The sequence below is a fragment of the Photobacterium gaetbulicola genome, assembly GCF_003025515.1.
In the GTDB taxonomy this organism is placed as follows: domain Bacteria; phylum Pseudomonadota; class Gammaproteobacteria; order Enterobacterales; family Vibrionaceae; genus Photobacterium; species Photobacterium gaetbulicola.
Map to the genome: position 1 here is coordinate 1 of NZ_PYME01000024.1, position 57,671 is coordinate 57,671.

At 53.8% G+C, this 57,671-nt stretch carries 48 protein-coding genes, 1 other RNA gene and 1 pseudogene (1 of these 50 running past the window's edge); 34 read left to right on the forward strand and 16 right to left on the reverse strand.

Going from position 1 to position 57,671, the window contains the following annotated elements:
* A pseudogene (locus C9J03_RS27200) lies at nucleotides 1-89 on the forward strand (group II intron maturase-specific domain-containing protein); the annotation flags it as partial.
* A gap of 185 nt (nucleotides 90-274) precedes the next feature.
* Here C9J03_RS27200 and degS read toward each other — a convergent pair.
* The 3 genes from degS to zapG all read right to left on the reverse strand — a co-directional run bounded on the left by degS (nucleotide 275) and on the right by zapG (nucleotide 3,456).
* Nucleotides 275-1,342, reverse strand: coding sequence for an outer membrane-stress sensor serine endopeptidase DegS (degS, locus tag C9J03_RS19065; RefSeq protein WP_044622429.1), 1,068 nt, complete (start codon nucleotides 1,340-1,342; stop codon nucleotides 275-277).
* Between the two features lie 189 nt (nucleotides 1,343-1,531).
* Nucleotides 1,532-2,899: a Do family serine endopeptidase gene (locus C9J03_RS19070; protein WP_044622430.1), complete on the reverse strand. Its 1,368-nt coding sequence runs from the start codon at nucleotides 2,897-2,899 to the stop codon at nucleotides 1,532-1,534.
* Between the two features lie 107 nt (nucleotides 2,900-3,006).
* Nucleotides 3,007-3,456, reverse strand: coding sequence for a Z-ring associated protein ZapG (gene zapG, locus C9J03_RS19075; RefSeq protein WP_039464642.1), 450 nt, complete (start codon nucleotides 3,454-3,456; stop codon nucleotides 3,007-3,009).
* A gap of 233 nt (nucleotides 3,457-3,689) precedes the next feature.
* Here zapG and zapE point away from each other — a divergent pair, with 233 nt between their 5' ends.
* From zapE to sspB, 8 genes are all read left to right on the forward strand, one after another.
* A complete protein-coding gene (gene zapE, locus C9J03_RS19080) occupies nucleotides 3,690-4,787 on the forward strand; it encodes a cell division protein ZapE (RefSeq protein WP_044622431.1) in 1,098 nt (365 codons plus the stop codon).
* Between the two features lie 267 nt (nucleotides 4,788-5,054).
* On the forward strand, nucleotides 5,055-5,483 hold the full coding sequence (gene rplM / locus C9J03_RS19085; protein ID WP_039464635.1) for a 50S ribosomal protein L13: 429 nt from the start codon (nucleotides 5,055-5,057) through the stop codon (nucleotides 5,481-5,483).
* A 15-nt stretch (nucleotides 5,484-5,498) separates the two neighbouring features.
* Complete coding sequence (rpsI, locus tag C9J03_RS19090; RefSeq protein WP_007464367.1) at nucleotides 5,499-5,891, forward strand: 30S ribosomal protein S9; 393 nt, start codon at nucleotides 5,499-5,501, stop codon at nucleotides 5,889-5,891.
* A 429-nt stretch (nucleotides 5,892-6,320) separates the two neighbouring features.
* The gene (gene petA / locus C9J03_RS19095; RefSeq protein WP_044622432.1) at nucleotides 6,321-6,911 is read left to right on the forward strand and encodes a ubiquinol-cytochrome c reductase iron-sulfur subunit; all 591 of its coding nucleotides are present in this window, start codon (nucleotides 6,321-6,323) and stop codon (nucleotides 6,909-6,911) included.
* Nucleotides 6,911-8,176 (forward strand): cytochrome b, encoded by a 1,266-nt coding sequence (locus tag C9J03_RS19100; protein WP_044622433.1) that lies wholly within the window; start codon nucleotides 6,911-6,913, stop codon nucleotides 8,174-8,176. Before petA ends, C9J03_RS19100 begins: the two co-directional genes overlap by 1 nt.
* Nucleotides 8,173-8,910: a cytochrome c1 gene (locus C9J03_RS19105; RefSeq protein WP_044622434.1), complete on the forward strand. Its 738-nt coding sequence runs from the start codon at nucleotides 8,173-8,175 to the stop codon at nucleotides 8,908-8,910. Before C9J03_RS19100 ends, C9J03_RS19105 begins: the two co-directional genes overlap by 4 nt.
* Nucleotides 8,911-8,995: 85 nt before the next feature.
* Nucleotides 8,996-9,634, forward strand: a complete 639-nt coding sequence (gene sspA / locus C9J03_RS19110; RefSeq protein WP_039464622.1) for a stringent starvation protein SspA — start codon at nucleotides 8,996-8,998, stop codon at nucleotides 9,632-9,634.
* A 2-nt stretch (nucleotides 9,635-9,636) separates the two neighbouring features.
* Nucleotides 9,637-10,128 (forward strand): ClpXP protease specificity-enhancing factor, encoded by a 492-nt coding sequence (gene sspB / locus C9J03_RS19115; protein WP_039464619.1) that lies wholly within the window; start codon nucleotides 9,637-9,639, stop codon nucleotides 10,126-10,128.
* 73 nt (nucleotides 10,129-10,201) lie between these two features.
* Here sspB and C9J03_RS19120 read toward each other — a convergent pair whose 3' ends face one another.
* Genes C9J03_RS19120 through C9J03_RS19135 form a run of 4 tightly spaced genes read right to left on the reverse strand, consistent with a single transcriptional unit; the run spans nucleotide 10,202 to nucleotide 13,535 of the window.
* The gene (locus tag C9J03_RS19120) at nucleotides 10,202-10,741 is read right to left on the reverse strand and encodes a BON domain-containing protein (RefSeq protein WP_044622435.1); all 540 of its coding nucleotides are present in this window, start codon (nucleotides 10,739-10,741) and stop codon (nucleotides 10,202-10,204) included.
* Between the two features lie 21 nt (nucleotides 10,742-10,762).
* Nucleotides 10,763-11,353: a phosphoheptose isomerase gene (locus C9J03_RS19125; RefSeq protein ID WP_039464614.1), complete on the reverse strand. Its 591-nt coding sequence runs from the start codon at nucleotides 11,351-11,353 to the stop codon at nucleotides 10,763-10,765.
* 3 nt (nucleotides 11,354-11,356) lie between these two features.
* Nucleotides 11,357-11,725, reverse strand: coding sequence for a YraN family protein (locus C9J03_RS19130; RefSeq protein WP_082060564.1), 369 nt, complete (start codon nucleotides 11,723-11,725; stop codon nucleotides 11,357-11,359).
* Nucleotides 11,709-13,535 (reverse strand): penicillin-binding protein activator, encoded by a 1,827-nt coding sequence (locus C9J03_RS19135; RefSeq protein ID WP_044622436.1) that lies wholly within the window; start codon nucleotides 13,533-13,535, stop codon nucleotides 11,709-11,711. The genes C9J03_RS19130 and C9J03_RS19135 overlap by 17 nt, the downstream gene beginning before the upstream one ends.
* Nucleotides 13,536-13,596: 61 nt before the next feature.
* Between C9J03_RS19135 and rsmI the strand changes: the two genes are divergently transcribed.
* The 18 genes from rsmI (at nucleotide 13,597) to mutT (ending at nucleotide 35,789) form a co-directional block, all read left to right on the forward strand.
* Nucleotides 13,597-14,457, forward strand: coding sequence for a 16S rRNA (cytidine(1402)-2'-O)-methyltransferase (gene rsmI, locus C9J03_RS19140; protein ID WP_044622437.1), 861 nt, complete (start codon nucleotides 13,597-13,599; stop codon nucleotides 14,455-14,457).
* A 157-nt stretch (nucleotides 14,458-14,614) separates the two neighbouring features.
* An RNA gene (gene rnpB / locus C9J03_RS19145) (RNase P RNA component class A) lies at nucleotides 14,615-15,003 on the forward strand.
* Between the two features lie 312 nt (nucleotides 15,004-15,315).
* Nucleotides 15,316-16,263, forward strand: a complete 948-nt coding sequence (gene rsmH / locus C9J03_RS19150) for a 16S rRNA (cytosine(1402)-N(4))-methyltransferase RsmH (protein WP_044622438.1) — start codon at nucleotides 15,316-15,318, stop codon at nucleotides 16,261-16,263.
* Complete coding sequence (gene ftsL, locus C9J03_RS19155; protein WP_044622439.1) at nucleotides 16,260-16,580, forward strand: cell division protein FtsL; 321 nt, start codon at nucleotides 16,260-16,262, stop codon at nucleotides 16,578-16,580. The genes rsmH and ftsL overlap by 4 nt, the downstream gene beginning before the upstream one ends.
* Nucleotides 16,580-18,358 (forward strand): penicillin-binding transpeptidase domain-containing protein, encoded by a 1,779-nt coding sequence (locus tag C9J03_RS19160; protein ID WP_044622440.1) that lies wholly within the window; start codon nucleotides 16,580-16,582, stop codon nucleotides 18,356-18,358. The genes ftsL and C9J03_RS19160 overlap by 1 nt, the downstream gene beginning before the upstream one ends.
* Nucleotides 18,345-19,856, forward strand: coding sequence for a UDP-N-acetylmuramoyl-L-alanyl-D-glutamate--2,6-diaminopimelate ligase (murE, locus tag C9J03_RS19165; RefSeq protein WP_044622441.1), 1,512 nt, complete (start codon nucleotides 18,345-18,347; stop codon nucleotides 19,854-19,856). Before C9J03_RS19160 ends, murE begins: the two co-directional genes overlap by 14 nt.
* Nucleotides 19,853-21,241 carry a UDP-N-acetylmuramoyl-tripeptide--D-alanyl-D-alanine ligase gene (murF, locus tag C9J03_RS19170; RefSeq protein ID WP_044622442.1) on the forward strand — a complete coding sequence of 463 codons (1,389 nt, stop codon included), beginning with the start codon at nucleotides 19,853-19,855 and terminating at the stop codon, nucleotides 21,239-21,241. Before murE ends, murF begins: the two co-directional genes overlap by 4 nt.
* Nucleotides 21,241-22,323, forward strand: coding sequence for a phospho-N-acetylmuramoyl-pentapeptide-transferase (gene mraY / locus C9J03_RS19175; RefSeq protein WP_039459283.1), 1,083 nt, complete (start codon nucleotides 21,241-21,243; stop codon nucleotides 22,321-22,323). The genes murF and mraY overlap by 1 nt, the downstream gene beginning before the upstream one ends.
* 1 nt (nucleotide 22,324) lies before the next feature.
* Nucleotides 22,325-23,689, forward strand: coding sequence for a UDP-N-acetylmuramoyl-L-alanine--D-glutamate ligase (gene murD, locus C9J03_RS19180; protein WP_044622443.1), 1,365 nt, complete (start codon nucleotides 22,325-22,327; stop codon nucleotides 23,687-23,689).
* Entirely contained in the window at nucleotides 23,689-24,897 is a 1,209-nt protein-coding gene (gene ftsW, locus C9J03_RS19185) for a cell division protein FtsW (protein WP_044622444.1), read from the forward strand. Before murD ends, ftsW begins: the two co-directional genes overlap by 1 nt.
* Entirely contained in the window at nucleotides 24,884-25,957 is a 1,074-nt protein-coding gene (gene murG, locus C9J03_RS19190) for an undecaprenyldiphospho-muramoylpentapeptide beta-N-acetylglucosaminyltransferase (protein WP_044622445.1), read from the forward strand. The genes ftsW and murG overlap by 14 nt, the downstream gene beginning before the upstream one ends.
* Before the next feature lie 14 nt (nucleotides 25,958-25,971).
* A complete protein-coding gene (murC, locus tag C9J03_RS19195; RefSeq protein WP_044622446.1) occupies nucleotides 25,972-27,432 on the forward strand; it encodes a UDP-N-acetylmuramate--L-alanine ligase in 1,461 nt (486 codons plus the stop codon).
* Between the two features lie 217 nt (nucleotides 27,433-27,649).
* Nucleotides 27,650-28,417 (forward strand): cell division protein FtsQ/DivIB, encoded by a 768-nt coding sequence (locus C9J03_RS19200; RefSeq protein WP_044622447.1) that lies wholly within the window; start codon nucleotides 27,650-27,652, stop codon nucleotides 28,415-28,417.
* Nucleotides 28,418-28,469: 52 nt separating this feature from the next.
* Complete coding sequence (ftsA, locus tag C9J03_RS19205) at nucleotides 28,470-29,726, forward strand: cell division protein FtsA (RefSeq protein WP_039459297.1); 1,257 nt, start codon at nucleotides 28,470-28,472, stop codon at nucleotides 29,724-29,726.
* A 34-nt stretch (nucleotides 29,727-29,760) separates the two neighbouring features.
* Nucleotides 29,761-30,948: a cell division protein FtsZ gene (gene ftsZ / locus C9J03_RS19210; protein ID WP_044622448.1), complete on the forward strand. Its 1,188-nt coding sequence runs from the start codon at nucleotides 29,761-29,763 to the stop codon at nucleotides 30,946-30,948.
* A 113-nt stretch (nucleotides 30,949-31,061) separates the two neighbouring features.
* Complete coding sequence (lpxC, locus tag C9J03_RS19215; protein ID WP_044622449.1) at nucleotides 31,062-31,979, forward strand: UDP-3-O-acyl-N-acetylglucosamine deacetylase; 918 nt, start codon at nucleotides 31,062-31,064, stop codon at nucleotides 31,977-31,979.
* Nucleotides 31,980-32,532: 553 nt separating this feature from the next.
* Nucleotides 32,533-35,259 carry a preprotein translocase subunit SecA gene (gene secA / locus C9J03_RS19220; RefSeq protein WP_044622450.1) on the forward strand — a complete coding sequence of 909 codons (2,727 nt, stop codon included), beginning with the start codon at nucleotides 32,533-32,535 and terminating at the stop codon, nucleotides 35,257-35,259.
* Nucleotides 35,260-35,390: 131 nt separating this feature from the next.
* Complete coding sequence (gene mutT, locus C9J03_RS19225) at nucleotides 35,391-35,789, forward strand: 8-oxo-dGTP diphosphatase MutT (RefSeq protein ID WP_044622451.1); 399 nt, start codon at nucleotides 35,391-35,393, stop codon at nucleotides 35,787-35,789.
* Between the two features lie 134 nt (nucleotides 35,790-35,923).
* Here the strand turns inward: mutT and yacG are convergent, their stop codons facing one another.
* From yacG to nadC, 8 genes are all read right to left on the reverse strand, one after another.
* A complete protein-coding gene (gene yacG / locus C9J03_RS19230; RefSeq protein WP_039459319.1) occupies nucleotides 35,924-36,142 on the reverse strand; it encodes a DNA gyrase inhibitor YacG in 219 nt (72 codons plus the stop codon).
* A gap of 8 nt (nucleotides 36,143-36,150) precedes the next feature.
* Nucleotides 36,151-36,888 (reverse strand): cell division protein ZapD, encoded by a 738-nt coding sequence (gene zapD, locus C9J03_RS19235; RefSeq protein ID WP_044622452.1) that lies wholly within the window; start codon nucleotides 36,886-36,888, stop codon nucleotides 36,151-36,153.
* A gap of 19 nt (nucleotides 36,889-36,907) precedes the next feature.
* Nucleotides 36,908-37,528 (reverse strand): dephospho-CoA kinase, encoded by a 621-nt coding sequence (gene coaE, locus C9J03_RS19240; protein WP_044622453.1) that lies wholly within the window; start codon nucleotides 37,526-37,528, stop codon nucleotides 36,908-36,910.
* 3 nt (nucleotides 37,529-37,531) lie between these two features.
* Nucleotides 37,532-38,401, reverse strand: a complete 870-nt coding sequence (locus C9J03_RS19245; protein WP_044622454.1) for a prepilin peptidase — start codon at nucleotides 38,399-38,401, stop codon at nucleotides 37,532-37,534.
* A 145-nt stretch (nucleotides 38,402-38,546) separates the two neighbouring features.
* Nucleotides 38,547-39,767: a type II secretion system F family protein gene (locus tag C9J03_RS19250; RefSeq protein ID WP_044622455.1), complete on the reverse strand. Its 1,221-nt coding sequence runs from the start codon at nucleotides 39,765-39,767 to the stop codon at nucleotides 38,547-38,549.
* Nucleotides 39,768-39,812: 45 nt separating this feature from the next.
* Nucleotides 39,813-41,513: a type IV-A pilus assembly ATPase PilB gene (pilB, locus tag C9J03_RS19255; RefSeq protein WP_044622456.1), complete on the reverse strand. Its 1,701-nt coding sequence runs from the start codon at nucleotides 41,511-41,513 to the stop codon at nucleotides 39,813-39,815.
* Complete coding sequence (locus tag C9J03_RS19260; RefSeq protein WP_044622457.1) at nucleotides 41,513-41,959, reverse strand: pilin; 447 nt, start codon at nucleotides 41,957-41,959, stop codon at nucleotides 41,513-41,515. The genes pilB and C9J03_RS19260 overlap by 1 nt, the downstream gene beginning before the upstream one ends.
* A 319-nt stretch (nucleotides 41,960-42,278) precedes the next feature.
* A complete protein-coding gene (gene nadC, locus C9J03_RS19265) occupies nucleotides 42,279-43,166 on the reverse strand; it encodes a carboxylating nicotinate-nucleotide diphosphorylase (protein WP_044624362.1) in 888 nt (295 codons plus the stop codon).
* 427 nt (nucleotides 43,167-43,593) lie between these two features.
* Between nadC and ampD the strand changes: the two genes are divergently transcribed.
* The 5 genes from ampD to lpdA all read left to right on the forward strand — a co-directional run bounded on the left by ampD (nucleotide 43,594) and on the right by lpdA (nucleotide 51,483).
* A complete protein-coding gene (ampD, locus tag C9J03_RS19270) occupies nucleotides 43,594-44,148 on the forward strand; it encodes a 1,6-anhydro-N-acetylmuramyl-L-alanine amidase AmpD (protein WP_039456936.1) in 555 nt (184 codons plus the stop codon).
* 314 nt (nucleotides 44,149-44,462) lie between these two features.
* A complete protein-coding gene (gene pdhR / locus C9J03_RS19275) occupies nucleotides 44,463-45,236 on the forward strand; it encodes a pyruvate dehydrogenase complex transcriptional repressor PdhR (RefSeq protein WP_044622458.1) in 774 nt (257 codons plus the stop codon).
* A gap of 82 nt (nucleotides 45,237-45,318) precedes the next feature.
* The gene (aceE, locus tag C9J03_RS19280) at nucleotides 45,319-47,982 is read left to right on the forward strand and encodes a pyruvate dehydrogenase (acetyl-transferring), homodimeric type (protein WP_044622459.1); all 2,664 of its coding nucleotides are present in this window, start codon (nucleotides 45,319-45,321) and stop codon (nucleotides 47,980-47,982) included.
* A 14-nt stretch (nucleotides 47,983-47,996) separates the two neighbouring features.
* Entirely contained in the window at nucleotides 47,997-49,874 is a 1,878-nt protein-coding gene (aceF, locus tag C9J03_RS19285; RefSeq protein ID WP_044622460.1) for a pyruvate dehydrogenase complex dihydrolipoyllysine-residue acetyltransferase, read from the forward strand.
* A gap of 181 nt (nucleotides 49,875-50,055) precedes the next feature.
* Nucleotides 50,056-51,483 carry a dihydrolipoyl dehydrogenase gene (gene lpdA, locus C9J03_RS19290; protein ID WP_044624363.1) on the forward strand — a complete coding sequence of 476 codons (1,428 nt, stop codon included), beginning with the start codon at nucleotides 50,056-50,058 and terminating at the stop codon, nucleotides 51,481-51,483.
* Between the two features lie 183 nt (nucleotides 51,484-51,666).
* Here the strand turns inward: lpdA and C9J03_RS19295 are convergent, their stop codons facing one another.
* Nucleotides 51,667-53,583 carry a methyl-accepting chemotaxis protein gene (locus C9J03_RS19295; protein ID WP_044622461.1) on the reverse strand — a complete coding sequence of 639 codons (1,917 nt, stop codon included), beginning with the start codon at nucleotides 53,581-53,583 and terminating at the stop codon, nucleotides 51,667-51,669.
* 133 nt (nucleotides 53,584-53,716) lie between these two features.
* Between C9J03_RS19295 and C9J03_RS19300 the strand changes: the two genes are divergently transcribed.
* The gene (locus C9J03_RS19300) at nucleotides 53,717-55,957 is read left to right on the forward strand and encodes a patatin-like phospholipase family protein (RefSeq protein ID WP_249031112.1); all 2,241 of its coding nucleotides are present in this window, start codon (nucleotides 53,717-53,719) and stop codon (nucleotides 55,955-55,957) included.
* Nucleotides 55,958-56,232: 275 nt separating this feature from the next.
* Nucleotides 56,233-57,671, forward strand: partial view of a bifunctional aconitate hydratase 2/2-methylisocitrate dehydratase gene (acnB, locus tag C9J03_RS19305; RefSeq protein WP_044622462.1) — the 5' portion only. 1,159 nt of this gene lie beyond the right edge of the window; only the first 1,439 of its 2,598 coding nucleotides appear in the window; the start codon lies at nucleotides 56,233-56,235; its stop codon lies off the right edge, out of view.

A 57,671-nucleotide genomic window follows, 5' to 3' on the forward strand; every position in this document is an offset into this window, starting at 1 on the left:
TGGGCATGTACTCATTGAGAGATGGGTATGAGTCACTGAAAATATATTCGGAACCGCCGTATGCGACCCACGCTTGTACGGTGGTGTGAGAGGACGGAGGCCGTGAGGCCTCCTCCTACTCGATTTTTAAAAATGGAAGATTGACCAACAGTCAGGGAAAGTTGAAAGTCATTGAAGTTATGACGCCTTCAGGCTAGCTTGTACAGCACCACAGCACCACAGCACCACAGCACCACAGCACCACAGCACCACAGCACCACAGCACTATTAAATATTAATACCCATTCGGCTCATCGCCGATCTTGACGGTTAGATCGGTTGGCTGGCCGTTGCGCAGCACCTTCATGCTGACTTCGGTGCCCGGACGGAGCTCGGTGACGATATCCAGCACGTTACGGCGGTCTGTCACCCGCTTGCCATCGATTCCGATCAGGATATCTTGTACCTTGAAGCCGGCTTTGGCCGCCGGCCCGTTGGGATCCATGCCCATCACGATGATCCCGTTGATTTGCTCGGCATCATAGAGCCTGGCCATAACCGGGTTGATATCACGTGCTTCAATACCGATATAACCTCGGATGACCCTGCCGTCAGCAATCAGTTTGTTCATGATTTTCTGGGTTAGCTCGTAGGGAATGGCAAAAGAAATACCGTAAGTTTCAATGTCGGTGGCCTGCTGGAAAGAGGCGGTATTGATCCCGACCAGCTCGCCGCGGGTATTGACCAAGGCGCCTCCGGAGTTCCCTTCGTTGATGGCGGCATCGGTTTGCAGGAAGTCCTGACGGCCATAGAAACTCATTCCCGAGCGTCCGGTCGCAGAGATGATGCCATAGGTCGTGGTTTGGCCGAGGTTGTAAGGGTTGCCGATGGCCAGTACGACGTCGCCGACTGCCGGGCGGTAGTCGGTACTGGTCGGGATCACCGGCAGGTTCTCGGCTTGGATTTTCAGCACCGCCAAGTCGGTACGCTGATCCTTACCGATCAACTGGGCGGTGAGGATGCGACCGTCTTGCAGGGCGACAATGACTTGATCGGCCTGGGCAACGACATGGTAATTGGTAACAATGTAGCCTTTGTCGCTCATGATCACACCCGAGCCTAGGCCCTGGGTGCTGAGCTGTAAGCGGTCGTCGGCATTGTAGCGGCGGTTGTAGATATTCACCACGGCAGGAGAGGCCCGGCGGACTGCGTAATTAAAAGAGACTTGCGGCTGGTTGAGCTCTATCGGGGCCAATACCTGGGGCGTATTGAGCATTTGGGTCCGGAGATCAGGGAAGATCAGCAGCAGGGCAATGGCCGTAACGACACCAAGCAAGATGGATCTAGCCAAAAAAGCCAGCATGTGCGCTCCCTTGAATGAATAAACTACTGATAACAGTCGAAGAGGGTATCATTACCTTAGACAAGATACCAAGTATTGGCGGGCTATTTTAACCAATAATGAACAGCAAGCGCAGCCTAAACCAAGCCGTTTATACATCGGGGAAAAGGGGCTTGGCAGTCGGCGGCGGCCGACTGCCGATGGGGCTAACTAGCGGATGATGAGGTAGAGGATACTGTTGTCTCGTTTCACTTCGAAAGCCAGCACACTTGGTTTCTTATCCAGGGCTTTTCTCAGTTCACCCAGGTTGCGGATTGGCTGACGGTTGACGCCGAGAATGATGTCGCCTTCACGCAAGCCGTAACGGGCTGCTTCGGAGTTTTCCTGCAGGCTGGTGACTTTGACCCCTTTGCTACCGTCACTGGAGGTGGTGTTGGCAAATTCTGCGCCGGCCAGGCCTTCGTGCAAGCTGTCCGCTTTCACTTTGTTGACCGAGGCTTCCTTAAGCTTGGCGGTCACATCAATGGCCTTGCCGTCGCGGACAATACCCAGTGACACCTGCTTGCCGGCACCCAGGGTGGCAATCTTCGCCCGCAGCTCGCCAAAGGTGCGGATCTGCTTGCCATTGACTGACACGATAATGTCACCGGCTTTCAAGCCGGCTTTTTCCGCAGCGGAGTCCGGCATTACCTGGTTGATAAAGGCACCGTGGTTGGTCTCATAACCGAAGGCTTCCGCCAGTTCGGATGTCAGCTCGCCGCCTTGTACGCCAAGCACGCCACGTTTGACCTCGCCAAATTCGAGGATTTGCTCGGTCAGGTTTTTCACCATGTTGACCGGAATGGCAAAGCCGATGCCGACGTTGCCGCCGTTAGGACCGAGAATGGCGGTGTTGATCCCGACCAACTCGCCGTTGAGATTGACCAGGGCGCCGCCAGAGTTACCACTGTTGATGGCGGCATCGGTCTGGATAAAGTTTTCGAAGTTCTCGATATTGAGGCCGCTGCGGCCGAGGGCCGAGATGATCCCCGAGGTAACGGTCTGGCCGAGGCCGAACGGGTTACCGATGGCGACCGCGAAATCACCGACACGCAATTTGTCGGAGTCGGCCAGCTTAATTTCGGTCAGGTTGGCTGCATCTTTGAGCTTGAGCAGGGCGATGTCAGACATCTCGTCGCTGCCGATCAGCTCGGCAGAGACCTCACGGCCATCATGCAGCTGAACCAGGATCTTGGTGGCACCGCCAATGACATGGTGGTTGGTGACGATATAGCCCTTGTCAGCATCGACAATGACCCCCGAGCCCAACCCGCGGAAAGGGCGCTCGCGGATTTGTTCTTCAGGGAAGTCAGGTCCGAAAAAGAAACGGAACGTCTCAGGTAAGCGTTGTTTGGATACTTGTTTACCTTCAACGGCAATGCTGACCACAGCTGGTGTTACCTGCTCTAGCATCGGGGCCAGGCTGGGTACTTGCTGGTTGTTGACTGACTGGGGAAGGGCGGCGGTTGCCGTCACTGGGGTAATAACTGAGCTGATGCCAATGGTCAGGGCACTTAAAACAAGTAATGTTTTTTTCATTATTACTAAACTCCGGTTTTCAAGTCCAAGCGCAGGCAACGTCCTAGTAGCTTGATATGCCTGCTTAATCTCAGACTTGAAAACGGGTGTTTAGTTCCTGAGAAATTTTAGCTCGCCTTGGATTCTTCGGCGACCGGTTTAGGCTCTTCAGAAATTTGCTCTGGTTTTTGGTCTTTCAGCAGGCCGGTTGCGCCGTTGGCGTAATCGCGTGGCTGCTCTTCCTGGGTCTCTTGCACGTCTTTCACGGCTTCCAAAGTACTGATGCGGCGTGAAAACGGGTTGTCCTGATCCGGCAGGTTCGGCATCAGTTCGGTAGATGTCTTCGCCATGTGCTCGTAAAGTTTACCGTAGTCTTTGGCGATGTTATCGAGTAGCTCTGAACTCTGGGCGAAGTGATCAACCAGCTCCTGGCGGAACTGCTCGAGTTCGTATTTAGACTTATCCAGCTCTTTCTTCAGTTCTTTTTGCTGTTTCAAGCCCTTATTGCTCAGCCTCGTGGCAAAGGCACCGACAATGGCACCGGCAATGAAAATCAGCAGCGCATAAATCCAAGCCATGAAAAACTCCTTTTGCTCTTATATAGGGACAGGGGGGATTACGGCACCATGGGCAGGCTCGCCTGCGGGGCGAAATGGTGAACGTACATCATCATACCTGTTGTATAACATCAAAATTTAATTGGTGCTGAATAGCACGTCAACTTCATCTACTTGTTTAGATACTATACATGTACATGAAGCAGCATGGTACTATCACGCACATGGAGAATGACGTTTTGGGCTTAACAAGGATGACCCCACAGCAGAAATACCAACAAGATCTGAAGCGTAGTGACTTCGTTGCCGATCCGGCCCAAGCATTGGCGGTGCGTCACCTCGACGATTTGTACCATCGGCTCCTGGCCCCTAGGCCGGTGCCCACTCGCCGCTGGGTCGATCGCCTGATGCGCCGCCCGGCCGAAGCGCCAGCCCCTGTCAAAGGGCTCTATTTCTGGGGCGGGGTCGGGCGAGGCAAGACTTACCTGGTGGATACCTTTTTCGACTGCCTCCCGACAGAGCGCAAGATGCGGGTTCATTTCCACCGTTTCATGCACCGGGTGCATCAGGAGATGAAGCTGCTGGAGCAGCAGGCCGATCCGCTTGAGGTGGTTGCCGAGCGCTTTGCCGCGGAAACTGAGATCATCTGTTTTGATGAGTTTTTTGTGTCTGATATCACCGATGCGATGATCCTCGGTACCTTGTTCGAGGCCCTGTTCCGTCGGGGGATCACCTTGGTGGCCACCTCGAATATTCCGCCGGATGAGCTGTACCGCAATGGGCTACAACGGGCCCGTTTCCTTCCGGCTATCGACCTGCTTAATACCCACTGCGAGGTGGTCAATGTTGACTCGGGAACGGATTACCGGCTGCGGACGCTTGAGCAGGCCGAAATCTACCATTTCCCTCTCGATGAGCAGGCAGAGCAGAATATGTGCCGCTACTTTGAGCAGTTGGCGGCGGGCAAGCACCGCACGGGGGGGACGGTAGAGATCAACAACCGGGCCTTGCCGTTCAGGCATGAGGGGGAAGGGGTGATCCATTTTGATTTTGCCACTTTATGCCAAACGGCCCGGAGTCAGAGCGATTATATGGAGCTGTCGCAGCTCTACCATACCGTGCTCCTTTCGGGGGTGATTCAGATGGCCGAGGACGACAGCGATGCCGCACGCCGCTTTATTGCCTTGGTGGATGAATTCTATGAGCGCAACGTCAAATTGATCCTCTCCGCCGAGGTCGACTTGGCGCAGCTATACCGGGGCAAACGGCTGGCTTTCGAGTTCAAGCGCTGTTGCTCGAGGCTTATCGAGATGCAGAGCCATGACTACCTGGCCAGTCCACATCTTCCTTAATGCCTCATCGGTGCTAAATTCGCCCAAAACAGCGCTTGATAAGCTGTTGTTTTAGGCCTTAAACCCTGCCAGAGAAAAAATCATAATTTTTTTTCAAAAAAAGGTGATTTTTTCTCCACCCTTCCCTATAATCTTGCGACCCACCGTACCTGTAACGGCAAAAGCCGGGAGTGCCAACCACTCGAAGGGGTGATGAGAGGGCTCTGTACAGAGGGAGCATTGCTGCTCCTGTAAAGTGAAACTATTTAATTTTGGGTAAGAATTAGCATGAAAACTTTCGTTGCTAAACCAGAAACTGTAAAACGTGACTGGTATGTTGTTGACGCTGAAGGTAAAACTCTTGGTCGTCTAGCAACTGAAATCGCATCTCGTCTACGTGGTAAGCACAAGCCGGAGTACACTCCGCACGTTGACACTGGTGACTACATCGTAGTTATCAACGCTGAAAAAGTTGCAGTAACTGGTGCTAAGCGCACTGACAAGATGTACCACCACCACACTGGCTACATCGGTGGTCTGAAGTCTATCAGCTTCGACAAGCTTCTTGATAAGAAACCAGAAATGATTATCGAGACTGCTGTTAAAGGCATGCTTCCTAAAGGTCCTCTAGGCCGTGCTATGTACCGTAAGCTGAAAGTTTACGCTGGTGCTGAGCACAACCACGCTGCACAGCAGCCTAAAGTTCTAGACATCTAATTGGGGAAGATGACAATGGCAGAGAATCAATACTACGGCACTGGTCGCCGCAAAAGCTCAGCTGCTCGCGTTTTCATTAAACCGGGTACTGGTAACATCGTAATCAACAAGCGCAGCATCGAAGAGTACTTCGGTCGCGAAACTGCTCGCATGGTTGTTCGTCAGCCTCTAGAGCTAGTTGAAATGACTGAGAAGCTTGACCTATACATCACTGTTAAAGGTGGTGGTATCACTGGTCAGTCTGGTGCTATCCGTCACGGTATCACTCGCGCTCTAATGGAGTACGATGAAACTCTACGTCCTGCTCTACGTGCAGCTGGCTACGTTACTCGTGACGCTCGTCGCGTTGAACGTAAGAAAGTTGGTCTACGTAAAGCACGTCGTCGTCCACAGTTCTCTAAGCGTTAATTCAACGCTCCAGATTTTTTCTGGGAATTGTGTGCAAAAGCTCAACCTTCGGGTTGGGCTTTTTTATTGCCTGTTAGGTGGCCATTGTCACATCTAAGCAACAAACCCTCTGCATCTAGCCCTGCCTCTGTGCTTTTTCTTCCCTCTTTCTGTAGCCTAAATCTGCTTTACAACAGCTGTTTGCATTACCTGGTGTAACAAAAAGAACATACCTCTCACATTTGTTGCGAAAAGGTAGCTTTATCTTGTCAAAAAGTGGGGTTTTCTTTATCATTTGGCGTGATAAGCAACAGATTTATACCACTACTTTAGCCTTCCGGGTTGGAAGGGGTAGCTGTTGTTTCTTTCCGTTGAAAGTTAGCCGTAAGCTCCAGGGACGCACAAGGACATAATAATAATCCAGAGCGGGAGCACATGGGAGAATGTTGGATGAGCAATGCGCCAGTAAGTAACGGCCGACGCCGCTTCCTGACTGCGACGACTTCGGTTGTTGGAGGCTTAGGTGCAGCCGCTGTAGCCGTGCCTTTTATCAAATCATGGAACCCGAGCGCGAAAGCAAAAGCCGCGGGTGCCCCAGTTGAAGTTGATATCAGTAAGTTGGAAGAAGGCCAGATGGTTCGCGTCGAGTGGCGTGGTAAACCTGTCTGGGTAGTCCGCCGTAGCGATGCTGTTTTAAAAGAGTTGGGTGGCCATGATGGCCAGCTTCGCGATCCGTCTTCGGCGGAACCGCAGCAGCCCGAATACGCCCAAAATCAATTTCGTTCAGTGAAACCTGAAATTTTTCTAGCCGTAGGTATCTGTACCCACCTTGGCTGTTCACCGACCTATTTACCGAATACCTTCAGTGAGCAAGTCAGCGGTATTTCAGCCGGTTTCTTCTGCCCGTGCCACGGGTCGAAGTTCGATATGGCTGGCCGGGTTTTTGCCGGGGTGCCCGCACCATTGAACTTGGTCGTGCCGCCTCATACATTCCTGGATGATAATACCATTCTGGTCGGTGTCGATGAGGAGGTGGCCTAATGGATGCGTTACTTGGATGGTTTGAAAAACGCCTGCCGGTGATGAATGCTTATCGGAAGCACTTGTCAGAATACCCGATGCCGAAGAACTTCAACTTCTGGTACCTGTTCGGATCACTGGCGATGCTGGTCTTGGTCAATCAGATCATTACCGGGATCTGGCTGACCATGAACTACGTGCCGTCCGGCGAGGGGGCCTTTGCCTCGATTGAGTACATCATGCGTGATGTCGAATACGGATGGCTGCTGCGCTATATGCACTCGACCGGTGCCTCGGCATTCTTTGTCGTGGTCTACCTGCATATGTTCCGTGGCTTGATTTACGGTTCATACCAGAAACCCCGCGAACTGCTGTGGCTGTTCGGGATGTTGATTTTCTTGGTACTGATGGCTGAAGCCTTCATGGGCTATCTGTTGCCTTGGGGCCAAATGTCATACTGGGGAGCGCAGGTGATCATCTCGCTATTCGGCGCGATCCCGGTGATCGGTGATGATCTGACGCTATGGATCCGCGGCGACTACGTGATCTCAGGGGCAACCCTGAATCGCTTCTTTGCCCTGCATGTGATTGCGTTGCCAATCGTGCTGCTGTTGCTGGTGGTACTGCATATCCTAGCGCTGCATGAAGTGGGCTCGAACAACCCGGATGGCATCGAAACCAAGCTACCGAAAGGGAGTAAGGGAGAAGACTATAAGACCCAGTTCCCGTTCCACGAGTACTACAGCAAGAAGTACGACATCATCGACTCGATTCCTTTCCATCCTTACGGGACGGTAAAAGATATGGTGGGGATTGCTGTGTTTGCCTTCCTGTTCAGCTACGTGATCTTCTTCAATCCTGAGATGGGCGGTTATTTCCTTGAGCCACCTAACTTTGAGGCGGCCAACCCGCTGAAGACCCCTGAGCACATTGCACCGGTATGGTACTTCACACCGTTCTACGCCATCTTGCGTGCGGTGCCGGACAAACTGCTGGGTGTGGTCGCGATGGGGGCCTCGATTGTGGCACTGTTCCTACTGCCTTGGCTTGACCGCTGCAAGGTGCGCTCGTACCGCTACCGCAGCAAGCTGCACTTGGCCAATATTGTCCAGTTCACCATTAGCTTCATTGCCTTGGGTATTCTGGGTGCACTGCCGGCAACACCGACGTACACCATCTTGGCGCAGATCTTCAGCTTTGCGTACTTCATGTTCTTCGTTTTGCTGTTCTTCTACAGCAAGAACGAAGCAACCAAACCACTACCAGAGAGGGTAACATTCAAATGAAGAAGTTGATTGTCATGCTATTTGCCCTGCTGCCGTCTCTGGCTATGGCGGCGGGCCCGTCGGTGCCACTGGACAAAGCCGGTAATGATCTGACCGACAAAGCCTCGCTGCAGCGCGGTGCCCAGACCTTCATGAACTACTGTTTCGGCTGTCATGCGACCCAGTACCAGCGCTACGAGCGGGTGGCGACGGATCTGGGGATCCCGGCGGCACTGATGAAGGAGCACATGATCTTCGATCCTGAAGCTAAAATCGGTGATCTGATGGTCAATGCCATCCCGACCGAATATGCGGCGGCCTCGTTTGGGGCGCCGGCACCGGATCTGACCATGGTTGCCCGTGTTCGCGGCAGTGACTGGCTCTACACCTACCTGCGCTCCTTCTATGCGGATCCTAGCCGTCCGTTTGGGGTCAACAACGTGGTGTTCCCGAGTGTGGGGATGCCCCATGTGCTGGAAGAGCTGCAAGGTGTCCCGACCAAGGTGTATGAAACCCGCTTGATTGACGGGGAAGAAGTACAGGAATACGTTGGGATCAAGTCTGACGGTACGGGTGAGCTGAATGATGACGAATATGACGAGGCGGTACGCGATCTGGTCAATTTCCTCGAATATTCGGCCGAGCCGATGAAGTTGGAACGCCAGCGTCTGGGTTACTGGGTGATGGGCTTTATCGTCGTATTCTTTGTACTAACATTACTGTTGAAGAAAGAATATTGGCGTGATGTCCACTGATCAGGTAATCTAGTGGGTTAGAATCTCGCAATGGGGGCCGGTGCCCCCGTTGCTTTTTGTGTATTTAAGTATACTGGAGGGGTTAATGGCTGTTGCTGCCAATAAACGCTCTGTGATGACTCTGTATTCTGATGCTTCTGACATCTACAGCCATCAGGTGCGTATCGTACTAGCAGAAAAAGGTGTAAGCGTTGAAATCGAGCTGGTTGACCCAAACAACCTGCCGGAAGACTTGCTAGACCTAAACCCGTACAACTCTGTGCCGACTTTGGTTGACCGTGAGCTTGCACTTTACCAAGCAAGCATCATTATGGAGTATCTGGATGAGCGTTTCCCTCATCCACCATTGATGCCTGTTTACCCTGTTGCTCGTGGTAACAGCCGTTTGATGATGTACCGTATCGAACGTAACTGGTACACATTGGCTGAAAAAGTAAATAAAGGAACTGCCGACGAAGCTGAGAAGGCACGTAAGCAGCTGCGCGAAGAGCTGTTGGCTCTTGCTCCGGTATTTGCTGAGTTCCCATACTTCATGAGTGAAGAGTTCAGCTTGGTTGACTGTTACCTGGCACCGCTACTGTGGCGTTTGCCTGAAATGGGTATCGAGCTAACTGGTGCTGGCGCCAAGGAAGTGAAAAACTACATGACCCGTGTTTTCGAGCGCGATTCATTCCTGGCCTCATTGACTGAAGCAGAGCGCGAAATGCGTTTGGCTGGCAAGTAATGATGGACATCGACAACATGACACCGCGTCGACCGTATTTGCTGCGTGCTTTCTATGATTGGCTGGTAGATAACGATCTGACCCCGCACTTGGTGGTGGATGCGACGCTGCCGGGTGTCAAGGTTCCGATGGAATTTGTCAGTGATGGTCAGATTGTTCTGAACATTGCGCCGCGCGCGGTGGGCAACTTGGAGTTGGGTAACGAAGCGATCAGCTTTAGCGCCCGCTTCAGCGGCCGACCTCACACGGTGATTGTTCCGCTTTACGCTGCGATGGCGATTTATGCGCGTGAAAATGGCGCTGGTACCATGTTCGAGCCAGAGCCGGCCTATGCGACGGATATGGCGGATATCGAAGAGCTTGATGATATCGAAGAGCAGCCACAGGATACCCTGTCTCCTGTTGAGCCGGTGACTGAAGCGGTATCGGATATTGAGCCTGACGATGAGCCACCTCGCCCGCGTGGCCGTCCAAGCCTGCGTGTCGTGAAATAATCTCACGGTCCAATAACCCAATTAAAAAACGCAGCGAAAGCTGCGTTTTTTTTGGGCTTTCTTGTCGTACCCCCTAATCCTTAGGGTATTCAAACACCTTGACCACTTTCTTGACGCCCGAAACATTGCGGGCGATGTCGGCGGCAATGTTGCCCTGCTCACGGCTGACATAGCCGAGCAGGAACACTTCCTGGCCTTCGGTGATCACCTTGATGGTGGCATTGCTCAATTTTTTGCTGCCAATAAGCTGGGCTTTGACCTTGGTGGTTAGCCAGCTGTCACTGCTGAATTCCCCAAACTGGGGCAGCGGGCGGATCTGGATTTGGTTGTAGACCGTATTGACGTTTTTTAGCTCACGGACTTGTTGCTCCAATTGGTGGCTGTATCTTTGCTCGGTCGCTTGGCCAACCAGCAACACTTTGCCTTCCACTGCAACGGCGTTGACTCGGGTATGCTGGCGGTAAGGGGGCTTATTGGCCAGACCGCCAACTTCCATTTCAATTTCCTGATCATACCATTGCTGCTTGGTCGAGCGGGTATCGGCAGGATCCAGGGCCGCGCAGGCCTGCAGGCCCAGCGTCAGTAGGAGAACAATTAGCAGACGCCAGTTCATGATTACCTTCCTTGTATCGATCTATCCTTCGTGATGGGGGAACAGAACCTTGTCGATGAGATCGCAGAGGCAGTGAACCACCAATAGCTGGCCTTCCTGGATCCGGGCGGTCCGTTGCGAGGGGATACGGATCTCGACATCCTGGATACCCAGCAGCCCGGCCATTTCACCACCATCTTTACCGGTCAGGGCAATAATGGTCATATCCCGGGTCAGTGCAGCCTCCATGGCCTTGATGATGTTCTTGCTGTTGCCGCTGGTTGACAGCACAAACAGGATGTCACCGCCCTGGCCAAGTGCCCTTACTTGTTTGGAGAAGACTTCATCGTGGTGATAGTCGTTGGCGACGGCTGTCAGGGTTGTGGTATCTGCTGTCAGAGCCAAAGCAGGCAGGCTAGGGCGCTCGGTTTCGTAACGGTTGATCAGGCAAGAAGCAAAGTGCTGAGAATTCGCCGCCGAGCCACCATTACCGCAGCAGAGGATCTTGTTGCCATTGAGCAGGCTTTGCACCATCACCTGGGCTGCCTGTGATATTGCGTCTGGCAGGGCCTCGGCGGCGGCAATCTGGGTTTGGATGCTTTCGGTGAAACTTTCTTTGATGCTCTCTAGCATGGATTAACCTTCTACTAGGGTGTTGGTAAACCATTCGATTCGCGGTGGTGTGCCTTCGAGCGATACCACATCAAACCGAAACTCAGTGTGTTCAATGGCCAAGCCATTTTTCTTAAGCCACAACAAGGCTGCACGTTTAACGCGTTGTTGTTTACGCCAGTTTACCGCTTCTGCGGCCGAACCGTAATGGTTGTTTTTGCGGAATTTGACTTCGACAAAGACCCAGCACTGGCGATGGCGCATGATCAGATCGATTTCGCCGCTACGGCACTGGAAATTGCGGGTATGGGGGAGCAGGCCATGGCGGCAGAGGTACTGCTCGGCCATGGCCTCGTAGGTTTGCCCTTGTTGGCGCTTATTGAGCCGGCTCAATACCGTTTCCGGTATAGATGGCCCAGCTGAGCTGGCGCTGGATCACACACTGGTCATCGAGGCTAAGCTGGCCGGTATTGCCCTGGGTGGTGTAGTTATCGACCACACGCATTTGTGGCAGTTCGGATACCATCTTGTAGGCGTCCATCCCGAAGGCATGAAGTCGGACATCGGTATTCCTGCTATCTGGCCACAGCTCTTCATAGCGGTTCATGAAGTTGTGGTTGGCGTCGATCAGCAATGGGATATCGCTGAACTCGATACCACGGATTTCAGAAGTATCCGCGGTACGATCCGGGTAGCTGCGCGAGCTGGCATAAAGCTTCGGCTGCGAGGCGTCCGGGTTGATAGACACTTCGATAAACGGCTTGAGCAGAGTCAGCTCGTTGACATTGGCGATCAGGTAAACCGCATCGGTATCACGGCGGCTTCGTGGCTCGGCTTCAAGCTCCATCCCCAGCACCTGCTGCATCTGTTGGATACGGCTTTGGCTCTCGGTGAGGCCAAATACCGCAGCAATTTCCTGCTGGATTTGCTTGCGCGAGCTGAACTGGCGGGTTGCCGGGGTATTACCGGTCAGTTGCTGCCATTGTTCGATGAAGGCGTTGCTAACGCGGCTGCCGAAGCTGTTCCCCGGTGCCAGCACCATCGGGTACTGGTGTCCCTTGGCAAAGAGGTGGCGGGCGGCCTGCTCCGCTTCCTGCTCCGGCGAGAGCGAGAAGTAGCACGCATTATCTTGGGTCAGCTTGCTCGGATCCGGCTCGTTGAGGGCAAGCAAGGCAATGTTGCTGCTGTTGGCGCGCTGGAACTCGGTGATTTTTTCCTTGCGCAGAGGCCCGATCACCATTTCGACGCCGCTTTGCTCCAGCTTGGCCATGATGGAAGCCATGCTTTCCGCTTCGGTGTCGAAGACTGTCAGCTCGGTTTCGGCCTCGCGGCCGGTGTCGTCGAGCATGGCATTGATAAAGCCATCGCGAACGGCCTTGCCGGATTGTTCAAAGCGGCCGGATAGCGGCAGCAGCAGGGCAACATTGTCGAGCTGGGCAATTTCCAGTGACATGATGCTGTCGAGATCGGTCGGCAGGTATTGATTGGCCGGGTGGTAAGGGTGGCTACCCAGCCACTCTTCGACCATCGACTTGAGCTTGGCCGGACGCTGTGAATAGGTGTTTTTCAGCACTGCCAGTTGGAGCCAGCCGCGCAGCACTTCTTCATCGCTGGCCAGGGTGACTGACTGGAGCTGGTTGTTGTTGTAGTTGGACAGATCTTGCCATAGGTTCTGCCAGTTTGCTGCTTTCTGGTCATTGTTCAGGTACTGATCCAATGCCGTACGCGAGCGGGCGGCGCTGAGTGGCTGGTTGGTCTGGCGGTAAAGCTCTGCGCGTAGCATATGGTAACGCAGGTACTGGCTGTCGGCCAGGGTCCACCAAGGCTGGAAGTTGAGTGAATCAAGAGCGGCTTTAGGCTGGCCTTGCTGGTAGCGCAGGGTAGCGCGCGCCAGCTGCCATTCGGCCATCTGCAGCGGATCCATGTTCATCCGGCTTAGGCGGTCAGCGAGTTGTTCGGCCTGGCTCCATTGGCCTTCCTTGATCAACGCTTTGAGGGCCAGGATGTTCCAGTTGATGCTCTGGGCACCTTCACTTGACTCGGCTTTGATCAGATAATTGGCTGCGCTATCAGTAGCGGCGGCTGTAATATCGGTGACCACGACAGGTTGGTTAGAGGTACTACAGCTTGCCAGAAGCACGGCAAGGGCTACAGGGGCTAACAGTCGTGATACACTTTTACGCTTATGGGTAAAATTGAGCATTGAATTCATTCAACTGTGACAAATTACTCTCTATATTAATTGCAGATGAGATCTTAGACAAATGAGTGAGACCAATTCATGCACGGTAGATGTCGCAACTTTGTACATCGTACCTACACCAATCGGTAATTTAGCGGACATTACGCAGCGTGCATTGGACGTATTGGCAAACGTCGATCTGATTGCCGCCGAGGATACGCGACATACCTCGCGCCTGCTGACCCATTTTTCGATCTCGACCCGCACCTTTGCGCTTCACGACCACAATGAGCAGCAAAAAGCTGACTACCTGATCGAAAAACTTCAGGCTGGTACCAGTATCGCACTAGTGTCCGATGCCGGTACGCCGCTGATCAGTGATCCAGGATACCATCTTGTCAACCGTTGTCGTCAGGCGGGTGTTAAAGTTGTCCCTCTTCCGGGGCCCTGTGCGGTTGTGACTGCGTTGAGTGGTGCCGGGCTGCCGTCGGACCGCTTCAGTTTCGAAGGCTTCCTGCCGCCAAAGAGCAAGGGGCGTCGTGACCGCTTCCAGGCACTGGCCAATGACGAGCGCACCATGATTTTCTACGAATCACCGCACCGCATCATGGACTCGCTGGCGGACATGCTGGCGGTGTTGGGGGCTGAGCGACAGGTGGTGCTGGCACGAGAGCTGACCAAAACCTACGAAACTATCCACGGGGCACCGCTGGGCGAGCTGATTGACTGGCTGAATGAAGATAGCAACCGTACCCGTGGGGAAATGGTGCTGCTGGTAGCTGGGCACCGCGCTGAGAAAGAACAGTTGCCGGCTGATGCGCTTCGCACCCTGGGCCTGCTGGTCAAAGAGCTTCCGCTGAAGAAAGCGGCGGCACTGGCGGCGGAAATCCACGGAGTCAAGAAGAACGCGCTGTATAAGTGGGGACTTGAAAATCTAGACTGAGGCTAGAGGCTAGAGGCTAGAGGCTGGGGGGGGGGGGCTTTTCGCCTAGCGCCCCATGCCAATGGCCCATAGCCACCTGTTGCTATTTCCACCGCTTTTGGGTTTTGTCGGATTTTTCACTGGTAACTGTGAGCCAAGTCCTATACAATCGCCCGCCTGAGTTGGCCAGGTAACCGCTGCTTCGTTGATGTCCTTTGGGAGACTGACGAGGGGGAGGAAAGTCCGGGCTCCACAGGGCAGGGTGCCAGATAACGTCTGGGGGGCGCGAGCCTACGACCAGTGCAGCAGAGAGCAGACCGCCGATGGCCCATTCTTCGGAGTGGTGCACAGGTAAGGGTGAAAGGGTGCGGTAAGAGCGCACCGCGCGGCTAGTAATAGTTCGTGGCACGGTAAACTCCACCCGGAGCAAGACCAAATAGGTCCCTAATGGCGTGGCCCGCGTTGGGGACGGGTAGGTTGCTTGAGCCTGTGAGTGATTGCAGGCCTAGAGGAATGGTTACCACCGCGCAAGCGGGACAGAACCCGGCTCATCGGCCAACTCACCCCTTTAAGTACGAAAGGTGATGTGAGGTCTCAAATGAGGCTTTACATCACCTTTTGTCGTTTTGGGCCCGGTGATTTTACCGTTGGCCTCTGCTTTAGCCTCCGCGATTAATTTCAAGTGATTGTTAGAATTGCGGCCCTCGGCTTGACATCTTTTTTATCAAATACGTACACTTTGCGGTGGGAATTTGCGGAAAATGCTTTTAAAACAGCGTTTTAATAGCCTAAGTTAATGAATTTCCACTGTTACTGGATTTTATGCCTACTTGTTGACTAACGGGTTGGCTCGCTTTTACAAGAGCTGAATAATTACTTATGTCTGAACAGTTTGAGCACGTCTCGGTTTTACTTCATGAATCTGTTGATGGCTTGGCCATCAAGCCAGATGGTATCTATATCGACGGTACATTTGGCCGCGGTGGACACAGCCGCCTGATCCTATCCCAGCTAGGTGAAAACGGACGCCTTTACAGTATTGACCGCGATCCTCAGGCGATTGCCGAAGCCCAGAAAATTGATGACCCACGTTTTACCATCATCCATGGCCCGTTCTCGGGGATGGAAAAATACATGGAAGAGCGCGATCTGATCGGCCGTGTCGATGGTGTGCTATTGGATCTTGGCGTTTCTTCGCCGCAGCTGGACGATGCCGAACGTGGCTTTAGTTTTATGCGAGATGGGCCGCTTGATATGCGTATGGACCCAACATCTGGCATTTCTGCGGCAGATTGGCTGGCAGAAGCGGAAGCCGATGATATTGCTTGGGTACTCAAAGAGTTTGGTGAAGAGCGTTTTGCCAAGCGTATTGCCCGTGGCATTGTGGCTTACCGCGAGGATCCGGAGAACGAGCCGTTGACCCGTACCACTCAGTTGGCCAAGCTGATTGCTGATGTGTCGCCGTTCAAGGATAAGCACAAGCATCCGGCTACCCGTAGCTTCCAGGCGATCCGCATTTACATCAACAGCGAGCTTGAAGAGATTGAAACAGCCCTTAAAGGTGCGGTGAATATCTTGGCTACCGGTGGTCGCCTGTCGGTGATCAGTTTCCACTCGCTGGAAGATCGTATGGTTAAGCGTTTTATCCGCAAGCAGAGCAAAGGACCGGAAGTACCGGCTGGTTTGCCTTTGACGGAAGAGCAGATCAAAGCGCTGGGCAGTGCGGATCTCAAGCCGGTCGGTAAAGCGATCAAGCCATCGAAAAATGAAGTGAGCGATAATGCTCGCTCCCGTAGCTCTGTACTGCGACTGGCTGAACGCCTATGAACCAACAGCCGGAACCAACGGACAACCTGGCCCAGCTTATTGGCCGGGATTTGATCTCTGTCAGCAGAATTCCGCTGACACTGTTGGTTCTGGTACTGATTTCTGCAATGGGGGTGGTGCTGATCACCCACCATTCACGCCAGCTGATTGCCCAGCAGGAGCAATTGCTAGTTGAGCGGGATCAGCTCGATATCGAGTGGCGAAATCAGATCCTTGAAGAAAGTTCATTGGCCGAGCATAGTCGGATTGAACGTTTAGCCGAACAGGAGATGGAGATGCAGCGTCCATCCCGTGATAGCGAAATTATTGTTAAGTAATGAAAATAACAAAATCCTTCAAGCGTTCTGATAAACAGAATCAACGTCGCCAGAAAGCGCCACCGGCATTTATCCCGTGGCGCTTTGGTGTTATTTGTACATGTATTTTTCTGGCCTTGGTCGCCTTGCTGGCGCGATCGGCTTATATCCAGGTTCTTGAGCCTGGCAAGTTGATCCAGGAAGGTGATTTGCGCTCGCTGCGGGTCAAGGCACTGCCTTCTGCCCGCGGGATCATCTCCGACCGCAATGGCGAACAGCTGGCGGTCAGCGTCCCTGTGCAGGCGGTGTGGGCTGATCCGGTCCAGATCTTCAAAAATGACGGCCTTGCCCAGCCCGAACGCTGGTATGCCTTGGCCGATGTGCTGGGGCTGGATCGCCAAGGGTTGATGACAAGGCTTGAAAACAACAGCAAGCGCCGCTTTATTTACCTGCAGCGCCAGGTTAGTCCTGCCATGGCTGCCTATGTCAGCAAGCTCAAGTTGCCCGGCATCGGCCTGAAAGATGAATCCCGCCGCTTTTACCCTGCCGGTGAAGTCAGTGCCCACCTGATCGGTGTGACCGGTATTGACAGCCACGGCTTGGAGGGCGTCGAGCGGACCTATGATGGCTGGCTGACCGGGGAGCCGGGTCGCCGTACCGTGCGCAAAGATCGCTATGGTCGGGTCGTCGAGAATATTTCCCTTAAGAAACGCGAGCCGGGCCAACCACTTAGCCTGAGTATCGATCAGCGCCTCCAGGCAGTTGCCTACCGCGCGGTGAAGCAGGCGGTAGCGGATTACCAGGCGACGTCGGCGTCGGTGGTGATGGTCGATGTACGTACCGGTGAAATACTGGCGATGGTCAATGCGCCGTCCTATAACCCGAACAACCGCGACCAGCTGAAGAGTTTCCGGATGCGTAACCGGGCGATCACTGATGCGATGGAGCCGGGGTCAACCATCAAGCCGTTTGTGGTGCTGGCGGCCATGGAAAATGGTGTTGCCGATGAAGATACCGTTATCGATACCGGTAACGGCCTGATGCAGATTGGCGGTAGCCGGGTGCGGGATGTGTCCCGGGTTGGTAAGGCTAATCTTGCCAAGATCCTGCAAAAGTCCAGTAATATCGGGGTCAGTAAGCTTTCGCTGGCGATGCCGGTTGATGCGGTGCTGGGGATGTACAGCAGTGTTGGACTGGGCGATGCCTCGGGGATCAATTTGATCGGCGAGGCGCAGGGCTTCTTCCCGGATCGCCGCCGTTGGTCGGACTTTGAGCGAGCCACGCTGTCTTTCGGCTACGGGATTTCCGTTACCCCCATCCAGCTGGTGCGTGCCTATGCCACTTTGGGGGCGATGGGCGTCAACCGTCCGCTTTCTATTTTGAAGACCGAATCGGTGGTGCCTGGGCGCCAGGTTGTCTCGGCGGAGAAAACCCGCAAGCTGCTAGATATGCTTGAGCTGGTCACCCACAAGGGCGGCAGTGCCCGCCGTGCGGCGGTGCCGGGTTACCGTGTCGGTGCCAAAACCGGTACCGCGAAGAAAGCGGCAGCCGGCGGCTACAGCGATGAATACGTAGCGATGACGGCGGGACTGGCCCCGATCAGCAATCCGCGGCTGGCAATGGTGGTGGTGGTCAACGAACCACAGGGTGATGCCTACTACGGCGGTGCCATTGCCGCGCCGATTTTCTCCGAAGTGATGGAGAGTGCCTTGCAGATTTTGAATATCCCGCCGGATGCGGGAACGCTTGAAGAATTAAATGTAGTGAACCTTAGAGGCAAGACCCATGCCGGAACCTAAATTATTACACTCCATTGGCGAGTTGCTAGCGCCATGGCTAGAGGGCTTTTGTCTGCCTGAATCCGTGGCAGCGATTTCCATTGCGGGGATGACCCTTGATAGCCGGCAGGTAAAGCCTGGCGAGATGTTTGTTGCCGTTAGAGGCCACAGTGTCGATGGCCGCAAGTTCGTCGCCAAAGCGCAGCAAGCCGGTGCGGCTGTCGTATTGGCTGAGGCTGATACCGAGCAGCCTTCTCTGGAACATACCGACGGCGGTGCCGTGATTTATCTCCCTTTGCTAGGAGATTCGCTGTCGGCGATTGCGAAGCGCTTCTATCGCGCTCCAGATGAACAGATCGAAGTGGTTGCCGTGACGGGAACCAATGGTAAAACCACCATCAGCCAGATACTGGCCCAATGGGCAATGCTGTTGGGCAAGCCTGCGGGTGTGATGGGGACCACAGGTAATGGTTTGCTAGGTCAGATCCAGCCTGCGACCAATACTACTGGCAGCGCATTGGAAATCCCTTGCGAGCTGGACAAGATGGCACTCCAAGGTGCCCGCTTTGCTGCGATGGAAGTGTCTTCTCACGGTTTGGTGCAGGGGCGGGTGAAAGCCCTGGCGTTTAAGGCCAGCATCTTTACTAATTTGAGCCGTGACCACCTTGATTATCATGGTGACATGGCAAGTTATGCCGCAGCGAAGAAAACCCTGTTTACCGAGCATCAGAGTGGTGTAGCGGTGATCAATGCCGATGATGAAGTCGGCCGTGAGTGGCTTGCTGATCTGCCGCAGGCAGTCGCAGTTGCTATGGCGCAGGAAAATGTCGCTGGTCATCAAGGTCAGGCACTTTGGCTGGAATCGGTTGACTACAGCGCAAAGGGCGTGACCGTTGTCTTTGATTCCAGCTGGGGGGGCGGGCAGTTTACTGCACCTTTGGTTGGCGCCTTTAACGTCACTAATTTGCTGTTGTCACTGGCTACCTTGCTGGCGACAGGACATGAGATGGCGGCTTTATTAGCGGTGGCATCGCGGCTGCAGGCGGTAACCGGGCGGATGGAGGTTTTTCAAAAGCCTGACAAACCTATGATGGTCGTTGACTATGCTCACACTCCCGATGCCCTGGAAAAAGCCCTGCAAGCCCTGCGTGTGCACTGCCACGGCAAGCTATGGTGTATTTTTGGCTGTGGCGGCGACCGCGACCGCGGCAAGCGCCCGCTGATGGCGCAGGCTGCGGAGAGCCTGGCGGATCGGGTGATCCTGACCGATGACAACCCGCGCAGTGAGGCGCCGGACGCCATCATGGCTGATATGCTGGCCGGTCTTGCCCAGCCGCAATTGGCCGAGACCATCCATGACCGCCGTGCAGCATGTCAGTGGGCACTTACCCATGCTGCTGCCGAGGACATCGTGCTGGTGGCGGGCAAGGGCCACGAGGACTACCAGATCTTGGCTGACCGCACTATTCATTATTCTGACCGCGAGACGGTCGCCGAGCTGCTGGAGGTTAAGGCATGATCCCGGTTCAACTATCTCAATTGGCCGACGTGCTGGGCGGCCAGCTGGTTGGTGCTGATGCTATGATCTCGGCAGTCTCGACCGATACCCGTCAAATCGGCACCGAAACCCTTTTCATCGCCTTGATCGGTGAGCGCTTTGATGCCCATGATTTTTGCCAGAGCGCCAAAGAGCAAGGAGCTACCGCCTTGCTGGTAAGCAAGCACTTACCGGTTGAGCTGCCACAGCTGGTGGTCGGCGATACCCACCTGGCACTCGGCCAGCTTGGCGCTTGGCTAAAAGCCGAAATGGAGCGTTGCCATGGCTTGAAGACGGTGGCGCTGACCGGTAGCTGCGGCAAAACCACGGTCAAAGAGATGACGGCTGCTATCTTGGCGCAGAAAGGCAAGGTACTGGCAACGGGTGGAAACTTCAATAATGACATTGGAGTCCCGCTGACCTTGTTGCGCCTGAAGCCGGAGCATGAATACGCGGTGATTGAGCTGGGTGCCAATCACCAGAAAGAGATTTCCTACACCACTAACTTGGTCGAACCGCAAGTGGCATTGATCAACAACCTGGCCGCTGCCCACCTCGAAGGGTTTGGCTCGCTGGACGGGGTGGCGAAAGCCAAGGGAGAAATCTTCGAAGGCCTGGAAGCGCGTGGTAAAGATGCTGTCGCCGTTATCAACCTTGACTCCAATGCCCTGGACATGTGGCAGCCGATGCTGGATAAGCATCAGCTGCAGACGTTTTCGGCCACCCAGCCAGAAGCAGATTTTCACGCGCTTGACATAAATATTAACAGTATGGGCCGTGCTTGCTTTACAATGCGCACCCCCGCTGCAACATTTCCGGTCAGCCTGACGTTGGCTGGTGGTCATAATGTCGCCAATGCGCTTGCCGCCGCTGCGCTGGCAATGGCGATGGGGGCAACGCCGGAGCAGGTACAGGCGGGGCTGGGCGGTGTGGCCAATGTGAAGGGCCGTGCCGATGTGACTGAGCCGCGCCGGAATCTGCGTCTGATCGACGATACCTACAACGCCAGTGTCGCCTCAGTGAAGGCGGCCATCGATTTGTTGGCCGGGTTCGACGGTCAGCGCTGGTTTGTATTGGGGGACATGGCCGAGCTGGGCGATGACAGTGCAGCACTGCACCAAGAAGTGGCAGAGTATGCCTTCGAGCGTCGCCTGGATAAGGTACTGACGTTTGGCAATGCCAGCCAAATCGTCAGTAAGCTCAACAGTGGCCAACACTTTAACGATAAAACAGCATTGATCGAGACGCTGCAGCAGCAGCTCGACCCTTTGCTCAATGAAGACAACATCCAAGTGACAGTGCTAGCAAAAGGAGCCCGTAGCTCCCGCATGGAAGATGTGATTGTTGCACTGCAGGAACATAAATAATGATTTACTGGTTAGCTGATTTACTGGAATCGACATTTCCATTTTTTCGACTGTTTGAATACCTGACTTTCCGCGCCATCATCAGTATCTTGACGGCGCTGATGATTTCGCTGTGGATGGGACCGCGCCTGATCGCCCGCCTGCAGCTGCTGCAGATCGGCCAGGTGGTTCGCCACGATGGCCCCGAGTCTCACTTCAGCAAACGCGGCACCCCGACAATGGGCGGGATCATGATCTTGGCATCCATTGCCATTACGGTGCTGCTGTGGGCCGATCTGACCAATCCGTATGTCTGGGCGGTGCTTACCGTAATGCTGGGCTACGGTGCAGTCGGTTTTGTCGATGACTACCGCAAGGTGGTGCGTAAGAATACCGATGGCCTGATCGCCCGCTGGAAGTATTTCTGGCAGTCGGTGATTGCGTTGGGGGTGGCCTTTGCTCTGTATGTGCACGGCCAGGATACCGTGGCGACCCAGCTGGTGGTGCCATTCTTCAAGGATGTGATGCCGCAGCTTGGCTTGTTCTACATCGTATTTACCTACTTTGTCATCGTCGGTACCAGTAATGCCGTCAACCTGACCGACGGCCTTGACGGCTTGGCAATCATGCCGACCGTGATGGTAGCCGGCGGTATGGCATTCATCGCCTGGGCGACCGGTAACGTCAACTTTGCCAACTACCTGCATATCCCTTACCTCAAAGATGCCAGTGAGCTGGTTGTCGTCTGTACCGCGATCGTCGGTGCCGGTCTGGGCTTCCTGTGGTTCAACACCTATCCGGCACAGGTCTTTATGGGCGATGTCGGCTCATTGGCCTTGGGCGGTGCGCTGGGTACCATCGCGGTACTGGTTCGCCAGGAGCTGCTGCTGGTTGTGATGGGCGGTGTCTTCGTGATGGAGACTGTGTCGGTGATCCTGCAGGTTGGCTCGTACAAATTGCGTGGCCAGCGGATCTTCCGCATGGCACCGATCCACCACCACTATGAATTGAAAGGCTGGCCGGAACCACGAGTGATTGTGCGTTTTTGGATCATTACTTTGATGCTGGTACTGATCGCACTGGCAACCCTGAAGGTAAGATAAGATGAAAGGCTTGGAAGGCGTAAAACAGGTTGTGGTGATCGGGCTGGGCATGACTGGCCTGTCGGTGGTGAACCATTTGCAGAGGGCGGCTCAGCCATTGGACATCAAGGTCATTGATACCCGCGAGCACCCTCCAGGCCGCGAACAACTCCCGCCGTCGGTTGAGCTTTGCAGCGGCCAGTGGCAGATGGACTGGCTGATGGCGGCAGACATGATTGTCTCGAGCCCGGGGATCGCCCTGGCTACCCCGCAGCTGCAGCAGGCCGCAGCGGCCGGGATTGAGATCGTCGGTGATATCGAGCTGTTTGCCCGGACGGTAGACAAGCCGGTGGTGGCGATCACCGGTTCCAACGGCAAGAGTACCGTGACCAGCCTGGTCGGCGAGATGGCCAAAGAGGCCGGTATCAACGTCGGTGTCGGTGGTAACATCGGTTTGGCTGCGCTGGATATGCTGGCAGAGGATCACGACCTGTATGTCCTCGAGTTGTCCAGCTTCCAGCTCGAAACCACCTCCAACCTGGCATTGAAAGCCGCGGCCTACCTCAACCTGTCCGAAGATCATATGGACCGCTATCCGGGCGGCCTGGCACAGTACAGTACGGCCAAGATGCGGATCTTCAACCATACCGAGCTGGCGGTGTTCAACCGCGAAGATCTGGCGACAAAGCCTGCTACTGATGGTTGTGAGCTAGCGCTGGTCAGTTTTGGCCTCAATGCCGGCAATGCGGATAGTACCGAGCGCTATGGCTTGGTAGAGCACTGCGGCGAGGAGTGGCTGGCCATCGCAGGCGAGCCTGTCATGCCAAGCAAGGATATTGCCCTGGTCGGCCGCCACAATGTGGCCAATAGCTTGGCGGCGCTGGCCCTGGCCGATGCAGCAGGCATTGACCGCGAGGCCTCGTGCCGGGCGCTGCGTCGCTACAACGGCTTGGCCCACCGCTGTCAGCTGGTTGCCGAGCAGCATGGCGTAAAGTGGGTCAATGACTCCAAAGCGACCAACCTGGCGAGCACCCTGGCCGCGCTTAACGGTCTGCAGCTTGACGGCAAGCTGCACTTGCTGGTCGGTGGTGACGGCAAGGGGGCGGATTTTTCCGAGTTGGCCCCGGTGTTGGCCACATTGGATACCCAGCTCTATTGTTTTGGCCGTGATGGCCATCAGTTTGCCCCATTGGTGCCGCAGCCGGTAATGGTTGAGACGATGGAGCAAGCCATGTCGCAAGCAGCGCATACCGCCCGTGCTGGTGACATGATTTTGCTATCACCGGCCTGTGCGAGCTTCGATCAATTTGCTAACTTTATGGTACGTGGTGATACCTTTGTCGAATTGGCACAATCACTGCAGCATCAAGTAGGCAAGGATAGCTGATGGCAGGAGCGGTAAAGGAAGGGGTGGGGCAGTTTTTTGACTGGATGACCAAACCGGCGGCACACAGCCCGTATGACAGGCAACTGGTCTGGATCGCTCTGGCCTTGATGGCCACTGGGCTGGTCATGGTGACCTCTGCCTCGGTGCCGATCGCGACCCGCCTGACAGATATGCCGTTCTACTTTGCCCTGCGCCATGGCTTCTTTCTAGTGTGCTCTTTGGTGCTGGCAAGTTTCGTTCTGATGATCCCGCTCGAAAAGTGGCGTCAGTACAGCGTGCCGATGCTGATCCTTTCGATTGTTTTGCTGATCGCGGTCCTTGGCGTTGGCCGTTCAGTTAACGGGGCATCGCGCTGGATCCCGCTGGGGATTTTCAACCTGCAGCCTGCTGAAGTGGCCAAGCTTTCCCTGTTCTTGTTTCTTTCGGGTTACCTGGTCCGCCAATATCAGCAGGTGAGGGAAACCTTCGTCGGTTTTGCCAAGCCGCTGCTGGTACTTATTGTACTCGGCGGCTTGTTGCTTGAGCAGCCCGACCTCGGCTCCTTCGTGGTGATGTTCGTTACCACGGTCGGTATGCTGTTTATTGCTGGTGCCAAACTGTGGCAGTTCATTGTCATGATAGCCACGGCGGGCGTCGGTATTGCCTCTCTGATTTACTTCGAACCTTACCGCTGGCGACGGGTGACGTCGTTTCTTGACCCTTGGGATGACCCGTTTGGCAGCGGCTACCAGTTGACCCAGTCACTGATGGCCTTCGGTCGTGGTGATTGGCTGGGACAGGGGCTGGGCAACTCAATTCAGAAACTTGAGTATCTGCCCGAGGCACATACCGATTTCGTGTTTGCGGTATTGGCTGAGGAAGTCGGGCTGATTGGGGTGACAGTCGTGCTGCTGCTGATCTTCGCTCTGGTGTTCAAGGCGCTGATGATCGGCCGCCGCTGCCTGCAGACCGAGCAGTTATATGGAGGTTTTCTGGCATTTGGCTTTGCATTCTGGTTTGCTTTCCAGACCTTGGTCAATGTCGGGGCTGCCGCGGGCATGGTTCCGACCAAGGGCCTGACTCTGCCACTGATCAGTTACGGTGGCTCCAGTTTATTTATTATGGCTACTGCGGTCGCCATTTTGATCCGGATAGATTATGAGCAGCGAATCGCTGCCAAAGCAATGCCGGATCCGGAAGTAGAAGAAAATGACAATGAACAAGAATAAACGCCTGCTGGTCATGGCGGGCGGCACCGGAGGCCATGTTTTTCCGGGCTTGGCGGTTGCCAAGCGCTTGCAGCAAGAAGGCTGGGACATTCGCTGGTTGGGTACGGCTGATCGAATGGAAGCCGAATTGGTGCCAAAGCACGGTATCGAGATCGACTTTATCAAGGTTAAGGGCTTGCGCGGCCAGGGGATTACCCGGTTGTTGGCTGCGCCATTCAAGATTGTCGGTGCGATCCTGCAGGCGAGAAAATATATCAAGGCGTGGCAGCCCGATGCTGTGCTGGGCATGGGCGGCTATGTCAGCGGCCCGGGCGGCGTCGCAGCCTGGTTGTCGGGCGTACCGGTGATCCTGCATGAACAAAATGCGGTAGCCGGCCTGACCAACCAGTGGCTTTCACGCATTGCTTCCAGCGTACTGCAGGCCTTTCCGGGCGCTTTCCCGAACCGCGAGGTTGTCGGCAACCCTGTGCGTCAGGATGTGGTGTCGCTGGCAGCGCCAGAGCAGCGCTTCGCCGAGCGTGAAGGCCCGATCAGGGTATTGGTGATGGGCGGTAGTCAGGGTGCACGCATCCTTAATCAAACACTGCCTCAAGTGGCGGGCTTGCTGGGCGATAAAATCACGGTGTGGCACCAGGCTGGCAAAGGGGCTCAGGCACAGACCGAGCAAGATTACGCACAATACGCCAACGCGCCGGGTGACAATTACCAAGTAACCGAATTCATTGACGAAGTGGCCGCCGCCTATGCGTGGGCTGACATTGTCGTTTGCCGCTCGGGGGCCCTGACGGTCTCCGAACTGTCGGCGGCAGGCCTCGGCGCGGTGTTTGTGCCATTCATGCACAAGGATCGCCAGCAGGCCCTCAATGCCGATCATTTGGTGCAGTGTGGCGCCGCAAAAATGATTGAGCAGCCAGAGCTGACTGCCGAAGGGTTGGCCGATACCTTACAACAATTAGATCGTGCACAGCTGGCCCAGATGGCGCAGGCGGCACGAGACGCAGCGATTGTGGATGCTGACCGCCGGGTGGCGGAGGTGATTAAATCGCTGGCAAAGCAATAAGACGAGACAAAGTGATGAGTAAACTGGATAACCAGCAATTAGCAAAAATTAGAACCATGGTGCCAGAGATGCGCCGCGTAGAGCGTATCCACTTTGTAGGGATCGGTGGTGCTGGCATGAGCGGTATCGCCGAAGTCTTGGTGAACGAAGGTTACCATGTCAGCGGCTCGGATTTGGCGCCCAATGCCGTGACCAACCGTCTAACAAGCAAAGGGGCTGAGATCTTCTTTGGCCATGCGGCCAGCAACATCGATGGTGCCAGCGTTGTCGTGGCCTCGACGGCTATCGACCCAACCAACCCTGAGCTGGCTGCAGCCCGTGAGCTGCGTATTCCGGTGGTGCGCCGGGCGGAAATGCTGGCCGAGCTTATGCGCTACCGTCACGGTATTGCGATCGCCGGTACTCACGGAAAAACTACCACCACTGCGCTGGTTACCCAGATCTATTCCGAGGCTGGCTTAGACCCAACGTTCGTCAATGGTGGCTTGGTAAAGAGTGCCGGAACCAATGCCCGCTTGGGTTCGAGCCGCTACCTGATTGCCGAAGCAGACGAAAGTGATGCCTCGTTCCTGCACCTGCAGCCGATGGTATGCGTGGTGACCAATATCGAAGCCGATCACATGGATACCTATGGTGGTGACTTTGAAGTTTTGAAGCAGACCTTTGTCGATTTCCTCCACAACCTGCCGTTTTACGGCCTGGCCGTGATGTGTATTGATGATCCTGTGGTGCGTGAGCTGCTTCCAAGAATCGGTCGTCAGGTGATCACCTACGGTTTTTCCGAAGATGCAGATGTGCGTTTGGTTGATTATGATCAGTGCGGTCAGCAGGGACATTTCTCGATACTACGCAAAGGTAAGCCAGCCTTGCAGATCAAACTGAATATTCCGGGCAAGCACAATGCGCTCAATGCCACCGCTGCTGTGGCGGTCGCAACGGAAGAAGGGGTGGCCGATGAAGCTATCATCCGTGCGCTGGCCGAGTTCGAAGGCACAGGCCGACGTTTTGATCACCTGGGTGAGTTTGAAACGGGTAACGGTAAGGTGATGCTGGTCGATGACTACGGCCATCACCCAAGTGAAGTCGATGTGACTATCCAGGCGGCACGGGCTGGCTGGGAAGACAAGCGTTTGGTGATGGTGTTCCAGCCGCACCGCTATAGCCGTACCCGCGATCTGTATGATGACTTTGCCAATGTGCTGGAGCAGGTGGATGTGCTGGTGATGCTGGATGTGTATGCGGCGGGCGAGCAGCCGATTGCCGGCGCGGATGGCCGAGCGCTGTGCCGCACCATCCGTGGCCGCGGTAAGCTGGATCCGATTTTTGTGCCGACTATCGATGCCCTGCCGTCAGCGTTGGCAAATATTCTACAAAATGATGATTTGGTTCTGACACAAGGTGCGGGTGATGTTGGCAAAATTGCTCGCCAGTTGGCTGATATGCAATTGAATATTGAGCAAATGAGCCAACAATAATTTTTGGTGATATCAAAATATATATTTGGCTTGTTTTTTGCTTTAATTTAAGCTTATAGCCAAGGATATGCGAGGAATCGGCTATCAGTTGTTGGAGAGCCGGAACTTGCTCGGTATAATCTGTCAACTTTACGAGAAAAAGCGGAACGGATTGAGGGAATGATCTTGCCGCTTTGGCTGGGTAGGTATCGGCTATGACATCGGGATTAAACTATTTATGGCTGATAGTGTCCTAAAAAGAATATCGTTTTCCCCTGCGGCCCAGTTAAATGACCGTAGGGGATTGGTTTTTTTTCTGTTTGTGATCGGGTTGGTTGCCTGGCTGTTCAGCGCGGCCATCAACTGGATGACGGATGCCAACCGACTGCCGTTGTCACAGTTGGTGATTCAAGGTGAGTTACACTATCTCACGCCCGGTGATGTCCGTGCGGGGATCCTGCACCTTGAGCAGCTTGGCAGCTTTATGACTCAGGATGTTGATGACATTCAGCATGCGCTTGAGGCGATGCCATGGGTGGCCAGGGCGGCAGTGCGTAAGCAGTGGCCGGATACCTTGAAAGTATTTCTGGTGGAACAAGATCCCGCCGCCACCTGGAATGGCCGTTACTTGGTCAACCATGATGGTGAGGTGTTCGAAGCCCCGCCCGAACAGGCAGGCCAATTGCTGGTGGGCCTCGCGGGGCCAGGCGGCACCAGCTTGGAAGTGTTGAGCGCATTGCGCGAAATGCAACCGAGGTTACAGCATGCGGGCTTTGAAATTGCTACGCTGGCATTAAACGAACGTCGAGCCTGGCGGGTTTGGTTAACCAACGGCGTCAGGCTTGAGTTGGGGCGCAAGGAGCGTATGGAGCGGATTGACCGCTTTATTGCCTTGTCTCCGCAATTAGAACAGCAAGGAAGGGCCATTGAGTACATAGACTTACGCTATGATACCGGGGCTGCTGTAGGCTGGGTCTCCGACCCAGAGCAAAGTAAGACCAAATAGATCGGCTCGGCCGCAGCCTGTTTGGCTTAAGAGAACTATAAGAGTAGGCGCTATGACGAAGGCGGCAGATAAAAAACTGATAGTAGGCCTGGATATTGGTACGTCCAAAGTCAGTGCTTTGGTCGGTGAAGTGCTACCGGATGGCGAGGTCAATGTCATCGGTGAAGGTAGCAGTCCGTCCGGAGGGATGGACAAGGGCGGCGTGAATGATCTCGAGTCTGTAGTCAAATCGGTACAGAGCGCGATCTACAAAGCTGAGTTGATGGCTGACTGCCAGATCTCCTCGGTATTTTTGTCTCTGTCGGGCAAGCATATCCGCTGCCAGACGGAAGAAGGCATGGTGCCGATTTCTGACAAAGAAGTCACTCAGGATGATGTTGATAACGTCATTCACACCGCCAAATCGGTAAAAATTAGTGATGAACATAAAGTTTTGCATGTAATTCCTCAGGAATTTGCTATTGATTATCAAGAGGGAATTAAAAACCCTGTTGGTTTATCTGGGGTACGCATGGAGGCCAGTGTTCACTTGATCACCTGCCATAACGACATGGCGCGGAATATCGTCAAAGCGGTAGAGCGCTGTGATCTCAAAGTCGATCAGCTTATTTTCTCCGGCTTGGCTGCCAGCCACGCAGTTCTGACGCCTGATGAGCGCGAGCTCGGTGTGTGCGTGGTGGATATTGGCGGCGGTACCATGGATATTGCTGTTTGGACCGGTGGCGCCCTGCGTCATGCGGCCGTGATCCCTTATGCGGGCAATGTTGTGACCAGCGACATTGCCTATGCGTTCGGTACCCCGCTTGGGGATGCCGAGGAAATTAAAGTGAAGTATGGCTGTGCACTGAGCGAGCTGGTGAGTAAGGATGCCAAGGTCGACGTGCCGAGTGTTGGCGGCCGACCGTCGCGCAGCTTGCAAAGCCAAACTTTGGCTGAAGTGATAGAGCCCCGTTACAGTGAGTTGCTGGGGTTGGTTAATCAGAAGCTGATAGAAGTACAAGAACAACTGCGTAATGCGGGAGTTAAGCACCAACTGGCGGCGGGTATTGTCCTGACCGGCGGTGCGGCCCAGATGGAAGGCCTGGTGGAGTGCGCCGAGCGTGTATTTAGCAACCAGGTACGTGTTGGCCTGCCTCTCAATGTGACAGGACTGACAGAACATGTACAATTCCCACATTATGCAACTGCAGTAGGCTTACTGCATTACGGAAAGGATAGTCAGACATTTGATGATAGCGAAATCGAGCAGAAACGTTCTGTTTCTGGCTTTTTCTCTAAGCTCAGTGGCTGGTTTAGAAAAGAATTTTAAAACCTGATGCGAACAGGATGGACGGAGAGAACACATGTTTGAACCGATGATGGAAATGTCTGACGAAGCAGTAATTAAAGTCATAGGCGTTGGCGGCGGCGGTGGTAATGCTGTCGATCACATGGTACGTGAATCAATCGAGGGCGTTGAGTTTATCAGTGTGAACACTGATGCTCAGGCGCTGCGTAAAACCAGTGTAAGTACAGTGATCCAGATCGGTGGGGCTATCACCAAAGGTCTGGGCGCGGGTGCCAACCCACAGGTTGGTCGTGATTCGGCACTGGAAGATCGCGAAGCGATCAAGGCAGAGCTCGAAGGCTCTGACATGATTTTCATCGCAGCCGGCATGGGCGGCGGTACCGGTACCGGTGCAGCGCCAATCATTGCTGAGGTGGCGAAAGAGCTAGGGATCCTGACAGTGGCGGTGGTGACCAAGCCATTTAGCTTCGAAGGCAAAAAGCGTATGGCGTTTGCCGAGCAGGGGATCGAAGAGCTGTCAAAGCATGTCGACTCGCTGATCACTATCCCGAACGAGAAGCTGCTGAAAGTGCTGGGCCGTGGTATTACGCTGCTTGATGCGTTTGCCAAGGCGAACGACGTATTGAAAAATGCGGTACAGGGTATTGCCGAGCTGATCACCCGCCCGGGTATGATCAACGTCGACTTTGCTGACGTGCGCACCGTTATGTCTGAAATGGGTCACGCCATGATGGGCAGCGGTGTAGCAACCGGTGATGACCGTGCAGAAGAAGCGGCGGAAATGGCGATTTCAAGCCCGCTGCTGGAAGATATCGATCTGGCTGGCGCACGTGGTGTCCTTGTCAACATTACTGCGGGTCTGGACATGCGTCTTGACGAGTTCGAAACGGTAGGTAATACCGTTAAGGCATTTGCTTCTGATAACGCGACCGTGGTGATCGGTACCTCGCTTGACCCAGAAATGTCTGACGAGCTGCGTGTAACGGTTGTGGCGACCGGCATTGGCAAAGAGTGCAAGCCTGACATTACGTTGGTGACCGGCACAGCGAAGCCAGTCCAAGCGGTAGCGGCGGAGAAACCGGCTGTGGCTGCGGTGGAAGAGACCAAAGCGGCACCATTGAACCAGTCTGCACCGGCGTCTGAATCTGGCAACCCGCAGACGGCAACAGCGGCAAACCCTAAGCCACAGGCTGATCACGACTACCTGGACATCCCAGCATTTTTGCGCAAGCAAGCTGACTAAGCGCGCAAATTATTTTGGGAAACTGGTTAAAAAGTGATATGATATCTGTCCTTGTCCTTTTTTTGACAAAGGATAGGGGCCGATATTATGGCAATTTTAGTTGAGATAAGCAGATGATAAGACAACGTACACTGAAAAGCATTGTGCAAACGACTGGGGTGGGACTTCACTCTGGCCGTAAAGTGACGCTTATTCTTCGTCCTGCTGCTGCAAACACTGGTGTGATTTATCGCCGTACCGATTTGAATCCGCCTGTTGATTTTCCGGCAGACGCAGATTCGGTTCGCGACACCATGTTATGTACCGCTTTGGTTAATGAGCAAGGCGTGCGTATCTCAACGGTTGAGCACCTTAACGCTGCTTTGGCAGGAATGGGCATCGATAATGTGATTATCGAAGTGGACGCACCTGAAATCCCAATCATGGATGGCAGTGCAAGCCCGTTCATCTATCTGCTGCAGTCTGCCGGCATCGATACTTTGAATGCGCCTAAGCGCTTCTTGCGTATCAAGAAAACTGTTCGCGTCGAAGATGGCGACAAATGGGCAGAGCTCCGTCCTTACAACGGGTTCCGTCTTGATTTTGCTATCGATTTTAATCATCCGGCGATTGAATCAGAGCAGCAGCGTTTGGTATTGGACTTCTCTAGCCAATCATTCGTTAAAGATATCAGCCGTGCCCGTACTTTCGGCTTCATGCGCGATATCGAGTACCTTCAGTCACAGAACCTGTGCCTGGGCGGGAGCTTTGACAATGCGATTGTGCTTGACGACTACCGCATCCTGAACGACGAAGGGCTTCGCTTCGATAATGAGCTGGTGACCCACAAAGTACTGGACGCCATTGGCGACTTGTACATGTGTGGCCACAATATCATTGGCGAAATGGTGGCTTACAAGTCAGGCCATGCGCTTAACAATAAGCTGCTGCGAGCGGTGCTGGCCGATCAAGAAGCTTTTGAGTGGTCGACCTTCAATGACGAACAGCAGGTTCCAGTAACCTTTGCTCAGCCAGGTATGGTGCTGGCGTAAATCCGCCAATAGCACTTCAAGAATTACATAAACGCCGGACTCAGTCCGGCGTTTTTTTTGCCTTAACGGCACGGGTTAGGTCGCTGGGGGAGGCGTCGCTAGGGGGACAACACCTTAGTGTGGGCGAAAAGAGGTGGTTAAGTTCTAATTTTTCGAATATGGAAAACACCGTCTGGCCATTAGCCATAGGCGGCACCGCCAATATGGCTTATTATACCTAGCTTGGGAGAACATAGACCCATTGGCCAAAGGCGTTTGGTCGGGTGGGGGCTATTTGGGTTTCACCCCTCCACGGATAGCTGATGGTGTTCAATTTTCTGGTATTGTTTTCATTTATCCCTTGAAATGGTCGACTCGTACCACAATATCAACATTAACCATTGTTTTTCGTATCGGCTTCCGTAGTCACACCTGTGGCGAGTTTAAAGACGGGACAGGGATGATTCATCGCAAGTCCTAGCCTAGCGTCTTGTTGATATAATCCCGGTTGAAAAATTCAGATTAAGAATTCAGCCTTGATAGGCTGAAATAACTAAGAGAAAACGGCAACGCCATGTTATCAAAACTACTGACCAAAGTTATCGGTAGCCGTAACGACCGCACACTGCGTCGTATGCGCAAAATTGTTGACCAAATCAACAAGCTTGAACCTCAATTCGAAAGCTTGCAGGACGAAGAACTAAAGGCCAAAACGGTTGAGTTCCGTGAGCGTCTGGAGCAGGGCGAGAACCTTGACCAGCTATTACCAGAAGCGTTTGCGACGGTGCGCGAAGCCTCCAAGCGTGTGTTCGGTATGCGCCACTTCGACGTGCAGCTGATGGGTGGTATGGTGCTCAATGCTTGCCAAATCGCGGAAATGCGTACTGGTGAAGGTAAGACCCTGACCGCAACCCTACCGGCCTACCTCAACGCCCTGACAGGCAAAGGCGTGCATATTGTAACGGTGAACGACTACCTGGCTGCACGTGATGCCGAAACCAACCGCCCACTCTTTGAATTTCTTGGCATGACCGTTGGCGTTAACGTGCCTAACATGCCGCCTCAGGCGAAAAAAGAAGCCTACGCCGCCGACATTCTATACGGTACCAACAACGAATTCGGTTTCGACTATCTGCGCGACAACATGGCGTTCCGTCCGGAAGACCGTGTACAGCGCGAGCGCTTCTTTGCGGTAGTCGATGAGGTTGACTCCATCCTGATCGATGAAGCCCGTACCCCGCTAATCATCTCTGGTCCGGCGGAAGATAGCTCTGAGTTGTACACCAAGATCAATACCCTGATCCCACAGCTGGTGAAGCAGGATCAGGAAGACAGCGAAGAATACCGTGGCGAAGGTCACTACACGGTTGATGAAAAATCTAAGCAAGCCCACCTTACCGAAAACGGTCAGGAGTTTGTTGAGGAGCTGCTCAAGAAAAATGGCATGATGGAAGAGGAAGATACCCTTTACTCACCAGCCAATATCAGCCTGTTGCACCACGTCAACGCGGCTCTGCGTGCCCACGTGCTGTTCGAGCGTGACGTTGACTATATTGTCAAAGACGGTGAAGTCATCATCGTTGATGAGCACACCGGCCGTACCATGCCGGGACGTCGCTGGTCTGAAGGTCTGCACCAGGCTGTTGAAGCCAAAGAAGGCGTGAAGATCCAGAACGAGAACCAGACCCTGGCCTCGATCACTTTCCAGAATTATTTCCGCCTCTACACCAAGCTGTCGGGGATGACAGGTACCGCCGATACCGAAGCTTTCGAATTCCAGTCAATCTACGGTCTGGAAACCGTGGTGTTGCCAACCAACAAACCGATGATCCGTGATGACATGGGTGATCTGGTTTACATGACCGAGCTGGAAAAATTTGCTGCGATCAGCGAAGACATCAAAACCCGTGTTGAGAACGGCCAACCGGTACTGGTTGGTACTGTGTCGATCGAAAAATCTGAGCTACTGTCGAAATCGCTGAAGAAACAAGGCATCAAGCACGAAGTTCTGAACGCCAAGTTCCACGAGCGTGAAGCAGATATCGTCGCCCAAGCAGGTGCACCAAGCGCGGTAACCATTGCGACCAACATGGCCGGCCGTGGTACCGATATCGTACTGGGTGGTTCATGGCAGAGCGAAGTGGCCAAGCTGGACAACCCGACAGACGAGCAAATTGTCAAGATCAAAGCCGATTGGCAGGAAAAACACGATGCGGTTCTGGCCGCAGGTGGCCTGCACATCATCGGCACCGAGCGTCACGAATCTCGCCGTATTGATAACCAGTTACGTGGTCGTGCGGGTCGTCAGGGTGATGCCGGCTCTTCTCGCTTCTACCTATCGATGGAAGATGGCCTGATGCGTATCTTTGCATCGGATCGTGTCTCTAACATGATGAAGAAGCTGGGGATGGAAGAAGGCGAAGCGATTGAGCACCCATGGGTGACTAAGGCTATCGAGAACGCCCAGCGCAAGGTTGAAGGCCGTAACTTCGATATCCGTAAGCAGCTGCTTGAATTCGATGACGTGGCAAATGATCAGCGTAAGGTGGTGTACGAGCTACGCGATGAGCTGATGAATGCCGACGACATCAGCGAGATGATCGAGCAGAATCGCGAAGATGTGATCCAGGCGGTTATCGATGGCTACATCCCGCCGCAGTCGCTGGAAGAGATGTGGGACATCCAGGGGTTGGAAGAGCGCCTGAAAGCCGACTTCGACATGGAGCTGCCAATCCAGGAGTGGTTGGACAGCGAAGAGAAGCTCTACGAAGAAGCATTGCGTGAGCGTATCGTCGAGAAAGCGGTTGAGATCTACCGTCACAAAGAAGAAGTGGTTGGTGCGCCGGTACTGCGTAACTTCGAGAAGACGGTGATGCTGCAGAACCTCGATACGCTGTGGAAAGAACACCTAGCGGCCATGGACCACCTGCGTCAGGGTATCCACCTACGCGGTTATGCGCAGAAGAACCCGAAACAGGAATACAAGCGCGAGTCGTTTGAGCTGTTCGAGGGGATGCTGGAGAACCTGAAGTCTGACGTGATTGCGATTTTGAGCAAGGTACGTGTTCAGCAGCAGGAAGAAGTTGAGCGGGTTGAAGCCGAGCGCCGCCGCCAGGCCGAAGAGCTAGCTCGCCGCCAGCAGTTCCAGCACCAGAATGCGGAAAACCAAATTGCCGACGAAAGTCAGGCAAGCGACGAAGCGGCACCTTACCAGCGCGAAGAGCGCAAGGTAGGCCGTAACGAGCCTTGTCCATGTGGCTCTGGCAAGAAGTACAAGCAATGCCACGGTAAAATCAACTAACCGGGCTGCTTGACTCAGACAAAAAGGCCGCACTCGCGGCCTTTTTTCTATCCGAGATAGTGCCGCTGCCTCCGGGTATATGCTTAAAGAAGAGATCTGCTCAGCAGACAACGACAGAGAAAGGAACAGGTTTGGAAAAGAAACAAGTGTGGATTTCGGCGGGGATCATCCTCAACGCCGAGCAGGACAAGGTTTTCATTACCCAGCGTGCCGCCAAAGCGCACAAGGGCGGTTTTTGGGAGTTTGCCGGAGGCAAGGTCGAAGCTGGCGAAACAGCCGAGCAGGCAGTGATCAGAGAGCTTCAGGAGGAAGTGGGTATCCAGGCGACGGAGCTGGAGCACTTCATCGCGCTGGAGCACAACTACCCAGAGAAATCGCTGAAGTTTGATTTCTTTTTGGTGCGTGCCTTTGAAGGCAAGGCCTATGGCAAAGAAGGCCAGCCAAGCGAGTGGGTGCGTCTGGAAGAACTAACTAACTACGCATTCCCAGAAGCGAATGAGGTAGTGTTAGAGAAGTTGATGAGCCTATAAACTGGTTCTGTGGTTCTGTGGTTCTGTGGTTCTGTGGTTCTGTGGTTCTGTGGTTCTGTGGTTCTGTGGTTCTGTGGTTCTGTGGACCTATAGCGTTTGAATACCATAGGGCCACAGCGCCATAGGATCGATTCTTAGTATCCCATATCTTCCGACCAGCCGTCGGAGTCCGACATATCCGGCGCGCCCGGAATGGCTTTCTCTTCCTCAGCCCACTCACCCAAATCGATCAGCTGGCAGCGCTTGCAGCAGAACGGACGAAATGGGCTCTGCTCGCCCCAAACAACATCGGTCTGGCAGGTAGGGCATTTCACCACAGTAATCGGTGTGGTAGGTGTGTTGGATTGCGTCACTAGTTACCTCAGCAAATCGCTAGTTTAAATTCTATCGTCTCGGCAATACCGGTGCCTTCTTCAAACGGCATGAAGCGGATGGCAAACCGGCTGCGGTGTCCTGATATCATAGGGTAGACACCATGGCTGGGGCAAATCTCAAGCCGGATCAAACTGGTTTCGTCCGCTTCATGCTGGAAGAAACCGCCGCGAGCGACTTGGTTTTGGAACTGGCCGCTTTCTCTGACTAATTTGAGCCACAGGTTGAGGGCTACGCTCAGCTCCTTGATTTGGGACAGCCAGTTGGTCAGATCATTTTGCTTGTGGGCCAGTGGCAGGTGCAGCCAATGGTGCAGCGTCGGAAGGTCAAAGCAGCAGCTGCCCCCGGGGATCGACAGGCGTTGCTTGATCCCGCCGAGGAAGCGATCTTCACGAAGTTCCTGGCCAAGACGGTTGGCCGTTAGCAATTGATGCTGGGCCAACTCTAGTTGGTCCAGTAATGCCAGCAGAGCGGTTTGATCAACCCCTTCAATATTAAGCCACTGCTTGAGGCGGCCACGCTGTTTCTCTAGGTCTTTGGCAAGCTCTGACTTGACCTGGATCTGATCGAGGATTTCCAGCAAATCAAACAGAGCGCGGAAGAATAGCTGATGTTGCCAGGGATCCGTCAGTTCGCTGGCATGCTGCATTTGGCGGATCAGGTACTCTAGGCGAAGGTAAATACGTACCTTCTCGTTCAACGGGTGTTCAAAGCGGTTTACTTGCATATCAACGTACCCAAATTAGTTAGCACTGCGGTGTATTGTTTTGCTGGCGGCTCAGCGCCAGGTATTCTTGGTGCAGTCTGGCAACTTGCTGCTCAAGGTTGTCACCATTGCCATTATTGCAGATCACATCATCGGCGGCGGCAAGGCGCTGCTCGCGGCTGGCCTGGGAGGCCAGAATGCTACGGATCTGCTCGGCAGAGACGTTGTCCCGCTGCTGGGTGCGGGCGATCTGGGTCTCTTCATCGACATCGACCACCAGCAAGCGGTTGGTCATCACCTGTAGGTTATTTTCCACCATAAGCGGGACAACCAGCAAGCAATACGGTGATTGGGCGGCGGCAATATCCTGCTGCATTTTTTCCCGGATCATCGGATGCAATAACTGGTTAAGCCACTCTTTTAGCTGGTGATCACTGAAGATGGCTTCACGCAGCTTACTGCGATTGAGCGAGCCATCTGTCAGCAAGATGTCAGAACCCAGTCGCTCAACAATCGCTTGCAAACCGGCACTGCCGGGCTCTACCACTTCGCGGGCAACGATGTCGGCATCGATGATATCAATGCGCTGGGCGGCAAAGAGATTGGCAACCGTGGTTTTGCCGCTACCGATCCCGCCAGTCAATCCTATAACAAAAGCCATAAATTAAAGTCCCAGATAAGCGGTTAGATACCAGTTGAGCAGAGGCTCACCCCACAAGATGGCGACCCAGCCAGCCATGGCCAGATAAGGGCCGAAAGAGAACGGCTGTTGACCGTCGGCTTGTTGGCGGCGCATCATGATAATGCCGCAGATAGCCCCCACGAGTGAAGAGAACAGCACCACAAACGGTAACAGTTGCCAGCCCAGCCAAGCCCCCAGTGCTGCCAGTAGCTTGAAGTCGCCGTAGCCCATGCCCTCCTTGCCCGTTAGTAGTTTGAAGGTCCAGTACAGGCTCCATAGCGAGAGGTAACCGGCCATGGTGCCGATGACGGCATCTTGCAGACTGACCGGGGAGATCCCCAGTAGCGACAGCAGCAAGCCAGCCCACATCAGCGGGAGGGTGATCTGATCCGGCAGCAGCATTTTGTCGATGTCGATAAAGGTCAGGGCGATCAGGGCAAAGCTGAACAGGATCACCGCCAATGACCAGGTAGAAGCCGGTAGAAAGAGGGCAACCGTGGTACTGATCACCGCGGTTAAGAGCTCGATTGCCGGGTAACGGCCGCTGATGCTGGCTTTGCAGTTGCGGCATTGACCTTTGAGCAGCAGCCAACTGATCACCGGAATGTTATCCCACATGCTGATTGGATGCTGGCAGTGCGGGCAGCGCGAGCGTGGGAGGCTGAGGTTGAAGGTGCCTGTGTCCTGCTGTGGGCCTAGCTCGGGGAAATACTCGGTGCAGTCGGCTCTCCATTGGCGCTCCATCATGATTGGCAGGCGGTAGATCACCACGTTGAGGAAGCTACCTACCAGCAATCCGAAAATGGCAGCAAAAACAGGAAATAACCAAGGATAGACAGACAGCAGCGTCATGAAAAAGCTCTCATATTACTCAATGGAGATATTGTAGGGGAAATGGATCTTGGATCCTAGGGGAAGAGAGCCTAGATCTTAGAACCTGGCTCCTAGATGCTGGCAGATATGGGGCATAGGAGGTGTTGGCCCTAGGTCCTAGTTTTTACCCAACCACACTCATCAGCTTGAACACTGGCATATACATGGCGATCAGCAACCCGCCGATCAGGCCGCCGAGGAACAGGATGATCAGGGGCTCGAGGATTTTCCCCAGATTATCGACGGTATTGTCGACATCGTCCTCGTAGGTAATGGCAATTTTGTTGAGCATATCGTCAATGGAGCCGGATTCCTCGCCGATCATCACCATTTGCAGCATCAGCTCGGGGAAGACCCCGCTGTGGCGTAGCGCCAGATGCAGTGGCATGCCGGCCGCGGTATTGCCGTGGGCACCTTCGATCGCTTGCTCGATAAAGCGGTTGCCCGCCGTTCTACCAGCCGCTTCCAACCCGCTCAGCAGTGGGATCCCCGACGAGAAGGTAGTGGCAAGGGTGCGGGCAAAACGGGCAATGGCGGCTTTGCGCATGATGGGGCCCACAATGGGGATCATCAGCAGTAAGCGGTGAACCCGCAGCTTGTGTTTGTCTGATTTACGGTAAGCGGTAATGGAAAAGATGATCGCCAGCAGCAAGCCCAGCGCGAGGTAGGGGCCATGGCTGATCATGAGGTTTGATACATTAATGACCCATTGGGTAAACCATGGCAGTTCAGCACCAAAGCTTTTGAATATATTGGCAAATTGCGGGATCACGAAAATCAGCATCAGCACGGTGACGATAATCGCCGTCAGGGTCACCATCGACGGGTAGATCATCGCCTTGATCACCTTCTGGCGCATGGATTCGTTTTTTTCGCGGTAGGTGGCAAGGCGATTGAAGGCTTCAGCCAAGTGGCCGGTTTGCTCGCCGGTAGCGACCAGATCGCAGTAGAAATCATCAAACAGCGGCGAGCTGGTATGCAAGGCTCTGGCAAGGCTTGAGCCGGCTTCGACCTGGTTGCTGACCATGGTCAGTGTGGCCCTGGCCTCGGCTTTGTGGTGGCTCTGTGCAATGAGTTTGAGGGCCTGCACCACGGGCACGCCGGAGTTCACCATGGTGGCGAGCTGGCGGGTGATCGCGGAGACATCTGTGGCCATGAACTGGTTCCTACGCTTGCTCAGTGTCGAGGGCTGGTGGCGCTTGATCTTGCGTACCTGGATCTGCTGCTCGCCGAGCTTGGCGCGGATCTCCTGCTCCTGAAAGCCGAGCATGACACCTGACAAGCGCTTGCCGGTTGGGTTGATCCCACGCCAGCGGTAATAACGTATTTTTCTGTCCTTGGCCATGGGGAGTTCCTTATTTGCTAGACGTTGTATTTAGTGAGTGCTGGTTCAAGCGAAATGCAGGACACGCTGAAGCTCGGCGAGGCTGGTGGTGCCCTGGCAGAGCTTTTCGATACCGGCTTGCCGGAGGGTGATCATGCCGTGCTGGCAGGCGATATCCTCCAGCTCCAAGGTACTGGCTCCCTGCAACAGGGCGTGTGACAACGGCCTTGAGAAGGGCATCACTTCATAAATTCCGACCCGTCCCAGGTAGCCCTTGTTGCAGTCATCACAGCCGTTAGGACTGGCCTTGAACAGCTCGGCGCCTGGCGGGATCTCGAGTCTGGCGCGAAGCAGCGGGTCGAGATCGTCCGGCTGTTTGCAGTGGTGGCACAGCCGCCTAGCCAGGCGCTGGGCGATGATCAGGCTGAGCGACGAGGCCAAATTGAAATCCTCGATCCCCATATTGGTCAGGCGGGTGATGGTCTCGGCTGCCGAGTTGGTATGCAGGGTCGATAGCACCAGGTGGCCGGTTTGCGCCGCTTTTACCGCAATGCCCCCGGTTTCGAGATCGCGGATTTCGCCCACCATCACCACGTCCGGATCCTGACGCAGAAAAGCCCGCAATGCTTCGGCAAAACCCAAGCCGGCGACGGGGTTGATCTGGACCTGGTTGATCCCCGGCAGGTTGATCTCTATCGGGTCTTCGGCAGTGGAGATATTCCGCGCTTCGGTGTTGAGGATCTTCAGCCCTGAATAGAGCGAGACGGTTTTGCCGCTTCCGGTCGGCCCGGTCATCAGGATCATCCCCTGCGGCTGGTTTAACGCGTCAAGGTAGGCCTGTTTTTGCCCGTCGTTATAACCGAGGTGATCGATATCCAGCTTGCTACTGCTGCTATCGAGGATCCGCAATACGATTTTCTCACCCCACATGGTCGGCAGGGTCGATACCCGCAGATCCACCGACACGGTTTCGGACAGTTTGAGCTTGATCCGACCATCTTGCGGTATTCGCCGCTCGGCAATATTGAGCCGCGACATGACTTTTAGTCGGGTCGACAGGCGGCGCGACAGGTTGGCCGGCGGGGTGGCATACTGGTGCAAAATACCGTCGCAGCGCAAGCGGATCCGGTAGTGTTTCTCGTAAGGCTCGAAATGGATATCCGAGGCATGTTTGCGCAGGGCATCGAGCAGGGTTTGGTTGATGTAGCGGGTGACCGGGGCACTGTCGCTGCTGAGGTCGGTGGTGTCATCAATCAGCTCGCCATCGCTGAGCTCCACCAGTTCGGTCAGCTCAGTTTCGCTGATCCCGCGCTGCGGTGCGTGCTGTTCGGTGCCTTTGAGCTCGCTGCCGTAAACTCGGCGGAGTGCCGCCTCGAGCTGTTTGTATTCCAGCAGCATTGGCTCGACATGCTTACCGGTGGCAAAGCGGAAGTCATCGAGGGCATCGAGATAGGTGGGGTCGCACAGGCCGATGAACAGGGTGTTGTCGGTATGGGTAAGTGGCAGTACCCGGTGGCGCAGGATCAAATCACGCAGGTTGAGGGTCTTGCAGCACTCGGCGTAGTCATACTGGTGGGCATCGACCAAGGCAACGGCAAAAATCACTTCCAGCTGGCGCGCCAGATCCTGGCTGGTCATGATCCCAAGGCCAATCAATGCCGCCGGTACCGACAGTTTTTCAGCCTGTACCTGGTCAACCACCTGTTGCAACTGCACCGGGCTGATCAGCTCAGCCTGGTGCAGAATTGAAGCAAGGTTGGTGTACATTAGCTTGCTGGGCACCAGTCTGTATAGCCATCACCTGTACAACTGATGACCCAAACAACACCATTAGTTGTTAAATTAGGAGTTAATCTAACAGTAGCAGAAGTAGGAAGAGAGCCTTTTGCGACAACCGTTGCTTCTACAATACCTGTTGCTGTTCCAAGAGTTGCTTGTGCTACTGTCGAGTCAATAGTGAAATCATCTGAAGCACTTTTTTGAAAGTGCTGCTGACTTGGGACACCACCATTACCACTCGAACAGTCAGCTTTACCATCAAGCAGGCAAATTCCTACAGCTGTTTTAAATGCAGCAGTAGCGCTTAGCATTTCACTAGCATGAGCTCGTTTAGTGTAATTCTGGTATGCAGGCACAGCAAATGCGCTGATAATCCCAATAATCGCCACCACTATCATCAACTCAATCAGCGTAAAGCCTTTTTGTCCTTTCATTGTTGTTGTCCTTGTTTTCTAGCCATGAATGTAAAGTAGGCTCAGCATACGCCTGATATGCAATCGGTTTTAATGGTGATGAAAGGTTGCTGGAAATGTGCCGGGAAAATGATCAGCGGCTTACAGTCGTTGATCATTTTTTTGCGACTCGGTGAAGGGAAATGGCGCTGCTGTCGAGGCGTTTAAGTCGGTGGTTTTCCGGTTAAGGTGTTGATTTTATTGTCAATTAAAGCGAATCTTTGCTCGTGAACCATACCCCGAAACAAAAACAGGCTCCCGAAGGAACCTGCTCAACAATCAAGACCAGAAGCGGCGACGCTTATTTGAAGCGCATCGACAAATCCATCGCCTTGAGGTGCTTGGTCAGTGCGCCGACCGAGATGTAATCGACACCGGTTTGGGCAAACTCGCGGATGGTCTCCAGCGTCACGTTGCCGGAGTTCTCCAGCGCGGCGCGGCCGGCGTTGATTTTCACTGCTTGGCGCATCATGTCGGTGGTGAAGTTGTCCAGCATGATGATGTCGGCACCGGCATCAATGGCCTGCTGCAGTTCGTCCAGCGACTCGGTCTCGACTTCAACCGGCTTGCCCGGGTTGAGCTGCTTGGCGGTGCTGATGGCTTGCTCGATACCGCCGCAGGCGATGATGTGGTTTTCCTTGATCAGGTACGCATCGAACACACCGATACGGTGGTTGTAACCGCCGCCGCAGGTCACGGCATATTTCAGCGCGCTGCGCAGGCCCGGAATCGTTTTGCGGGTATCAAGCAGGCGGCACTCGGTGCCTTCCAGCTGCTTGGCATATTCGGCAACGGTAGTGGCACAGCCAGACAGGGTCTGGATGAAGTTCATCGCGTTGCGCTCGCCGGTCAGCAGAATGCGTGACGGGCCGCGCAGGGTGCACAGGGTCTGGTTCGGCTCGACCTTGTCGCCGTCTTCGACATGCCACTCAATGCTGACTTCGCCGCCCAGCTGGCGGAACACTTCCTCGGCCCACATCTGGCCGCAGAACATACCGTGTTCGCGGGTGATGATGGTGGCGATCCCTTGGCTGTCTGCCGGGATCAGGCTGGCCGTAATGTCGCGGCCGGCATCAATCTCGCCGCCGAGATCTTCGCGCAGGGTGTCGGCAACGGCACGGGTAATTTCAAGGGGAAGCTGCTGTTTAAGGTAATTCAAGCGCGATTCGCTGTCGTGCTTCTTTTCCATTTGAGTCATGACACATCCGTAGCAAGGTTTGGCTGCTGAATAGGGGCGGGAGCCGCTCCTGGGTTAACTGGCGCTGATCATACCGCGATGTGGGGTGAGATCCTAGGTGCGAGTGCCTAGTTCCTGGGAAAAGCGGGAAAAGGCGGTGCTAGAGAGGCAGGGGTAGCGGTGCTATGGTACTGAGGTGCTATGGCCCTATGGATTAAAAGCGGAACCATGGAAAATAATAGTTCCATGGATAGCCAAATAAAAAATAAAGGTTTGACATAGGCTTTTGGCTCAACGAGCCTAGCCACAGGACCACAGGACCACAGGACCACAGGACCACAGGACCACAGGACCACAGGACCACAGGACCACAGGACCACAGGACCACAGGACCACAGGACCACAGGACCACAGGACCACAGGACCACAGGACTTAACAATGTTAACAATTAATCAAGACCACTGGCTGGAAGGGGTCAAGCATGTGCCTTCGCCGTTCCATGATGCCAGGCCGGATAGTGACGATATTTCGCTGTTGGTTGTACATAATATCAGCTTGCCGCCGGGCCAATTTGGCGGTCCGTATATCGAGCAGCTATTTACCGGTACCCTAAAACCTGACGAACATCCCTATTTTGAGTTAATTTCCGGTTTTCGGGTATCGGCTCACTGTCTAATTATGCGAAATGGCGATATTATCCAGTTCGTTCCGTTTGACTGTCGGGCTTGGCATGCGGGTGTGTCGACCTTTGCAGGCCGTGATAAGTGCAACGACTATTCGATCGGAATTGAACTGGAAGGAACGGATACCCTGCCTTACACCCAGGCCCAGTACGATACCCTTGCCGCACTCACCCGGGTGCTGCTCGACAATTACCCCCGCATGGATGCCAGCCGGATCACCGGCCACGAGTTTATCGCCCCCGGGCGAAAAACCGACCCGGGTTTGGCATTTGATTGGCTTGCCTATAAGTCTTCAATATTGCTCAAGTAATCGCCAGTCAGTGCGAGTGCTGGTGAGAAAATTGGCGGGAAAATGTAACAAACAATTGGTCTGACCATTGTTTGTTTTCTCGTCAAAGATTGCCCTAACCCCTGTTGACCACTAGTGTTTGTGATGTTTTAACAAGTTTTCATAATTTGAAATTTTTGTTAAATCACCCCTCGTTCTATGATTTCAATCAAGTTGTCGGTAGACATCTTCAATTATTTCTGTAAAATTTCCTCCCATAGTTAAATTGGTAATACCAATTATCCGCATTCCGGACTACCTTGAAACGTATAAGTACAACCAAGAACCAATAACGAATGACTTATAAACGAATCCGCCAACCCAAGCTCTCCGATGCTATCGAGCAGGAACTGGAGCATCTGATCCTCGAGGGAATCCTATCCCCGGGGCAGCAGCTGCCGCCTGAACGTGAGCTTGCCAAGCAATTCGATGTTTCTCGCCCGTCTGTCCGTGAAGCTATCCAGCGCCTTGAGGCAAAAAAACTGCTCACGCGCCGCCAGGGTGGCGGTACCTTTGTGACCGAAAAGCTATGGCAGAGCTTTTCCGAGCCACTGTTGGAACTCCTCTCCGCCCACCCAGAGACCCAGCTTGACCTGCTGGAGTCGCGCCATGCCCTTGAAGGCCTGGCTGCCTACTACGCCGCCCTGCGCGGCAACCAAGAAGATTTCACCCGTATTCGTGACTGCCATTCGCGGATACAGGAAGCCCAGCAGCAAGGTGATTTGCCGGCCGAAGCCGCCGCTGTGATGCAATACCTGATTGCGGTGACTGAGTCCGCACACAACGTGGTATTGCTCCATATCATCCGTAGCCTTGCCCCTCTGCTGGAGCAAAACGTATTACAAAACTTTGAGCTCCTGAACCGTCGCCCCGATGTGGTGGAAAAGGTGCGCAATCATCGAGCCAACATTGTCCAGGCGATTGTTTCGGGGGAACCCGTACAGGCCCGCGACGCATCGCATGCACATTTGGCTTATATCGAGGAAACCTTGTTGGATTTATCGCGCGAAGACAGTAGACGAGAACGCTCTCTTCGACGCATTCAACAACGCAAGGACGGGCTGGATTAGTACCCCTCATATAAGCCGAGGGCACTAGTAAACAGTCGCGACATTGTTAGTTTTGTAGATTATCAACGAAAGGATAGATCGCATGTCTGAAGTCATGAAAAATGACGTGGATGCACTGGAAACTCAAGAGTGGCTAGCAGCCCTAGAGTCAGTCGTTCGTGAAGAAGGTGTAGAACGCGCCCAGTTCCTACTTGAGCAAGTACTGGACAAGGCTCGTCTTGATGGCGTAGATATGCCAACCGGTATCACTACCAACTACATCAACACCATCCCATCAGATCAAGAACCCGCTTACCCTGGCGACACAACGCTTGAGCGCCGTATCCGCGCGATCATCCGTTGGAATGCGGCAATGATCGTACTGCGCGGCTCTAAGAAAGACCTAGAGCTTGGCGGTCACATGGCTTCATTCCAGTCTGCTGCAGCGTTCTACGAGACCTGTTTCAACCACTTCTTCCGTGCGCCGAACGAGAAGGACGGTGGTGACCTAGTATACTACCAAGGCCACATTGCCCCTGGTATCTACTCTCGTGCGTTCGTTGAAGGTCGTCTGACCGAAGAGCAGCTAGACAACTTCCGTCAGGAAGTAGACGGCAAAGGTATCCCTTCATACCCGCACCCTAAACTCATGCCTGAGTTCTGGCAGTTCCCAACCGTATCTATGGGTCTGGGTCCAATTTCTGCTATCTACCAAGCACGTTTCCTTAAGTACCTAGACGGCCGTGGCCTGAAAGATACGTCAGAGCAGCGCGTATATGCGTTCCTGGGTGACGGTGAGATGGATGAGCCAGAATCACGTGGTGCCATTTCTTTCGCTGCGCGTGAGAAACTGGACAACCTATGCTTCCTAATCAACTGTAACCTACAGCGTCTTGACGGTCCGGTAATGGGTAACGGCAAGATCATCCAAGAGCTAGAAGGCCTATTCAAAGGTGCTGGCTGGAACGTGGTTAAAGTTATCTGGGGTAACAACTGGGATTCTCTACTGGCGAAAGACACCTCGGGCAAGCTGCTGCAGCTGATGAACGAGACTATCGACGGTGATTACCAGACATTCAAGTCGAAAGACGGCGCTTACGTACGTGAGCACTTCTTCGGTAAGTACCCAGAAACTGCGGCACTGGTTGCAGACATGACTGATGACGAAATCTTCGCCCTTAAGCGTGGTGGTCACGAGTCATCTAAGCTGTACGCGGCATACAAGAACGCGGCAGAAACCAAAGGCCGTCCAACGGTTATCCTTGCTAAGACTGTTAAAGGTTACGGCATGGGTGAAGCGGCTGAAGGTAAGAACATTGCGCACCAGGTAAAGAAGATGGACATGTCTTCTGTTATGCACCTGCGTGACCGCCTAGGCCTACAAGACCTAGTCTCTGACGAAGACGTGAAGAACCTGCCTTACCTGAAACTGGAAGAAGGTTCGAAAGAGCACGAGTACCTACACGCTCGTCGTAACGCACTTCACGGCTACACGCCACAGCGCCTGCCTAACTTCACCGAGGAGCTAGTGCTTCCAGAAGTTGAAGAGTTCAAACCGCTGCTAGAAGAGCAGAAGCGTGACATCTCTACCACGATGGCATTCGTTCGTGCGCTAAACGTTCTACTTAAGAACAAGAACATCGGTAAGAACATCGTTCCTATCATTGCTGACGAAGCACGTACTTTCGGTATGGAAGGTCTGTTCCGTCAAATCGGTATCTACAACCCGCACGGCCAGCAGTACACGCCGCAGGACCGTGACATCGTTTCTTACTACAAAGAAGCGACGTCGGGCCAGGTACTACAGGAAGGTATCAACGAGCTAGGTGCAATGTCTTCATGGGTTGCTGCAGCAACGTCATACAGCACCAACGATCTTCCAATGATCCCGTTCTACATCTACTACTCAATGTTCGGCTTCCAGCGTGTGGGCGACATGGCGTGGATGGCAGGTGACCAGCAGGCGCGTGGTTTCCTACTGGGTGCGACAGCAGGTCGTACTACCCTGAACGGTGAAGGTCTACAGCACGAAGACGGTCACAGCCACATCATGGCTAACACTGTTCCTAACTGTATCTCTTACGACCCAACGTTCGCTTACGAAGTTGCTGTGATCATGCAAGACGGTATCCGTCGCATGTACGGCGAGCAAGAGAACGTGTTCTACTACCTAACGGTAATGAACGAAAACTACGCGATGCCAGCAATGCCAGAAGGCGTTGAAGAAGGCATCCGTAAGGGTATCTACAAGCTAGAATCTTACGCGGGTGATAAGTCTAAAGTTCAGCTAATGAGCTCGGGCACTATCATGAACGAAGTTCGCAAAGCAGCACAGATCCTAAGCGACGACTACGGTATCGCTTCTGACATCTACTCTGTGACGTCTTTCAACGAACTAACGCGTGAAGGTCAAGACGTAGAGCGCTACAACATGCTTCACCCTGAAGCAGAAGCGAAAGTACCGTACATCGCACAGGTTATGGGCACTGAGCCAGCGATCGCTGCAACGGACTACATGAAGAACTACGCAGAGCAAGTTCGTGCATTCATGCCTTCTGAGTCTTTCAAAGTACTTGGTACTGACGGTTTCGGCCGCTCTGACAGCCGTGCGAACCTACGCCGCCACTTCGAAGTTAACGCTGGCTACGTAGTTGTTGCTGCACTGACTGAACTGGCTAAGCGTGGTGATGTTGAGAAATCTGTAATTGCTGAAGCAATCGCGAAGTTCGACATCGACGCTGACAAGATCAACCCGCTATACGCGTAAGAGGCAAATTAAACATGGCAATCGAAATTAATGTACCTGACATCGGTGCGGATGAGGTTGAAGTAACTGAGATCCTTGTAAGCGTTGGCGACAAGGTTGAAGAAGAGCAGTCTCTGATCACTGTAGAAGGCGACAAGGCTTCTATGGAAGTACCAGCTTCTCAGGCGGGTATCGTTAAAGAAATCAAAGTGGCTGAAGGCGACAAGGTTTCTACCGGTTCTCTAATCATGATTTTCGAAGCCGAGGGTGCTGCAGCTGCAGCACCTGCTCCTGCGGCTGAAGCAGCGCCTGCTGCTCCAGCTCCAGCAGCAGCGGCTCCTGCTACTTCAGAGCTTAAAGAAGTTCACGTACCGGATATTGGTGGCGACGAAGTAGAAGTAACTGAAATCATGGTTGCCGTTGGCGACAGCATCGAAGAAGAGCAGTCTCTTCTTACTGTTGAAGGCGACAAAGCATCAATGGAAGTACCTGCACCATTCGCTGGTACTCTAAAAGAGATCAAAGTAGCGGCAGGCGATAAAGTATCGACAGGCTCTCTTATCATGATCTTCGAAACCGCTGGTGCAGCTCCTGCAGCAGCGCCTGCGGCAGCTCCGGCTGCAGCTCCTGCAGCGGCAGCTGACCAAGAAGTTAACGTACCGGACATCGGTGGCGACGAAGTAGAAGTGACTGAAATCATGGTTGCGGTAGGCGACATGATTGAAGAAGAGCAGTCTCTGATCACTGTTGAAGGTGACAAGGCTTCTATGGAAGTCCCTGCACCGTTCGCTGGTAAGGTTAAAGAGATCAAGATTGCAGCAGGTGACAAAGTGTCGACTGGCTCGCTAATCATGGTATTCGAAGTTGCTGGCGCAGCACCTGTAGCTGCTCCTGCGGCAGCAGCCCCAGCACCTGCTCCAGCAGCAGCGCCAGCGCCAGCGGCGGCAGCTCCTGCATCTACCGGTGATTTCCAGGAGAACAACGATTACGCTCACGCGTCTCCAGTTGTTCGCCGTCTTGCTCGCGAGTTCGGTGTTAACCTGTCTAAGGTTAAAGGTACTGGTCGTAAGAACCGTATCCTGAAAGAAGACGTTCAGAACTTCGTTAAAGATGCGCTTAAGCGTCTTGAGGCGGGTAGCGCGGCATCTGGCAAGGGTGATGGCTCTGCGCTGGGTCTACTACCATGGCCGAAAGTTGATTTCAGCAAGTTCGGTGAGACTGAAACTAAGCCTCTTTCTCGCATCAAGAAGATCTCTGGCGCCAACCTGCACCGTAACTGGGTAATGATCCCTCACGTTACACAGTGGGACAACGCAGACATCACTGAGCTGGAAGCATTCCGTAAAGAGCAGAATGCTATCGAAGCGAAGAAAGATACTGGCATGAAGATCACTCCGCTTGTATTCATCATGAAAGCGGTAGCGAAAGCGCTAGAAGCCTTCCCAGCGTTCAACGCTTCGCTGTCTGAAGACAACGAGAGCCTGATCCTGAAGAAGTACGTAAACGTGGGTATCGCCGTAGATACACCAAATGGCCTGGTTGTTCCTGTGTTCAAAGACGTGAACAAGAAAGGTATTTACGAGCTATCTGAAGAGCTAATGGCAGTGTCTAAGAAGGCACGTGCTGGCAAGCTAACTGCTGCTGACATGCAGGGTGGCTGTTTCACTATCTCAAGCCTAGGCGGTATCGGCGGCACTGCGTTCACACCAATCGTGAATGCACCAGAAGTTGGTATCCTGGGTGTATCTAAGTCTGAAATGAAGCCTGTGTGGAACGGCAAAGAGTTCGAACCACGCCTACAGCTTCCACTGTCTCTATCATACGACCACCGTGTGATCGATGGCGCGGAAGGTGCTCGCTTCATCACATACCTGAACGCGTGTCTGTCTGACATTCGCCGTCTGGTACTTTAAGGTTTCCTAACCAACCTCCATGCCTGCAAAAGCGGGCATGGAAGTGTTGTGTAGCTCACAGGCTATAGCAATTTACTTTTCAGTTTGTTAACACCTCTGTAAAATCGTTAGCCAGCTGAAACAAAAAGTAGAACACGAATACTTAGCCTGTTAGGGATAAAAGACTTACAACGAGGTCATGATGAGTAAAGAAATTAAAGCCCAGGTAGTGGTGTTGGGTTCAGGCCCTGCAGGTTACTCTGCGGCATTCCGTAGCGCCGACCTAGGCCTAGATACGGTACTAATCGAAAAATACAGCACACTTGGTGGTGTATGTCTAAACGTGGGTTGTATCCCATCTAAAGCCCTGCTTCACGTTGCTAAAGTTATCGAAGAAGCAAAAGCGATGGCTGAGCACGGCGTGGTATTCGGTGAGCCTCAAACCGATATCAACAAGATCCGTGTATGGAAAGAAAAAGTAATTACCCAACTGACAGGCGGTCTTGGCGGTATGGCTAAGATGCGTAAAGTTAACGTGGTTAACGGCTACGGTAAGTTTACTGGTCCTAACACTATCGTTGTTGAGGGCGAAGACGGTCCAACAACTGTAACTTTCGACAACGCTATCGTTGCGGCAGGTTCTCGTCCTATCGAGCTACCGTTCATCCCGCACGAAGACCCACGTATCTGGGACTCAACTGATGCCCTTGAGCTGAAAGAAGTGCCTGAAAAGCTACTTGTCATGGGTGGCGGTATCATCGGCCTTGAGATGGGTACGGTATACCATGCGCTGGGTTCGCAGATCGATGTGGTTGAGATGTTCGATCAGGTTATCCCTGCTGCTGACAAAGACATCGTTAAAGTTTTCACCAAGCGCATCAAGAAGAAATTCAACCTGATGCTAGAAACCAAAGTAACCGCTGTTGAAGCGCGTGAAGACGGTATCTACGTATCAATGGAAGGTAAGAAAGCCCCTGCTGAGCCGGTACGTTACGATGCTGTTCTTGTGGCAATCGGCCGTGTACCAAACGGTAAGCTGATCGACGCAGAGAAAGCGGGTATCGAAGTTGACGAGCGCGGCTTCATCAACGTTGACAAGCAGATGCGTACTAACGTTCCTCACATCCACGCTATCGGTGACATCGTTGGCCAGCCAATGCTTGCTCACAAAGGTGTGCATGAAGGCCACGTTGCTGCTGAAGTTATTTCTGGTAAGAAGCACTACTTCGATCCTAAAGTTATTCCTTCAATCGCTTACACCGAGCCAGAAGTAGCATGGGTTGGTAAGACCGAGAAAGAAGCAAAAGCTGAAGGCATCAACTACGAAGTGGCGACATTCCCATGGGCAGCTTCTGGCCGTGCAATCGCTTCTGACTGTGCCGACGGTATGACGAAGATGATCTTCGACAAAGACACTCACCGTGTGATCGGTGGTGCTATCGTGGGTACTAACGGTGGTGAGCTGCTGGGTGAAATCGGTCTGGCGATCGAGATGGGCTGTGATGCAGAGGATATCGCTCTGACTATCCACGCCCACCCAACGCTACACGAATCTGTAGGTCTGGCTGCTGAGGTATTCGAAGGTTCAATCACTGACCTTCCTAACCCGAAAGCCGTTAAGCGTAAGTAATTACGGCTTTGCTAGCGGATATGAAAAAAGCGCCTTCGGGCGCTTTTTTGGTATTTTGGGGCTAGGAAGAGCCAAAAACTTGGCTTGAATTTGAGGTTCGCAGAACCTAGAACCCAGAAAACAACAAGGAGGGCCTAAACCCTCCTTGCCGTTTGCTTTTATTTCTTCGCTATCGTATCACGCTTAGAGCGTGAACGTGCCGACCATGTCATCCAGGCGCTTGGACAGATCGCGCAGTGCTTGGCTTGACTGGGCTAGCTGCGAAGCGGTATCGGCAGTGCGTTGGGTCGCTTCGTTGATTTCCTCGATATTGCAGTTGATATCGCAGACCACGGTGGACTGCTCTTCCGTTGCGGTGGCGACCTGGGTATTCATGTCGGAAATCAGGGTGATGCGATCGGAGATCGACAGCAGGGCGCCGGAGGCCTCGTCCGCTGCCGAGACGCCATCGGAGGTGAGCTGGCGGCTCTGCACCATCGCGCTGACTGCGTTGCTGGCTTCTTCCTGCAGGCGGTTGATCATCGCCTGGATCTCATCGGTCGAATCGGCGGTGCGGCTGGCCAAGCTGCGTACCTCGTCGGCCACCACAGCAAAGCCGCGGCCCTGCTCGCCGGCGCGGGCCGCCTCAATTGCGGCGTTGAGCGCCAGCAAATTGGTTTGCTCGGAGATACCGCGGATCACATCCAGAATACTGCCAATGGCCTGGGTGTTGCTGGCCAGCGACTCAATCACTTCGCTGACCTGGGTCACATCATTGGCGAGCTGGTTAATGGTATCGCGGGCCTGGCTGACCACCTGCTGGCCGCTCTGGGTTTCGTTTTCGGCATTATGCGCGGCATCGGCTGCGTGCGCGGCATTGCTGGCAATTTCGTTGACGGTGGCACCCATTTCATTGATAGCCGTGACGACCTGCAGGGTACGGTCACGTTGGCTGTGGCTGGTATCCAAGGTGATTTCAGCCTGCTGGGCGACAGACTCGGCCGCTTCGCGGAGGCTGTTGCCGGTTTCGGCGACCTCTTTGACCGAGTAGTGGATCTTGCCGATGAAACTATTGAAGCCCGCGGAGAGCTGGGCAATTTCATCATTGCCTGATACTTCAATACGGTGGCGCAGATCCCCTTCGCCTTCACCGAGATCTTTAAACATAGCGGCCAGGCGGGAAATCGGCTGGGTGATATTGCTACCGAGCCAAATGGCAAGTAACACAAACGCGGCGGCGATGCCGGCGGTCCACAGCATGATTTGCTGGCGGGCCTGATTCAGCTCGGCAAAGGCTTCTTCCAGGGGCAATTGGGCAACCACATACCAGTTCATGGATGGGATGTAGCTGGTAGCCACCAACACATCTTGGCCGTTGATGGTGTGCTGGACGACATTGAAATCATCCTTGGCCAGTAAGGTAGCGGCCGCTTGCTGGCCGTACAGGTTCGCGAGCTGCATTTTGCCCATTACGCCACGGTCGCGATGGATCTGCACTTGGCCTTGGCCGTCAGCGAGGAAGACAAAGCCGGTTTTTTCCAGCTGGAACTGGTTGATGAAGCGGCTCATCTCGGCGAGGGACTTGGAAAGGCCGGCCATACCTTTGCCATTTAGCTGCTGGTAGTTGACGAACAGTTTGACGTCGCCGTTTGATTCGCGGAAGACACTGAGCGATCGGGCTTGCCCCGAGCGGGTGAAATCATAGAACCAGCCATCTTGCTGCGGGGTCAGGCGGCGCAGAAATCCGTCCTGATTCCAGTAGTCGCCACTGGTACGATCAGCAATAGAGGCATCGAACAATTGGTACTGGTTTTTGATATCATTCAGGCGCCGGATTATTTTGCTTTCATCGGCTTGCGATCTGCCATCATGATAGAGGTCAGTAATGAAGCGGCTGGTGGCCAGTTGCTCGGCGGCAGCCAGCATCAGTGATACTTCCTTATCGATGCTATTGCGGATTTGCAGCAGGGTAGCCGGTAGCTCCGACTGCAGTAAGCGGTTTTCGACCACTTGCCTTGCTTGCTTTTGGCTGATGATGCCAACGAGCAGGGTAGAAGCGAGAACCGCAAGGACCATAGCCAGGATCAGCTTTTGTTTGATTGTGAATTGGTTGAACTTCATAGTCTTTTATAGTTTTGTCTGACGATGTGAACGGTGTGTACGTTCACGGAATAAGTAGCCCATGACCCAAGAACAGCCATTTGCGGCAACTCACAGTGTGATATGTTATCTGCACAACGGTTGCAGAACTTTAGTGCTAGGTATCACATTTTTGTGCTTGTTCAGCGTTTCTTTTTCTTCTGTGGCCTTTGCCGAGCAGCGACCTAAGATCGGCGTGGTACTCGGTGGCGGCGGTGCCAAAGGTGCCGCCCATATCGGGGTACTCAAAGCGCTGGAAGATCTTCATATTCCGGTCGACTATATTGCAGGGACCAGTATGGGCGCTTATGTCGGCGGTTTGTACGCGACTGGGATGAGTGCCGATGAAATCGAGGCATTGCTGACCAGCGTGGATTGGGATCGGGGCTATCAAGACCGGGTGATGCGGAGTGACCGTCGGGTCAGGGAAAAGCAACAAGAAGACCGATACCAGGTGACGAGTGAGCTTGGGTTTGGGTTTTGGGAGCTCAAAGCGCCGCGGGGGATTGTCCAGGGCCAGACCATGGGGGAGATCCTGCGCTCGACCTCCGGCAGCCTGCCGGTGTTTGACAGTTTTGATGACATGGTGATCCCATACCGGGCGGTGGCGACGGATATTGAAAACTTGCAGCCGGTGGTATTGGACAAGGGAGATTTGGCCGAGGTGATGCAGGCCAGTATGTCGATACCGGGCCTGCTGCCACCGAAAGAGCTTAACGATAAGCTGCTGGTCGATGGCGGGATCACCGATAACCTGCCGATTGATGTGGTGCGCAATATGGGAGCCGATATCATTATTGCGGTTGATATCAGCAACGAGTTCAAAAAGCGTGATGAGCTCAGCAACTATTTCGCGGTGATGGATCAACTGACGGACTTCATGGTGCGTGATAACGCTGACCGCCAGATCGCTTTGCTGTCGGATAAGGATTTTCTGATCCGCCCCAACATTCGCGGTATCAAGACCGCAGATTTTGCCCGTATGCCGCTGGCTTTCGAGAGCGGTTATGTCGAGGTGATGGCGATGGCCGACGAGTTGGCTCACCTCGGCCGGAGTACCTGGTTCCAAAACTATATCGACAGCAAGCAGAAACGGCGCCGCCAACTGGTACCGCTCGATGAGTTGTTGGTCGATGAAATACGGCTGCAGAATAACAGTAGCTATGCTGACGACGTGTTGCTCGACCGCTTGCAGCTTGAGGCGGGCCAGGCTATTTCCTCCGAGGACCTGAGTGAGAGCGTACGCAGTCTATATGCCCTGGATCGTTTTGAGCGGGTTGATTACCGTATCGAGCAAATTGACGGTGATAATGTCATTTTGCTTGATGTCAGGGAGAAAAGCTGGGGGCCGAATTTTATCGATTTTCGTTTTGCCCTTGAGGATGATTTTGAAAACAGTACCGATTACTCCTTTGGTGTCGCCTTCAATGTGACCGGGCTCAGCCGGGCTGGTGCTGAGTGGCGTACTGAGTTGGAATACGGCTCGGATAAGCGGATTGCCACCGGGCTGTACCTGCCTTTTGTCAAGGATCACGACTGGTTTTCGCTGATCACCGCCGAGTACAAAAATACCGATTACAACATCCCGCTATTTGGTGAAGAGCCGAGTCTTGAGGATATAGATTTCTTCCTGCCTGCCACCTATACCGATACCATTTTTGATGCTTCGTTTGGCTGGCAGCCGACGCTGTGGCAAGAGTTCCGGATCGGGATGCGTTATCTCAGCGGTGAAACGGAGGTACTGGGTTTTCCGGATTTCGGGATCGACAAGCGAAACAGCCAAATTGGTTATATCCGTTACAGTCTAGATACCCTGGATGACATTATGTTGCCCAAGCAAGGTAACCTCCTAGAGCTTGAGCTGGCAGCTTCGGATGACAACAGCCGCTTCCAAGGTACAGAGTATGAAGACTTCTCGGTTCATATGGATATTAACTGGAAGGGGGCGGTGACCTATGGTGACCATACCTTCATGGGCAAGGCGGAATATGGCCGGGTTCGATCGGACTTTGATCTGCGGCTTGATCCCAAAGAGCTGGGGGGATTCCTTAACCTGTCCGGGATCCCGAAGAACAGCCTGTCGGGTAACAACAAAATATTCACCGCCGCGATTTACCGCTACAACTTGATGGAACAGGATTTTGGCTTGTTCAAATCTTCGGTTTTCTTCGGCGGCTCGCTGGAATACGGCGGGGTCTACAACAGTTCAGATCTGAGCTTCAAGGATGTACCCCTCTATACCGCAGGCAGCTTGTACTCGGGGATCACCACCCCGGTGGGGCCACTTATCTTGGCTTATGGCCGGACTGAGCAGTCGAACCATGCATTTTATGTCTTCTTCGGCGGGGCACTATAAGTTAACAGTCTGATATGAGGGGAAGAATGCCAACGGTGGGTATTACGGTTGCTTACATTTATTCAAAATTTGTGAATGTTGTAAAAAACGACCGGATTTTAATATTACGTTAAATCTGGTATGCTCGATAAACGGTTTTGGTCTCCGTTGGCTGAAATAGTAACATTTCTTATGTGACAGAAGGAATATCAAGCCCTTCCAACACGCTAACGGTAGATCAATCACTTCCAAGGATGTTTGGCCATCGCGGCCAAACCTAAAATGAGGAATATGTCGTGCTTGAAGCCTACCGTAAACACGTCGAAGAACGTGCTGCAGAAGGAGTTGTTCCAAAGCCGCTCGATGCTGAGCAGGTTGCCGCTCTGGTTGAATTACTAAAGACCCCACCAGCCGGTGAGGAAGCCTTTCTGCTAGATCTCCTGGAAAATCGTATTCCCCCTGGTGTGGATGAAGCCGCCTATGTGAAGGCGGGCTTCCTTGCTGCACTGACCAAAGGCGAAGCGCAGTCCCCAATCGTCAGCAAGGAAAAAGCTGCCGAGCTATTGGGTACTATGCAGGGTGGTTACAACATCGAGCCGCTGATTGCATTGCTAGACGATGAAGCCCTGGCTCCGATTGCGGCTAAAGCGCTGTCTCATACCTTACTGATGTTCGATGCCTTCTATGACGTCGAAGAAAAAGCCAAAGCCGGCAATGCTTTCGCCCAGCAGGTGATCCAATCTTGGGCGGATGCCGAGTGGTTCCTGTCCAAGCCGGAGTTGGCTGAAAAGATCACCCTGACTGTTTTCAAGGTCACGGGTGAAACCAATACTGATGACTTGTCTCCAGCTCCGGATGCATGGTCTCGCCCTGATATCCCGCTGCATGCCCTTGCTATGCTCAAGAACGAACGTGAAGGTATCGAGCCGGAACAACCGGGTTCTATCGGTCCTATCAAGCAGATTGAAGCACTGAAAGAGAAAGGCCATCAGTTGGTCTATGTTGGTGATGTTGTCGGTACCGGCTCTTCCCGTAAGTCGGCGACCAACTCGGTACTGTGGTTCATGGGCGATGATATCCCTAATGTCCCTAACAAGCGTGCCGGTGGTTACGTGCTTGGTGGCAAGATCGCGCCAATCTTCTTCAATACCATGGAAGATGCCGGTGCACTGCCAATCGAAGTTGATGTGACTGCGCTTAACATGGGGGATGTGATAGATGTCTACCCGTACAAGGGTGAAGTCCGCCGCCACGGCAGCGATGATGTGGTGTCTACCTTCGAGCTGAAAACCGATGTATTGATTGACGAAGTGCGTGCTGGTGGTCGTATTCCTCTGATCATCGGTCGTGGTCTAACTGACCGTGCCCGCCAGTCTCTGGGGCTCGCTTCTTCTGATGTGTTCCGCCGCCCGGTTGCGGTTGAAGACTCAGGCAAAGGTTACACTTTGGCCCAGAAGATGGTCGGTAAAGCGTGTGGTGTTGAAGGTGTCCGTCCTGGCACATACTGTGAGCCGAAGATGACTACCGTGGGCTCGCAGGATACCACCGGTCCAATGACCCGTGATGAGCTGAAAGATTTGGCTTGTCTGGGTTTTTCGGCTGAACTGACCATGCAGTCGTTCTGTCACACCTCGGCGTACCCTAAGCCGGTTGATGTGAACACCCACCACACCCTGCCTGATTTCATCATGAACCGTGGCGGTGTGTCGCTGCGTCCGGGTGACGGCGTTATCCA

Bases quoted from the DNA above. Each gene is read 5' to 3' on its own strand.
- degS (WP_044622429.1), bottom strand. From the start codon at position 1,342: ATGCTGGCTTTTTTGGCTAGATCCATCTTGCTTGGTGTCGTTACGGCC.
- C9J03_RS19070 (WP_044622430.1), bottom strand. From the start codon at position 2,899: ATGAAAAAAACATTACTTGTTTTAAGTGCCCTGACCATTGGCATCAGC.
- zapG (WP_039464642.1), bottom strand. From the start codon at position 3,456: ATGGCTTGGATTTATGCGCTGCTGATTTTCATTGCCGGTGCCATTGTC.
- zapE (WP_044622431.1), top strand. From the start codon at position 3,690: ATGACCCCACAGCAGAAATACCAACAAGATCTGAAGCGTAGTGACTTC.
- rplM (WP_039464635.1), top strand. From the start codon at position 5,055: ATGAAAACTTTCGTTGCTAAACCAGAAACTGTAAAACGTGACTGGTAT.
- rpsI (WP_007464367.1), top strand. From the start codon at position 5,499: ATGGCAGAGAATCAATACTACGGCACTGGTCGCCGCAAAAGCTCAGCT.
- petA (WP_044622432.1), top strand. From the start codon at position 6,321: ATGAGCAATGCGCCAGTAAGTAACGGCCGACGCCGCTTCCTGACTGCG.
- C9J03_RS19100 (WP_044622433.1), top strand. From the start codon at position 6,911: ATGGATGCGTTACTTGGATGGTTTGAAAAACGCCTGCCGGTGATGAAT.
- C9J03_RS19105 (WP_044622434.1), top strand. From the start codon at position 8,173: ATGAAGAAGTTGATTGTCATGCTATTTGCCCTGCTGCCGTCTCTGGCT.
- sspA (WP_039464622.1), top strand. From the start codon at position 8,996: ATGGCTGTTGCTGCCAATAAACGCTCTGTGATGACTCTGTATTCTGAT.
- sspB (WP_039464619.1), top strand. From the start codon at position 9,637: ATGGACATCGACAACATGACACCGCGTCGACCGTATTTGCTGCGTGCT.
- C9J03_RS19120 (WP_044622435.1), bottom strand. From the start codon at position 10,741: ATGAACTGGCGTCTGCTAATTGTTCTCCTACTGACGCTGGGCCTGCAG.
- C9J03_RS19125 (WP_039464614.1), bottom strand. From the start codon at position 11,353: ATGCTAGAGAGCATCAAAGAAAGTTTCACCGAAAGCATCCAAACCCAG.
- C9J03_RS19135 (WP_044622436.1), bottom strand. From the start codon at position 13,535: ATGCTCAATTTTACCCATAAGCGTAAAAGTGTATCACGACTGTTAGCC.
- rsmI (WP_044622437.1), top strand. From the start codon at position 13,597: ATGAGTGAGACCAATTCATGCACGGTAGATGTCGCAACTTTGTACATC.
- rsmH (WP_044622438.1), top strand. From the start codon at position 15,316: ATGTCTGAACAGTTTGAGCACGTCTCGGTTTTACTTCATGAATCTGTT.
- ftsL (WP_044622439.1), top strand. From the start codon at position 16,260: ATGAACCAACAGCCGGAACCAACGGACAACCTGGCCCAGCTTATTGGC.
- C9J03_RS19160 (WP_044622440.1), top strand. From the start codon at position 16,580: ATGAAAATAACAAAATCCTTCAAGCGTTCTGATAAACAGAATCAACGT.
- murE (WP_044622441.1), top strand. From the start codon at position 18,345: ATGCCGGAACCTAAATTATTACACTCCATTGGCGAGTTGCTAGCGCCA.
- murF (WP_044622442.1), top strand. From the start codon at position 19,853: ATGATCCCGGTTCAACTATCTCAATTGGCCGACGTGCTGGGCGGCCAG.
- mraY (WP_039459283.1), top strand. From the start codon at position 21,241: ATGATTTACTGGTTAGCTGATTTACTGGAATCGACATTTCCATTTTTT.
- murD (WP_044622443.1), top strand. From the start codon at position 22,325: ATGAAAGGCTTGGAAGGCGTAAAACAGGTTGTGGTGATCGGGCTGGGC.
- ftsW (WP_044622444.1), top strand. From the start codon at position 23,689: ATGGCAGGAGCGGTAAAGGAAGGGGTGGGGCAGTTTTTTGACTGGATG.
- murG (WP_044622445.1), top strand. From the start codon at position 24,884: ATGAACAAGAATAAACGCCTGCTGGTCATGGCGGGCGGCACCGGAGGC.
- murC (WP_044622446.1), top strand. From the start codon at position 25,972: ATGAGTAAACTGGATAACCAGCAATTAGCAAAAATTAGAACCATGGTG.
- C9J03_RS19200 (WP_044622447.1), top strand. From the start codon at position 27,650: ATGGCTGATAGTGTCCTAAAAAGAATATCGTTTTCCCCTGCGGCCCAG.
- ftsA (WP_039459297.1), top strand. From the start codon at position 28,470: ATGACGAAGGCGGCAGATAAAAAACTGATAGTAGGCCTGGATATTGGT.
- ftsZ (WP_044622448.1), top strand. From the start codon at position 29,761: ATGTTTGAACCGATGATGGAAATGTCTGACGAAGCAGTAATTAAAGTC.
- lpxC (WP_044622449.1), top strand. From the start codon at position 31,062: ATGATAAGACAACGTACACTGAAAAGCATTGTGCAAACGACTGGGGTG.
- secA (WP_044622450.1), top strand. From the start codon at position 32,533: ATGTTATCAAAACTACTGACCAAAGTTATCGGTAGCCGTAACGACCGC.
- zapD (WP_044622452.1), bottom strand. From the start codon at position 36,888: ATGCAAGTAAACCGCTTTGAACACCCGTTGAACGAGAAGGTACGTATT.
- coaE (WP_044622453.1), bottom strand. From the start codon at position 37,528: ATGGCTTTTGTTATAGGATTGACTGGCGGGATCGGTAGCGGCAAAACC.
- C9J03_RS19245 (WP_044622454.1), bottom strand. From the start codon at position 38,401: ATGACGCTGCTGTCTGTCTATCCTTGGTTATTTCCTGTTTTTGCTGCC.
- C9J03_RS19250 (WP_044622455.1), bottom strand. From the start codon at position 39,767: ATGGCCAAGGACAGAAAAATACGTTATTACCGCTGGCGTGGGATCAAC.
- pilB (WP_044622456.1), bottom strand. From the start codon at position 41,513: ATGTACACCAACCTTGCTTCAATTCTGCACCAGGCTGAGCTGATCAGC.
- C9J03_RS19260 (WP_044622457.1), bottom strand. From the start codon at position 41,959: ATGAAAGGACAAAAAGGCTTTACGCTGATTGAGTTGATGATAGTGGTG.
- nadC (WP_044624362.1), bottom strand. From the start codon at position 43,166: ATGGAAAAGAAGCACGACAGCGAATCGCGCTTGAATTACCTTAAACAG.
- ampD (WP_039456936.1), top strand. From the start codon at position 43,594: ATGTTAACAATTAATCAAGACCACTGGCTGGAAGGGGTCAAGCATGTG.
- pdhR (WP_044622458.1), top strand. From the start codon at position 44,463: ATGACTTATAAACGAATCCGCCAACCCAAGCTCTCCGATGCTATCGAG.
- aceE (WP_044622459.1), top strand. From the start codon at position 45,319: ATGTCTGAAGTCATGAAAAATGACGTGGATGCACTGGAAACTCAAGAG.
- aceF (WP_044622460.1), top strand. From the start codon at position 47,997: ATGGCAATCGAAATTAATGTACCTGACATCGGTGCGGATGAGGTTGAA.
- lpdA (WP_044624363.1), top strand. From the start codon at position 50,056: ATGAGTAAAGAAATTAAAGCCCAGGTAGTGGTGTTGGGTTCAGGCCCT.
- C9J03_RS19295 (WP_044622461.1), bottom strand. From the start codon at position 53,583: ATGAAGTTCAACCAATTCACAATCAAACAAAAGCTGATCCTGGCTATG.